This window comes from Acutalibacter sp. 1XD8-36 (assembly GCF_009917525.1).
Classification (GTDB): domain Bacteria; phylum Bacillota; class Clostridia; order Oscillospirales; family Acutalibacteraceae; genus Acutalibacter.
Map to the genome: position 1 here is coordinate 1 of NZ_QZDU01000011.1, position 56,594 is coordinate 56,594.

At 55.3% G+C, this 56,594-nt stretch carries 57 protein-coding genes and 3 pseudogenes; 35 read left to right on the forward strand and 25 right to left on the reverse strand.

The window, feature by feature from the left end:
- Positions 1–93 precede the first annotated feature (93 nt).
- Positions 94–1,821 (forward strand): annotated as a pseudogene (gene feoB / locus D5270_RS13935) (ferrous iron transporter B); the annotation flags it as partial.
- Positions 1,822–1,917: 96 nt separating this feature from the next.
- Here feoB and D5270_RS17165 read toward each other — a convergent pair.
- The 8 genes from D5270_RS17165 to D5270_RS13975 are packed head-to-tail and all read right to left on the reverse strand — an operon-like array spanning position 1,918 to position 7,450.
- Positions 1,918–2,337, reverse strand: coding sequence for a ComEA family DNA-binding protein (locus D5270_RS17165; protein ID WP_166544665.1), 420 nt, complete (start codon positions 2,335–2,337; stop codon positions 1,918–1,920).
- A complete protein-coding gene (locus tag D5270_RS13945; protein WP_166544666.1) occupies positions 2,334–3,071 on the reverse strand; it encodes a pseudouridine synthase in 738 nt (245 codons plus the stop codon). Before D5270_RS13945 ends, D5270_RS17165 begins: the two co-directional genes overlap by 4 nt.
- Positions 3,072–3,125: 54 nt before the next feature.
- Positions 3,126–4,259: a D-alanyl-D-alanine carboxypeptidase family protein gene (locus D5270_RS13950; RefSeq protein WP_166544667.1), complete on the reverse strand. Its 1,134-nt coding sequence runs from the start codon at positions 4,257–4,259 to the stop codon at positions 3,126–3,128.
- A 45-nt stretch (positions 4,260–4,304) separates the two neighbouring features.
- Positions 4,305–4,745, reverse strand: a complete 441-nt coding sequence (gene ytfJ, locus D5270_RS13955) for a GerW family sporulation protein (RefSeq protein ID WP_166544668.1) — start codon at positions 4,743–4,745, stop codon at positions 4,305–4,307.
- Positions 4,742–5,401, reverse strand: a complete 660-nt coding sequence (locus tag D5270_RS13960) for a hypothetical protein (RefSeq protein WP_166544669.1) — start codon at positions 5,399–5,401, stop codon at positions 4,742–4,744. Before D5270_RS13960 ends, ytfJ begins: the two co-directional genes overlap by 4 nt.
- Before the next feature lie 35 nt (positions 5,402–5,436).
- Complete coding sequence (scpB, locus tag D5270_RS13965; protein ID WP_166544670.1) at positions 5,437–6,024, reverse strand: SMC-Scp complex subunit ScpB; 588 nt, start codon at positions 6,022–6,024, stop codon at positions 5,437–5,439.
- Positions 6,021–6,731, reverse strand: a complete 711-nt coding sequence (locus D5270_RS13970; protein WP_166544671.1) for a segregation and condensation protein A — start codon at positions 6,729–6,731, stop codon at positions 6,021–6,023. Before D5270_RS13970 ends, scpB begins: the two co-directional genes overlap by 4 nt.
- An 11-nt stretch (positions 6,732–6,742) precedes the next feature.
- Positions 6,743–7,450: a site-2 protease family protein gene (locus D5270_RS13975; protein ID WP_166544672.1), complete on the reverse strand. Its 708-nt coding sequence runs from the start codon at positions 7,448–7,450 to the stop codon at positions 6,743–6,745.
- Between the two features lie 221 nt (positions 7,451–7,671).
- Here D5270_RS13975 and rpmB point away from each other — a divergent pair, with 221 nt between their 5' ends.
- Entirely contained in the window at positions 7,672–7,860 is a 189-nt protein-coding gene (gene rpmB, locus D5270_RS13980; protein ID WP_161474088.1) for a 50S ribosomal protein L28, read from the forward strand.
- Between the two features lie 77 nt (positions 7,861–7,937).
- On the opposite strand, the gene D5270_RS13985 is transcribed toward rpmB, so the two are convergent.
- From D5270_RS13985 to D5270_RS13995, 3 genes are read right to left on the reverse strand one after another with little or no spacing between them, the layout of a single operon-like run.
- Positions 7,938–8,744 carry a mechanosensitive ion channel family protein gene (locus D5270_RS13985; protein ID WP_166544673.1) on the reverse strand — a complete coding sequence of 269 codons (807 nt, stop codon included), beginning with the start codon at positions 8,742–8,744 and terminating at the stop codon, positions 7,938–7,940.
- Positions 8,745–8,750: 6 nt separating this feature from the next.
- A complete protein-coding gene (locus D5270_RS13990; protein ID WP_166544674.1) occupies positions 8,751–9,356 on the reverse strand; it encodes a hypothetical protein in 606 nt (201 codons plus the stop codon).
- A gap of 35 nt (positions 9,357–9,391) precedes the next feature.
- Positions 9,392–10,015: a hypothetical protein gene (locus D5270_RS13995; protein WP_166544675.1), complete on the reverse strand. Its 624-nt coding sequence runs from the start codon at positions 10,013–10,015 to the stop codon at positions 9,392–9,394.
- Between the two features lie 190 nt (positions 10,016–10,205).
- Here D5270_RS13995 and D5270_RS14000 point away from each other — a divergent pair, with 190 nt between their 5' ends.
- Positions 10,206–12,200, forward strand: coding sequence for a hypothetical protein (locus D5270_RS14000; RefSeq protein WP_166544676.1), 1,995 nt, complete (start codon positions 10,206–10,208; stop codon positions 12,198–12,200).
- Between the two features lie 53 nt (positions 12,201–12,253).
- On the opposite strand, the gene D5270_RS14005 is transcribed toward D5270_RS14000, so the two are convergent.
- Positions 12,254–12,511, reverse strand: coding sequence for a hypothetical protein (locus D5270_RS14005; protein WP_166544677.1), 258 nt, complete (start codon positions 12,509–12,511; stop codon positions 12,254–12,256).
- A gap of 46 nt (positions 12,512–12,557) precedes the next feature.
- Here D5270_RS14005 and D5270_RS14010 point away from each other — a divergent pair, with 46 nt between their 5' ends.
- The 13 genes from D5270_RS14010 (at position 12,558) to D5270_RS14075 (ending at position 26,575) form a co-directional block, all read left to right on the forward strand.
- Entirely contained in the window at positions 12,558–13,091 is a 534-nt protein-coding gene (locus D5270_RS14010) for a tRNA (cytidine(34)-2'-O)-methyltransferase (protein ID WP_166544678.1), read from the forward strand.
- Between the two features lie 85 nt (positions 13,092–13,176).
- The gene (locus tag D5270_RS14015; protein WP_166544679.1) at positions 13,177–13,761 is read left to right on the forward strand and encodes a pentapeptide repeat-containing protein; all 585 of its coding nucleotides are present in this window, start codon (positions 13,177–13,179) and stop codon (positions 13,759–13,761) included.
- 492 nt (positions 13,762–14,253) lie between these two features.
- Positions 14,254–14,955, forward strand: a complete 702-nt coding sequence (locus D5270_RS14020) for an ABC transporter ATP-binding protein (protein ID WP_166544680.1) — start codon at positions 14,254–14,256, stop codon at positions 14,953–14,955.
- Positions 14,949–18,419: an FtsX-like permease family protein gene (locus D5270_RS14025; RefSeq protein ID WP_166544681.1), complete on the forward strand. Its 3,471-nt coding sequence runs from the start codon at positions 14,949–14,951 to the stop codon at positions 18,417–18,419. The genes D5270_RS14020 and D5270_RS14025 overlap by 7 nt, the downstream gene beginning before the upstream one ends.
- Before the next feature lie 12 nt (positions 18,420–18,431).
- Positions 18,432–19,034, forward strand: coding sequence for a hypothetical protein (locus D5270_RS14030; protein WP_166544682.1), 603 nt, complete (start codon positions 18,432–18,434; stop codon positions 19,032–19,034).
- Positions 19,034–19,834 carry a 2-oxo acid dehydrogenase subunit E2 gene (locus D5270_RS14035; protein ID WP_166544683.1) on the forward strand — a complete coding sequence of 267 codons (801 nt, stop codon included), beginning with the start codon at positions 19,034–19,036 and terminating at the stop codon, positions 19,832–19,834. The genes D5270_RS14030 and D5270_RS14035 overlap by 1 nt, the downstream gene beginning before the upstream one ends.
- 145 nt (positions 19,835–19,979) lie before the next feature.
- Positions 19,980–21,077 carry a GNAT family N-acetyltransferase gene (locus D5270_RS16905; RefSeq protein ID WP_243150379.1) on the forward strand — a complete coding sequence of 366 codons (1,098 nt, stop codon included), beginning with the start codon at positions 19,980–19,982 and terminating at the stop codon, positions 21,075–21,077.
- A gap of 145 nt (positions 21,078–21,222) precedes the next feature.
- The gene (locus D5270_RS14050) at positions 21,223–22,521 is read left to right on the forward strand and encodes a phosphoglycerate kinase (RefSeq protein WP_166544684.1); all 1,299 of its coding nucleotides are present in this window, start codon (positions 21,223–21,225) and stop codon (positions 22,519–22,521) included.
- A 165-nt stretch (positions 22,522–22,686) separates the two neighbouring features.
- The gene (tpiA, locus tag D5270_RS14055) at positions 22,687–23,457 is read left to right on the forward strand and encodes a triose-phosphate isomerase (protein WP_166544685.1); all 771 of its coding nucleotides are present in this window, start codon (positions 22,687–22,689) and stop codon (positions 23,455–23,457) included.
- A 3-nt stretch (positions 23,458–23,460) separates the two neighbouring features.
- The gene (locus tag D5270_RS14060; RefSeq protein WP_166544686.1) at positions 23,461–23,712 is read left to right on the forward strand and encodes a hypothetical protein; all 252 of its coding nucleotides are present in this window, start codon (positions 23,461–23,463) and stop codon (positions 23,710–23,712) included.
- A 28-nt stretch (positions 23,713–23,740) separates the two neighbouring features.
- Entirely contained in the window at positions 23,741–25,252 is a 1,512-nt protein-coding gene (gpmI, locus tag D5270_RS14065; RefSeq protein ID WP_166544687.1) for a 2,3-bisphosphoglycerate-independent phosphoglycerate mutase, read from the forward strand.
- Positions 25,253–25,290: 38 nt separating this feature from the next.
- A complete protein-coding gene (locus D5270_RS14070; RefSeq protein ID WP_166544688.1) occupies positions 25,291–25,626 on the forward strand; it encodes a DUF3784 domain-containing protein in 336 nt (111 codons plus the stop codon).
- A gap of 307 nt (positions 25,627–25,933) precedes the next feature.
- Entirely contained in the window at positions 25,934–26,575 is a 642-nt protein-coding gene (locus tag D5270_RS14075; protein ID WP_166544689.1) for a DUF4230 domain-containing protein, read from the forward strand.
- Between the two features lie 45 nt (positions 26,576–26,620).
- Here D5270_RS14075 and D5270_RS14080 read toward each other — a convergent pair whose 3' ends face one another.
- Positions 26,621–27,871 carry a chloride channel protein gene (locus D5270_RS14080; RefSeq protein ID WP_166544690.1) on the reverse strand — a complete coding sequence of 417 codons (1,251 nt, stop codon included), beginning with the start codon at positions 27,869–27,871 and terminating at the stop codon, positions 26,621–26,623.
- A gap of 169 nt (positions 27,872–28,040) precedes the next feature.
- Between D5270_RS14080 and D5270_RS14085 the strand changes: the two genes are divergently transcribed.
- The 3 genes from D5270_RS14085 (at position 28,041) to D5270_RS14095 (ending at position 31,564) form a co-directional block, all read left to right on the forward strand.
- Positions 28,041–30,254, forward strand: coding sequence for a glycoside hydrolase family 3 protein (locus tag D5270_RS14085; RefSeq protein WP_166544691.1), 2,214 nt, complete (start codon positions 28,041–28,043; stop codon positions 30,252–30,254).
- Positions 30,251–30,805 carry an effector binding domain-containing protein gene (locus tag D5270_RS14090; RefSeq protein WP_166544692.1) on the forward strand — a complete coding sequence of 185 codons (555 nt, stop codon included), beginning with the start codon at positions 30,251–30,253 and terminating at the stop codon, positions 30,803–30,805. Before D5270_RS14085 ends, D5270_RS14090 begins: the two co-directional genes overlap by 4 nt.
- Positions 30,806–30,898: 93 nt before the next feature.
- Positions 30,899–31,564 carry a hypothetical protein gene (locus tag D5270_RS14095; protein WP_166544693.1) on the forward strand — a complete coding sequence of 222 codons (666 nt, stop codon included), beginning with the start codon at positions 30,899–30,901 and terminating at the stop codon, positions 31,562–31,564.
- Positions 31,565–31,614: 50 nt separating this feature from the next.
- Here the strand turns inward: D5270_RS14095 and D5270_RS14100 are convergent, their stop codons facing one another.
- On the reverse strand, positions 31,615–31,836 hold the full coding sequence (locus tag D5270_RS14100; RefSeq protein ID WP_166544694.1) for a helix-turn-helix domain-containing protein: 222 nt from the start codon (positions 31,834–31,836) through the stop codon (positions 31,615–31,617).
- Between the two features lie 218 nt (positions 31,837–32,054).
- On the opposite strand from D5270_RS14100, the gene D5270_RS14105 reads away from it, so the two are divergent.
- From D5270_RS14105 to D5270_RS14120, 4 genes are all read left to right on the forward strand, one after another.
- Entirely contained in the window at positions 32,055–32,351 is a 297-nt protein-coding gene (locus tag D5270_RS14105; RefSeq protein WP_166544695.1) for a hypothetical protein, read from the forward strand.
- 144 nt (positions 32,352–32,495) lie between these two features.
- On the forward strand, positions 32,496–33,332 hold the full coding sequence (locus D5270_RS14110; protein WP_166544696.1) for a DegV family protein: 837 nt from the start codon (positions 32,496–32,498) through the stop codon (positions 33,330–33,332).
- On the forward strand, positions 33,329–33,709 hold the full coding sequence (locus D5270_RS16910) for a DUF2752 domain-containing protein (RefSeq protein WP_166544697.1): 381 nt from the start codon (positions 33,329–33,331) through the stop codon (positions 33,707–33,709). Before D5270_RS14110 ends, D5270_RS16910 begins: the two co-directional genes overlap by 4 nt.
- A gap of 168 nt (positions 33,710–33,877) precedes the next feature.
- The gene (locus D5270_RS14120) at positions 33,878–34,741 is read left to right on the forward strand and encodes a MurR/RpiR family transcriptional regulator (protein WP_166544698.1); all 864 of its coding nucleotides are present in this window, start codon (positions 33,878–33,880) and stop codon (positions 34,739–34,741) included.
- A gap of 115 nt (positions 34,742–34,856) precedes the next feature.
- On the opposite strand, the gene D5270_RS14125 is transcribed toward D5270_RS14120, so the two are convergent.
- Positions 34,857–36,236: a Sapep family Mn(2+)-dependent dipeptidase gene (locus D5270_RS14125; protein ID WP_166544699.1), complete on the reverse strand. Its 1,380-nt coding sequence runs from the start codon at positions 36,234–36,236 to the stop codon at positions 34,857–34,859.
- Between the two features lie 152 nt (positions 36,237–36,388).
- Here D5270_RS14125 and D5270_RS14130 point away from each other — a divergent pair, with 152 nt between their 5' ends.
- Positions 36,389–36,985: a spore maturation protein A gene (locus D5270_RS14130; protein WP_166544700.1), complete on the forward strand. Its 597-nt coding sequence runs from the start codon at positions 36,389–36,391 to the stop codon at positions 36,983–36,985.
- Entirely contained in the window at positions 36,973–37,497 is a 525-nt protein-coding gene (locus D5270_RS14135) for a spore maturation protein (RefSeq protein WP_166544701.1), read from the forward strand. The genes D5270_RS14130 and D5270_RS14135 overlap by 13 nt, the downstream gene beginning before the upstream one ends.
- Positions 37,498–37,533: 36 nt before the next feature.
- Here D5270_RS14135 and D5270_RS14140 read toward each other — a convergent pair whose 3' ends face one another.
- The 5 genes from D5270_RS14140 to D5270_RS14160 form a co-directional block, all read right to left on the reverse strand.
- A complete protein-coding gene (locus D5270_RS14140; protein ID WP_166544702.1) occupies positions 37,534–38,547 on the reverse strand; it encodes a zinc-dependent alcohol dehydrogenase family protein in 1,014 nt (337 codons plus the stop codon).
- Between the two features lie 132 nt (positions 38,548–38,679).
- Positions 38,680–39,435 carry a phosphotransferase family protein gene (locus D5270_RS14145; RefSeq protein ID WP_166544703.1) on the reverse strand — a complete coding sequence of 252 codons (756 nt, stop codon included), beginning with the start codon at positions 39,433–39,435 and terminating at the stop codon, positions 38,680–38,682.
- Between the two features lie 20 nt (positions 39,436–39,455).
- Positions 39,456–42,056 carry a bifunctional acetaldehyde-CoA/alcohol dehydrogenase gene (adhE, locus tag D5270_RS14150; protein ID WP_166544704.1) on the reverse strand — a complete coding sequence of 867 codons (2,601 nt, stop codon included), beginning with the start codon at positions 42,054–42,056 and terminating at the stop codon, positions 39,456–39,458.
- 23 nt (positions 42,057–42,079) lie between these two features.
- Positions 42,080–42,721, reverse strand: coding sequence for a redox-sensing transcriptional repressor Rex (locus D5270_RS14155; RefSeq protein ID WP_166544705.1), 642 nt, complete (start codon positions 42,719–42,721; stop codon positions 42,080–42,082).
- Between the two features lie 151 nt (positions 42,722–42,872).
- On the reverse strand, positions 42,873–44,234 hold the full coding sequence (locus D5270_RS14160) for an MATE family efflux transporter (RefSeq protein ID WP_166544706.1): 1,362 nt from the start codon (positions 44,232–44,234) through the stop codon (positions 42,873–42,875).
- A 114-nt stretch (positions 44,235–44,348) separates the two neighbouring features.
- Here D5270_RS14160 and D5270_RS14165 point away from each other — a divergent pair, with 114 nt between their 5' ends.
- On the forward strand, positions 44,349–44,933 hold the full coding sequence (locus D5270_RS14165) for a TetR/AcrR family transcriptional regulator (RefSeq protein ID WP_166544707.1): 585 nt from the start codon (positions 44,349–44,351) through the stop codon (positions 44,931–44,933).
- A 166-nt stretch (positions 44,934–45,099) separates the two neighbouring features.
- Here D5270_RS14165 and D5270_RS14170 read toward each other — a convergent pair whose 3' ends face one another.
- From D5270_RS14170 to D5270_RS14190, 5 genes and pseudogenes are all read right to left on the reverse strand, one after another.
- Positions 45,100–47,070 carry an FtsX-like permease family protein gene (locus D5270_RS14170; RefSeq protein ID WP_166544708.1) on the reverse strand — a complete coding sequence of 657 codons (1,971 nt, stop codon included), beginning with the start codon at positions 47,068–47,070 and terminating at the stop codon, positions 45,100–45,102.
- 14 nt (positions 47,071–47,084) lie between these two features.
- Entirely contained in the window at positions 47,085–48,347 is a 1,263-nt protein-coding gene (locus tag D5270_RS14175; RefSeq protein ID WP_166544709.1) for a hypothetical protein, read from the reverse strand.
- A gap of 588 nt (positions 48,348–48,935) precedes the next feature.
- A pseudogene (locus D5270_RS14180) lies at positions 48,936–49,280 on the reverse strand (dTDP-4-dehydrorhamnose 3,5-epimerase family protein); the annotation flags it as partial.
- 99 nt (positions 49,281–49,379) lie between these two features.
- Complete coding sequence (locus D5270_RS14185) at positions 49,380–50,855, reverse strand: recombinase family protein (protein WP_166544710.1); 1,476 nt, start codon at positions 50,853–50,855, stop codon at positions 49,380–49,382.
- Positions 50,856–50,939: 84 nt separating this feature from the next.
- The gene (locus D5270_RS14190; RefSeq protein WP_166544711.1) at positions 50,940–51,116 is read right to left on the reverse strand and encodes a hypothetical protein; all 177 of its coding nucleotides are present in this window, start codon (positions 51,114–51,116) and stop codon (positions 50,940–50,942) included.
- A gap of 189 nt (positions 51,117–51,305) precedes the next feature.
- Here D5270_RS14190 and D5270_RS14195 point away from each other — a divergent pair, with 189 nt between their 5' ends.
- From D5270_RS14195 to D5270_RS14240, 9 genes and pseudogenes are all read left to right on the forward strand, one after another.
- Complete coding sequence (locus D5270_RS14195; RefSeq protein ID WP_166544712.1) at positions 51,306–51,821, forward strand: hypothetical protein; 516 nt, start codon at positions 51,306–51,308, stop codon at positions 51,819–51,821.
- A gap of 16 nt (positions 51,822–51,837) precedes the next feature.
- Positions 51,838–52,329 carry a transposase gene (locus tag D5270_RS14200; RefSeq protein WP_279286505.1) on the forward strand — a complete coding sequence of 164 codons (492 nt, stop codon included), beginning with the start codon at positions 51,838–51,840 and terminating at the stop codon, positions 52,327–52,329.
- Between the two features lie 501 nt (positions 52,330–52,830).
- Positions 52,831–53,094, forward strand: coding sequence for a transposase (locus tag D5270_RS17070; protein WP_279286506.1), 264 nt, complete (start codon positions 52,831–52,833; stop codon positions 53,092–53,094).
- A 438-nt stretch (positions 53,095–53,532) separates the two neighbouring features.
- On the forward strand, positions 53,533–53,847 hold the full coding sequence (locus tag D5270_RS14215) for a helix-turn-helix domain-containing protein (RefSeq protein WP_166544715.1): 315 nt from the start codon (positions 53,533–53,535) through the stop codon (positions 53,845–53,847).
- A 170-nt stretch (positions 53,848–54,017) separates the two neighbouring features.
- Positions 54,018–54,332: a helix-turn-helix domain-containing protein gene (locus D5270_RS14220; RefSeq protein WP_166544716.1), complete on the forward strand. Its 315-nt coding sequence runs from the start codon at positions 54,018–54,020 to the stop codon at positions 54,330–54,332.
- Positions 54,333–54,505: 173 nt separating this feature from the next.
- Positions 54,506–54,847, forward strand: coding sequence for a helix-turn-helix domain-containing protein (locus D5270_RS14225; RefSeq protein ID WP_166544717.1), 342 nt, complete (start codon positions 54,506–54,508; stop codon positions 54,845–54,847).
- A 120-nt stretch (positions 54,848–54,967) separates the two neighbouring features.
- A complete protein-coding gene (locus tag D5270_RS14230) occupies positions 54,968–55,267 on the forward strand; it encodes a helix-turn-helix domain-containing protein (RefSeq protein WP_166544718.1) in 300 nt (99 codons plus the stop codon).
- A gap of 153 nt (positions 55,268–55,420) precedes the next feature.
- The gene (locus D5270_RS14235; protein WP_166544719.1) at positions 55,421–55,624 is read left to right on the forward strand and encodes a helix-turn-helix domain-containing protein; all 204 of its coding nucleotides are present in this window, start codon (positions 55,421–55,423) and stop codon (positions 55,622–55,624) included.
- A gap of 283 nt (positions 55,625–55,907) precedes the next feature.
- A pseudogene (locus tag D5270_RS14240) lies at positions 55,908–56,559 on the forward strand (SDR family oxidoreductase).
- Positions 56,560–56,594 lie beyond the last annotated feature (35 nt).

A 56,594-nucleotide genomic window follows, 5' to 3' on the forward strand; every position in this document is an offset into this window, starting at 1 on the left:
TGGATATATTTCCATCACAAATGACGGTCATTTTTTTGTGTCTCCTGTTAGCCATATGTAAGGTAACACACAGGAAATTGGCCCGGCAAGACAGTCACCAACGCCCAGGGCTACTGCTCCCACAATTCTAAAGGCTACATCTTCGTGGACCTCCCCGGCTGCTACTCCCTCCAGGCCCATTCTGCGGAAGAAGAGGCCGCCCGGGATTTCCTCACCTCCGGCGGGCCTGACTGTACTATAGCCGTCTGCGACGCCACCTGCCTTGAGCGCAACCTGAATCTTGTATTGCAGGTGTTGGAGCTCACTCCAAACCTAGTCGTCTGCGTAAACCTTCTGGACGAGGCCGAGCGCCGGGGCGTTAAGGTGGACCTACAGAAGCTCAGCGAGCTTCTGGGCGTTCCGGTAGTAGGGGCCTCGGCCCGGGACGGCAAGGGGCTAGGCGAGCTCATGGACGAGGCGGAAAAGCTCTGCGCCAGCCCACGCCAAAACCTTGATTTCCCGGTTATGGACCCGACTATGCGCGTCCACGAGGCCCAGTGGATATCCGAGGCCTCTGTGCGCCATGAGCAGAATAACCCCTCAGCTTCCCGGGACCGTAAAATTGACCGGGTTCTCACAAGCCCCCTCACCGGCTTCCCCATTATGCTCCTAATGCTGCTGGGCATATTCTGGCTCACCATCACCGGGGCAAACTACCCCTCACAGCTTCTCAGCGAAGGGCTGTTCTGGCTGGGGGACCGTATCCGGGACAGATTCATCTACCTGGGGTCGCCGGACTGGCTCACTGGGCTCATATGTGACGGGATGTACAGGACACTCGCCTGGGTAGTGGCTGTTATGCTGCCGCCTATGGCCATATTCTTCCCCCTGTTTACCCTTTTAGAGGACCTGGGTTATCTGCCCAGGGTCGCCTTTAATCTGGACAGGTGCTTCCAGAGCTGCGGCGCCTGCGGGAAGCAGGCACTGACTACATGCATGGGCTTCGGCTGCAACGCCGCCGGTGTAGTGGGCTGCCGTATAATAGACTCCCCCCGGGAGCGCCTGATTGCCATGCTGACCAACAGCTTTGTCCCCTGCAACGGGCGCCTGCCAATGCTCATCTCTCTGATAACCATGTTCTTTGTGGGGGCCGCCGGGGGCTTTGGAGCTTCCGTTCTCTCCTCAGCCATGCTGGTGGGGCTGATTGCCCTTGGCATGTTCATGACCCTCGCTGTCTCAAAGCTGCTGTCCGCAACAGTGCTCAAGGGTGTACCCAGCTCCTTTACACTGGAGCTGCCGCCATACAGAAGGCCCCAGCTGGGCAAGGTGATAGTCCGCTCTATTTTAGACCGCACGCTGTTCGTGCTGGGCCGCGCTGTTTCGGTAGCAGCCCCGGCAGGGCTTGTGATTTGGCTGCTAGCAAATATCCATGTTGGAGACGCCACTCTCTTAGCTCATTGTGCGGGATTCCTGGACCCATTTGCCAGGGTCTTCGGCCTGGATGGGGTGATACTGCTGGCATTTATACTGGGCCTGCCCGCCAACGAAATCGTGATACCTCTTATTATCATGGCCTATCTGTCCCAGGGCAGCCTCGTGGAGCTCTCCGACCTCACGGCGCTTAGGGCCCTGCTTGTTGACAACGGCTGGACGTGGGTGACGGCCCTATGCGTGATGGTGTTCTCCCTAATGCACTGGCCCTGCTCTACCACCTGCCTCACCATTAAAAAGGAGAGCGGGAGCTGGAAGTGGACCGCCGCGGCAGTTATCATACCCACCGTCTGCGGACTTGGGCTGTGCTTTATTATAGCCAGCCTCTGCCGCCTGTTCGGGCTGGGGTAGCTATATGGTATAGTTAACGCAGTCCAAAAGAGGTGACACCTCTTTTGGACTTAGCGGCACGGGTGTACCCGCGCCGCTCTGCTTGAAAATCGGTATTTACCGATTTTCAAGTGCGTTTACTATAATGTATGGGGCGAGCTTCGCGTATAACTTCTCCCCCACGCCCTTCACCTCCATCAGCTCCTCAGGAGCAATGAAGCCGCCGTAGGCTTCCCGGTAATCAATAATACGCTGGGCCAGCGCCGGGCCTATCCCCGGAAGCTGGTCCAGCGCGTCTATATCCGCAGTGTTTATGTTTACGAGCAACTCCAAAGGCTCGTCTTCCTCCTGCTGCTCCTGCTCCTGTTCCTCGACAGGCACTTCTTGCGTTATGTCAACCTCATTGCCCTCAGCATCGTAGTATGTCCGGGTCAAGGTGTACACGGTCGCGTCTACATCCTGGCATAGCTGTATAAGGCATACGGCAATGGATATCACCAGTATAACCAGCAGCCCGTGCCTGCCCTGCCGGGTCACCGGCTCCGGCCCTTCCCGGACTCCGCCAGAAGACCGGCTATCTCCTCCCGGCTCAGCTCCCTATGCCTGCCCTGGGGCAGCATTGACAAACGCACTGGCCCTATGGCTGTGCGCTTGAGCCGCGCAACCTCCAGGCCCATGGACTCACACATCCTGCGTATCTCCCGGTTACGGCCCTCATACAGCACTATCTCCACAACTGCCCGCCCGGGCTGCTGCTCCAGCACCCTTGCCTTTGCAGGGGCGGTCATACGTCCGTCGAGCATTATTCCGGTGCTGAGCTTAATTAGCTGCTCCTCGGTTATTCCGGGGCGCAGGGTGACACGGTAGGTCTTCGCCACATGGGTCTTTGGATGGGAGACGGCATTAGCCAGATTCCCGTCGTTCGTCATAATAAGCAGGCCCTCGGAGTCCTTGTCCAGCCTGCCCACCGGGTACACCCTCCCGGGCACATCCTCCACAAGCTGGGCCACGCATTTTCTGCCCCGCTCGTCCTCCATGGTGGTGACGAAGCCCCGGGGCTTGTGCAGGGCAAGGTATATCTTGCCGGAGCTGTTTGCAATACGCTGACCGTCCACAGCTATCACGTCCTTATTTGGGCGCGCGCTGTCCCCGAGCTTTATGGGCCTACCGTTCACCGTAACCCGGCCCTGCTGAATAAGCTCCTCGGCCTTGCGGCGGGACGCGATTCCCGCCTGGGCTATGAGCTTCTGTACCCTCTCTGACTGTGCCAAAGCACTCCCCTCCTTTTCACTTCCTGTAAATTATGTAAATATAAATATTTTATGTCAACTAAATATATTATTAAAGAAATCCGCCAGCTTCTCCCACCAGGTGCGCTTCGGCAGCACTACCGGCTCCGCGCCCTCAGTGGCGATTATTGGCACACTGTAAATCTCAGTGCCCCCCGAAAGGTACTGCACCCGGCCTATCTTCTCCCCGGCTTTTACCGGCGCATAGAGGAATTTTGGCAGGAGCGCCCGGCTCTCCACCCCCTGGGCTTCCTCAATGGGCAGGGTCATGCTCACCTGCTGGCTGGCGCAGACTGTCACCCCCTGCTTGCCGGAGCCCGCCACAGGTATGCTCTCCGGCAGGGCCTCCCCGCCCATGTTCACGGTCTTCACCTTGGAAAAGCCATAGTCGAACATAGCCATATGGTCGTCCCAGTCGTCGGGGGCATTCAGGGTAACTGCTATGAGCGTGGTGCCGTCCCGCTGTGCCGCCGATACCAGGGTGCGCCCGGCCTTTTTGGTAAAGCCGGTCTTTATGCCGATACATCCGTCGTATATGCGCAGGAGCTTGTTATGGTTCTGGTAGCTTATCCTCTGCCCCGGCTCTACAAACTCCACCTGCAGGATGGAGCTTCCGGCTATCCTGGCAAACTCCCCATTCTCCATGGCCTCTCTGCCCAGCAGGGCCATGTCGTAGGCCGTGGAGTAATGCTCGTCGTCGTCTAACCCTGATGGCGTGACGAAGTTAGTCTCGGTCATGCCTATCTCCCCGGCCCTAGCGTTCATAAGCTCCGCAAAGCCCTCCTGGCTGCCGCCGAGATATATTGCCGCGGCGTTTGCCGCATCGTTGCCGGAGGCCAGGAGCATACCAGAGGTAAGGTTTATCAGCGTCAGCCGGTCCCCATCCTTCAGGCCCATGGATGAGCCCTCCACCGCCACCATCTCGGCAGTTATGTCAATAACCGGGTCCCCGGAGCGCTCAGCCTCCTCCAGGGTGAGCAGGGCCGTCATAATCTTGGTGGTGCTGGCCATGGCGAGCTTCTCGTGGGAGTTCTTCTCATAAATAACAGTGCCGTCGTCGCCGGAGATAAGTATAGCGCTCTGGGCAGAGACCCCCGGCTCTCCCGCCGCATGCACGGCAGGCGCCGGTAAAAGCAGCAGTACAGCCAGCAGGATAATTATTTTCTTCATACACACACCGCCTCTCCACAGTAAGATATGCGGACAGGCGCTATGTTATTCTGCTGTTTCCTTCTCTGTCGACGCTGGCACACCGTCCGGGGCAGGCACGATTTCCTCCGGCTCGCCCTTTTTCTTAAAGAGTGAGCTGAGCATATCCGCAATGTCCGGTATCTTCTCCAGCGCCCTGTCAACAGGGCTGAAGTAGGGCTCTATCTGTATTACCCGCACATTTCCGTTGTGTATGGACAGGAATGCCACCGGGCTCACCGTCACCCCCGCGCCGCTGCCGCCGGCAAAGAGCCCCCCGGTTGGCTGGGACTTGGATGGCAGGTCCGAGCCGCCGGCTGCAAAGCCGTAGTTTACCCGGGAAATTGGTATTACCGTAGTGCCGTCCGGCGTGGTGACAGGGTCTCCCACCACGGTGTTCACGTCCACCATTTGCTTAATCTTGTCCATGCTCACGCCCAAGAGGTCGTTTACCTTATTAGAGCTCATTGCTTATTCTTCCTTTCACTCTTTAATATCCTTCTAAGGGGCCTAATGCTCTTTATCACCAGCTTCAGCCCCTCCATAAGCACAAAAAACGGACGTATCGAGAGCTCAGCCGAGAAGTCCACCCGGCTCTCCCATAGGTCGTAGCTAAGGTCCACCGTCACGCCCTTCTTCCTGCATGGCAGCAATGTGAACAGCACCCCGCAGGCCGAATATACCCCCGCTGATATCTTGCCGAAAAGCTCTGCCCCAGCCGCCGCGTCCCCGGCCCCGGCTACACATAAGTATAGGTCGAAGTGCCTGAGGTTAAACCCCCTGAGTATCCCCGCCGTGGCCTGTCCCAGCAGGCTTATAAGCTCGCCTAGGGCCTGCAGGAACCCTCCCAGGCCCTCCCGTTTCAGTGAGGCCTTTATGCGCCCGCCTATATCCGTCCTGCCTGGTTTCTCCGGCTCCTCAGGCTTTTCCTCCTCTTTCGGAGGCTCCTCAGTCTCCTCCTGCGGCTCGCCAGGAAGCAGGGGGATGTTCAGAAAAAGATACTTTATCCTCAGGTGGAACTCACCGTCAAAGCGCAGCTCCGCCCCCACCGGCATAAGGGTCAGCAGCAGCAAAAGGAGCAGCAGGCCCAGTATGGCCCAGAGTATCACGTATAAAACTATCATCCGCCGCCCCCCTTACCATGTTCTGTATACGCTGCCTACACATCCAGGGTTATCTGCTCCGGTCCGTCGTCCTCCCCGTCGTCGGAGTCCTCCTCCTGTTCCTGCTGCTCACCCTCTCCCGGGGGCGGCGGCAGGCGGTCTATGGACTCCAGCTGGAAGCAGCGCAAAAAGTTCTCTGTGGTGCCGTAGAGCAGCGGGCGCCCGGGGAGCTCCAGCCTTCCCCGCTCCTCTAAAAGCCCCTTCTGCACCAGGCTCCCCACCACTCCCGAGCAGTCCACTCCACGGACCTGCTCAACAAAGGCCTTGGTTACCGGCTGGTTATAGGCCACCACCGCCAGCACCTCCATTGCAGCCTGAGACAGCGGGGTGTTCCGCTTTAAATCCAGCGCCGCCCTCACCGGCTCGATAAAGGCAGGGTTTGTGCAGAACTGGGCCGAGTCCCCCAGCATCAGCAGGTGTACGCCGCTCTCTGGGGTATTGTATTTGTCCTGCAGGGCCGAGACCATCTTTTCAGCCGCCGCGGTACGCACGCCCAGCACCTGGGCTATCCTGTCCAGGGCTACGGGCTCACCGCTGGCAAACAGGATGGCCTCGGCCTGGCCTGTAAGCTCCTCTATACTCACGCTTTCTCCCTCCCCATCAGCTTCACCTCACAGAGGTCTCCGTCTCCTTCAACCCTCACCCGGCGGTTCTTCACAAGCTCCAGTAATGCCAAAAACACCGCGACCCTTGCCGAGCGCTCGTCCTTCCCGGCAAACAGCGCCCGGTACGCAATGCTCCCCCGCTTCCAGAGGGTCCTCAAAACATACACTGTCTGGCTTGCCACCGACACTATCCTGGCAGAGACCAGGGCCGAGAAGCTCTCGGGCTTTGGAGGCATCAGGCTCTTGCCCTTGCCCCAGGCGGCCCTGAGCGCCTGGCGCAGCTCCCTGGGGTCGTGTATACGCTTATAGATAAAGTCGGCGGGCAGCTCCTCGGCGGGCCTTGTAACGGTGTTAAACGCCGCCAGAGTTTTCAGTTTCTCCGCCGCAGCCTTACACTGCTGGTACTCCAAGAGCAGCCCTGTGAGCTCCATGCGCGGGTCCTCCTCATCCTCCTGCCTTGGGAGCAGGGAGGCGGTCTTTATGTAGACCAGCCTGGCGGCCATCTCCAAAAATTCGCTGGCAACATCCAGGTCTGCCTCCCGCATAAGGTCTATCTGCTCCATATACTGCTCCAGCAGCTCCGCGATGGGTATATCGTATATATCTATCTTGTTCTTGGCAACGAGGGTCAGCAGCAGGTCTAATGGACCCTCGAAGTTCTCAAGCTTATATTGCAGCTTCTCCATTGGGCACCCGGTCAGAAGCTGAGCCCAAAGAGCTTGAACGGCAGCGCGGCAATCCAGAATATGCCCTTGGACATGGCGCTCTCTATGGCGTACAGGGGCCCGGAGAAGGCCCCGGAGAACATGAGCACAAAGAGCACCATCACGAATACATTCTGATACCTGTAGTAGGTCTCAAGGGCCCGGTCGCTGAGGAACGCTCCCAGTATCCTGGAGCCGTCCAGCGGCGGGATTGGCAATAGGTTGAACGCCGCCAGGGTCACGTTTACCATGACATAGTAGGACAGAAGTGTGTAGACGAAATACAGCACGGAGTTCACCCCGTTATGCCCAGCTATCACCACCATCACATTTAAGAGCAGCGCCCCCACAAGGGCCGCGAGAAGGTTTGACACCGGCCCCGCCAGGGCCACTATCGCCATGTCGCGCTTTGGCTTCCTAAAGTACCTGGGGTCCACCGGCACAGGCCTTGCCCAGCCGAAGCCGAACAGAAACAGCCAGACTGTGCCTATGGGGTCAACGCTGGCTAAGGGGTTCAGGGTAAGGCGGCGCTCAAGCTTTGCCGTAGGGTCCCCTAGCTTATAGGCTATCCAGCCATGGGCAAGCTCGTGCAGGGGCAGTATGCAGATTATGACAAAGATTATTGCCAGGACCTGTGCTGCCACGGTGGGTATATCCACCCGGCCGCCTGCCATAATGGTCCTTATTACGCTGAAAAACATAAATATCCTCCAATTCTTTTGCTTATTTCCAGTAGCCGTACCCATGGATTATAACCTATTTTTAGGAAAAAGACAATTCCTTTCAAAAAAAAACTTGCATTTTCCCCGGCTTTCTGCTATAATCCTATTTGAATTTACGGTCAGACCCGCCTTTGGGCGCACACAAGGTATTGCGTCCCCGGCTGAAACTGGTACATTATTTTCAGAAAGGAATGATAAATATGGCAAAATGTGATTTCTGTGGCAAGGGTGTTACCTTCGGCTGCAAGGTATCCCACTCCATGCGCCACTCCAACCGGGCCTGGAAGCCCAATATCAAGCGCATTAAGGCTATCGTTGACGGTTCCCCCAAGCGCGTCTACGCCTGCACCCGCTGCCTGCGCTCCGGGAAAGTTACCCGCGCTGTGTGAGCATAGCTTTATCTGTTGTATTAAGTTAAACTCAACCACCTTTTAGGGCTGTCTTCATAGACGGCCCTGCTTTTTTATTACCCCATATGCACGTCCAGCTGCGGGTATGGTATCTCTATACCCTCTCTGTCAAAGCTAAGCTTCACCGCCTCCTGCATGGCATAGTACAGGTTCCAGTATTCCTCCTGCCTGCACCACAGCTTCATCACCAGGGTCACGCCGCTGTCCCCAAGCTCTCCCACCGCTATCACCGGCGCCGGGTCCCTGAGCACCCGCTCGTCCCCATCAGCTAGAGTTTTCAGCACATCCTTGCCCCTTTGCAGGTCGGCCTTATATGAGACCGGATAGCTCAAATCCAGCCGCCTGGTGCCGTTTGTGGTAAAGTTCACCACCACGTCGCCGGTTATCTTTGAGTTGGGGACTATCACCTCTTTATTGTCAAAGGTCGCCAAGATAGTGTAGAGTATCTCAATACGCTTCACTGTGCCCTCATAGCCGCCGAAGGCCAGGTAATCCCCCATTTTAAACGGCTTGGTGAAGATTATCTGTACGCCGCTGACGAAGTTTGACAGGCTCCCCTGTAGAGCAAAGCTGGCCGTCAAGCCCGCGGCTCCCAGGGCGGCCACCAGTGAAGTTATGTTTATTTCCAGCTTGGCAATGGCGCTCACCGCCGAGACCATGATTATCAGCGCCTTCACCAGCGAGCCGATGAACCCCGCCACAAGGGGGTCTGTCCGGCTCTTTTTTATGGCCCGCTTTGTGAGCTTCGCCGCAAGCCCAGCCAGCCACCAGCCGCAGAGGAATATCAGCCCCGCCGAGAGCAGGTTCCAGCCAAGGCCGATGAGCCAGCCGGTAAATTTTGTCCAGAGCTCCGCGCCGTCCATATGGGGTCACACCATGGCCCAGCTCGCCCCGAAGGACCTGCGCGCCACCTGCTCCAGGACATCCTTTATCTCCTGGGCGGCGTCCTTATCCTTGGAGTTTTTCAGCTGCTCGTCCAGGAGCTTGAAAAGGTCCTCCAGTGAATCCGACTGCATAAAAGCGCCGCCGGTAAAGAAGCCGTCCCACTCGGGCATATATCTCACGGACTCCGTCGGCACCGCGCGGATTAAATTCTCCGTATCCACTGCCACCAGCTCTATGGGGCCCATGACAGCCTCAATCTTCTCCTTTTCGGTGAGTATACCCATCTCCACCATGGTGTCCAGGGCGTCTACCTTCTCAAACATGGAGAGCGAGCCTGAAAAATGCTCTCTAAGATACGCGATATTCTCATCTGTCATGCCCTTAGAGCCAGGGAGCGTCCGTGGCGGCTGTGTCCCCTTCCAGCTGTTGTAATCACTGAGCAGCTGTACTCCGGGGCCAGAATAGGTGGTGCCGCCCGTAACGGACTTCACTATCTCCAAAAAGGATGCCTCGTCCATGTTCCTGTCCGGGTCCCGCTTATAGGCGTTATAAAGTATCTCGCTTATGTATTTCTCCCCTGTTACCTGCATTGTAAAGCCTCCCTTTATACGTTTATACTGCCTGCCTACACCATGGCCCAGCTCGCCCCGAAGGACTTGCGTGCCACCTGCTCCAGAACGTCCTTTATCTCCTGGGCTGCGTCCTTATCCCTGGAGTTTTTCAGCTGCTCGTCCAGGAGCTTAAAGAGGTCTTCTAAGCTGTCGGACTGCATAATAGCCGCGCCGTTGAAGAAGCCGCTCCAGTCTGCAGCAACTTTAGCCATAAACTTGGCCCGAGCCTCCTCTGGGGTGCCGTTTGCCACTATCTTTTCACTGCCGGCGGACACCAGCTCCACCGGCCCGAAGCCGATAGCCTCGAACATCTCCTGCTTGGTGATGATACCCATTTTCGCCATGGTGTCATAAGCGTCCACCCGCTGGAAGATGTTCAGCTCCCCTGAAAAGTGCTCTTTCAGGTAAGCTATGTTCTCGTCAGTAAGCCCCTTGGTATCAGGGAGGCTGCGCTGGGGCTGTGCCTTTTTCCAGTCCTGATAGTCCGACCAGAGCTGCCCTTCCGGGCTGGTAAAGCTGCCGTTTGGTGTGAGGGACTGTACAAGCCGGTTAAAATCCGTATAGCTCATGCTGTCCATGCTGCCGCTCTGGTATCTGTTGTAGAGCGCGCCTGTAAGGCTGTTGTTCATTACCCGCATGTCAATTTCTCCTTTTTATGTAAAGACCGCCAAATATGGCTTACTGCATATTATAGCACATTATAGAGTGAAATAGGAAGAATTTCCGCGAAAAAATCCTGAAGTTTTCATTTTTTCTTGTGCCTTGCGGTATATTTGTGATATAATCAACGCTGGATAATAGTGTTCCCACGGAGGGAGTTGTTATAGCATGTATAATCAGGTTTGCTGGGTGTGCCTGCCCAAGAGGGACGGAATGGAGCCTGTGGGGGGGGAGCTTGCCCTTGCCAGGCGCAGGTTCCTTCTGGACCAGCGGCACACCGTGAGCATTGACCGGGAGCAGAATATCAAGGGGTTTAAGGGCCGTATAAAGGGCCGCATAGGGAAGCGCCGGTTTTACTGGCGGGCCAGGGTCACGGGGACCTCCGGGGGGGAGATAGCCCTGGAGGAGGCCTTCGGGCAGAAGAACGGCTGGACAATGGTTGTGCGGGACATGTACGGCGTCATAGTCAGCCGGAGCTTTTTTGACAAGCAGCACCTATGGCTGCGCACTGAATATTACGAACCCTGGGACACGGACCAGGCTAAAATAAGCTTCTCCCCCGGTGGCGAGGCGGGAACTATCCTGCGCCGGGACTGGGACCCTGAGGAGAAGAAATACCAGGACATGACCCTGTACACCGTTCCCTACCGCTCGGGCACAGCCGGCCAGAGCGTTGTGGACGCCCAGTTTGGGGAGCCCCAGCTGGTGCTTGTTATGACCGACGGAGAGCTCTGCTGCTGCCCCAAGGAGGAGGCGAAGGCCAGGCAGGAGGCCATGAAGAACGTAAACAGCGGCACTGTGGTGCTCATGCCCGCCTGGGAGATAAAGGGCGGCGAGCTTGTCCGGGAGGACAGCGGGGACGGCGAGACCGGGATAAGCTTCACGTCCCTGGAGGAGTATGCAAAAATAGAGCCCCCCGCCCCGGAAAAGCCGGAGGCCGCACCTGCCCAGCCCGCTCCGAAGCATTTGACACCGCCCGCCCCCGAGGAGCCCGCGCCCAGAAAGGCAGAGCCTGTGGCTGAGCTGCCGGTTATCGAGCCCCATGAGGCCAGGCATATGCAGGGGTCGGTAAACTTTGAGGAGCTGATAGACGCCCCGGCGGCGCCGCTGCCTCCCCAACCTGCCGCTCCCCCTGTACCGGCAGCGCCAGCTGTATACACTCCCCGCAGGATGGAGCCAGAGGCGCTGATACCTGAGCTGGAAATGCCCGGTGTACCGGCAGCGGCGCCTGTGGTTGCCGTGCCCCCTCCGGCGCCTGTACCTGCACCTATGCCTGCTCCAGTGCCAGAGCCGGAGGCTGCACCTCTCCGAACTCCTGCGCCTATGCCAGAGCCGGAGGCCATCCCTCCCCGGACTCCTGTGCCTATGCCGGGGCCGGAGGCCATCCCTCCCCGGACTCCTGTGCCTATGCCGGGGCCGGAGGCTGTGCCCTCCCAAGCGCCTGCTCCCATGGCGGAGCCTGAGCCATTAGTGGAGGAAAACCCTGACGGTGACGCGGACCTTGAGACTATACTTGCCGAGGCCGCGCTGTATGCCAACACCCCGCCGCTGCCCGAGGCCTCCCCTGAGACTGCCGGGGGCAAGCCCATCCCCAGCGGCTATACCGGGGACATTAAGGACGGCAAAATCTCCGGGCGCGGGCGCACCGAGCAGCGCAGCGGCCTCACCTCCTATGAGGGCGACTATGTGGACGGCAGGCGGCACGGCTTCGGAACCTACTATTATAAGGACGGCAACCTCTGCTACGCCGGGGCCTGGAAGGACGACCGGCGGGACGGGCTGGGGGTATCGTTCAGGGACAGCGACCACGCCATGCATGTGGCAAACTGGAAGGACGGACAGCCCCAGGGCCTTGTGACGCTGTTTGACTCAAAGGGCAATCTGCGCTTCAGCGGGCGCATGGAGAACGGCAAAAAAGAGGGCGCAGGGGTCACAATAAACTGTGAGGACGGCACTGTGTTCGTGGGCCAGTGGTCCGGGGGCGAGGCCACCGGGCTGGGGTCGGCCTTTGACCGGGACGGGCGGCTCCTGTACTATGGAAGCTGGCGGGACGGCAAGAGGCACGGGCACGGCACTGAGTTTGACATAAACGGCGGCGTTGTTTTTGACGGTGAGTTCCGGGACGGCAAGTATTATAACGGTGTGCTTTACCAGAAGCTATAAATAAATATAAGTAAATAAAGAAAGTGGGCTTTCAGCGAAAGCCCACCCCGCTCTTATCTGAGCATCTTCTCCATATCCCCCAGCATATCCCCCACTGTGTGGATAGCCCTGCTGGCGTTCTTCCTCATGTGCGCGGCCTTCTTATGGCTGCCGCCGCTCATGGCCCTTGTGCCTATGGCTGCCACCGCCGCTCCGGTGAGAAGCCCTAAGCCTATGCCCTTGGCTACGTTCATGCTCTGCTTGTACATGGCGTCTATCCTCCTTAGCACTATAATAAAACGAAGTACCCTCAGCACTGTCGTCACTCTCATTTTCCCCTCTCCCCTTCAATTTTATTCTCTTTCGCGGAGGCCAAGTATGCCCAGCTTAAACATTGTGCTCGTTGAGCCCGAGATTCCTCAGAACACCGGCAATATCGCCAGGACCTGCGCCGTCACCGGGGCATCGCTGCACCTGGTCGGCCCTATGGGATTCACCCCCACGGACAAACGCCTGCGCCATGCGGGGCTTGACTATTGGCAATATTTAACGCTTCATCAATACGATAGTCTTGGCGATTTCTTCGGAAAAAACACTGGGAATTTTTTCTATTTTTCAACCAAGGCCCAGCGCCGGCACTCGGACGCCAGGTACCCCGACGGCTGCTACCTGTTCTTTGGCAAGGAGTCTGCGGGCCTGCCTGAGAAACTGCTTTTTGAAAACCCGGAGCGCTGTGTGCGCATACCGATGATGTCCGGGGCAAGGAGCCTGAATCTCAGCAACTCCGTGGCAGTAGGCGTGTTCGAGGTGCTGCGCCAGTGGGATTACCCGGAGCTTTTGTGCAGCGGCGAGCTGAGGAATTACGACTGGGCGGCCGCGAAGGAGCTGTATCCGGGGTCTGAATTTCTATAGGGGCCAAATTCAGCGCCTTCCCTCCAGCCCGTCAGCCCTGATATATACAGTTTACGGAAGTTAAACTTTTAAGGGGGTTATTATCATGCCGTCAAAATATTATGAGGGCGAGAGCTTTCAGGGGCTGTCCCTCTCGGTGGAGCTTATAGAGGGTCTCACCCTTGTTGACTGCCTGTTCGAAGGGTGCGTCTTTGAGGGGTGCAAAATACTGCGCTGTGTTATCAACAGCTGCCGGTTTGTGAACTGCCGGATAACCGACCCCAAAACCGACTACTCCGAGGCCAAGTTCCTGGTGCTGGAGGGGTGCCAGCTAAGCGGGGTAAACTGGGGACTGCTGGTGCCGGGCAACGGCTTCGGGGAGCCCCTGGACAAGCTTTCGGGCTGCCGGATGAAGTATAATTTCTTCACGGAGATGGACCTGAGGAAGTTTTCCTTCTCGGGGTCTGAGCTGGACGGCTGCACCTTTGCAGACTGCAGGCTGACGGACAGCGTCTTCACGGACTGCAGGCTTGGCGGCACGGAGTTCTTCCGCTGCGATATGAACGGCGCGGACTTCCGCGGGGCCTCTGGGTACAGGATAGACGTGCTCACCTGCCCTGTGAAGCGGGCAAGGTTTAACCTACCGGAGGCGGCGGACCTGCTCCATGGGCTGGGGCTGCGGCTGGAGTGATGAAAATTAGCGGCTTGACAAACACGCACGATATGGTATAATAAAAATACAGAAAGGCACTGTCCACATGGCGGTTAGCCTACTTGTCTAACACAACATTCATGTTAGCCGTTCGGGGCCGACCGAGCGGCTAACACGCTTTTGGGCCAAAGTATATAATCACGGCAATTGCAATCACGAGAGCAATCACAAACCGTAAAACCTTGTTACCCATACGCGCACACCTCCCTTCGCTGATGAAACTTAGGGAGAATGACCACCTCCTTTCCCAGGAAGATGGCTAAGCCGCCTCTGACTTCGTAAACGAAATCTTATGTATAACAATACCTCTCTGCGTAACCCCTCCTATCCACAGGGGCTTTTTTATTATACCCTGCAAGTCGATTTATGTCAACTCAAATAAATCCGAAAAAACTTTACAAATCCCCCTTTCACTAATAAGCGCTTTGTGGTAGAATAATTGCGATTATATATAAATACGGAGGCAGCCGGATGAGCTTTATTGAGTTTGACAATGTCTGCAAATATTATACCATGGGCGAGACGCGGATTGCCGCCGCGGACCATATCAGCTTCTTTGCCGAGCGCGGGGAGTTCTGCGTTATCGTCGGGCCCTCGGGGGCCGGGAAGACCACGGTGCTCAATATGCTCGGTGGCATGGACACCTGCGACGAGGGCCGGATTATACTGGACGGCAGGGAGATAAGCGGGTATAACCCCCGGCAGCTCACGGCGTACAGGCGGCTGGAGGTAGGCTTTGTGTTCCAGTTCTATAACCTGGTGCAGAACCTGACGGCTTTGGAAAATGTTGAGCTTGCAAGCGAAATATGCCCGGACCCTCTGGACGCCAGGAAGACCCTGGAGGGCGTCGGCCTTGGGGACAGGCTCCAGAACTTCCCCGCGCAGCTCTCCGGCGGCGAGCAGCAGCGGGTGTCTATCGCCCGGGCCCTGGCTAAAAACCCGAAGATTTTATTATGCGACGAGCCCACCGGTGCCCTTGACTACAACACCGGCAAGGCCGTGCTCGGGCTTTTGCAGGACACCTGCCGCAGGACCGGGCGCACGGTTTTAGTCATCACCCATAACGGCGCCCTGACAGCCATGGCCGACCGGGTCATACGCATTAAAAGCGGCAGGGCCATTTCCAACGATGTAAACCAAAACCCCATCCCCGTGGAGGAGATAGAATGGTAAAACGGACCTACCGCAAGAATATCCTGCGCACCGTGCGCGGAAGCCTCTCAAGGTTCCTGGCTATATTCGCCATTGTAGCCCTTGGCTCGGGCTTTTTGGCAGGTGTGCTGGCCTCGCCTATAGATATGCGGATAAGCGTGGACAGCTATATGGACCAGTCAAATATGTTCGACCTGCGTATTGTATCCACCATGGGGCTCACTGGCGGCGATATGGAGGTACTGAAGGAGCTGGAAAGCATTGAGGGCGTCGTGCCTGCTTATGACACGGATACCGTGCTATTCTCCGAGCTCGGCGACACCCATACGGCCCGGATACACACCCTGCCCCCCGATGGCGCGCCGGAGATGTATACCCCCGCTTTGCTTGAGGGGCGGCTGCCGGAGAAAAGCGGCGAGTGCGCGGTGATACTTACCAAAAGCTTTACCGGGGACAGCGACTGGGTGGGAAAGGTCCTTACCCTGGACCCGGAGGAGGAGAATGATGACATTATAGGGGAGTTCACCGTGGTGGGCACGGTGCGCAGCCCCCTTTATATCTCCCTTGAGAACGAGCGTACCTCTGCCGGCACAGGCTCCGTTGACCTGAAGCTTTACACTGTGCCGGAGAGCTTCCAGCAGGACTACTACACCGCCGCCTATCTGACAGTTGAGGGCGCAAGGGAGCTGGACTCCTTCGGTGGAGGGTATGAGAAGCTTATAGACGGCATTTCCGCCGAGCTTGAGTCCCTTGGCGAGGAGCGGGCGCTGGTGCGGTATAACGAGATAATCGACGAAGCCAACGGGGAGCTTGCCGACGCCCAGCAGGAGTATGATGACGCCAAGAGCGAGGCTGACAAGGAGCTCTCCGACGCCCTCAGGGAGCTGGAGGACGGAGAGCGTGAGCTTGAAGAGGGCAGGCAGGAGCTCGCTGACGGAAAGAAGAAGCTTGAGGACGGACAGAAGGAGCTGGACGACGGCTGGGCCAAGTACCGCACGGAGACTGCAAACGCCCAGAAGCAGATAGACGACGGCTGGGCCCAGGTGAGCGGGCATCAGGCCCAGATAGACAGCGGCCTTGCCCAGTTAAATTCTGCCCAGGGGCAGATAACCGCAGGGTACAGGGAGCTTGAGGCCTCGGAGTCAAAGCTTGCGGAGGCTAAAGCCAAGCTGGACAGCACCCGCGCCCAGCTCGACGGCATAGACCAGGGTAAAGCAGCTCTGGCCAGCGCGGCCGCCCAGCTTGGGCTGCCCGAGGGCGACGGCTCGGATAGCTGGGCCATTGAGACAATCACCCTGCTGGAGCAGGCCGCCCCTGAAGCGGGGGCCCAGTTTGCGGAGCTCAAGCTTGTCCTTGAGGCCCTTAGGGCCCAGGGGACGGACTCTGCCTCTGCCCGGGCTGCTCTGGAGACTGGACTGGCTGAGTATGAGCAGGGCATAAAGCAGGCTCAGCAGGCACGGGCCCAGCTGGACCAGAACCAGTACAGGCTGAACTCACAGCTCTCAGAGCTTAAAAAGCAGCAGGCGGCCCTGGACTCCCAGAAGGGGCAGCTCTACAGCGCCGAAAACACACTTGAGTCTGCAAAGCAGGACACTGAGAAGAAGCTCCGCGACGCTCAGAAGGAGCTTGAGGAGGGCCGCAGGGAATATGAGGATGGCCTTGCAGAGCTTGAGGACGGCGAAAAGGAGCTTGCGGAAGGCTGGGAGGAGTACAATAAGGGCAAGGCCGAGGCCGAAGCCGAGCTTGCGGACGCTCAAAATGAGCTAGATAAAGCCCGGGAGGATATTGATGCCATTGAGCAGGGCGAATGGTATGTGTTCACGAGGGATGACAATGTGGGCTTTTCCAGCTATGCGTCCAATGCCGACAAGATAGCCGCTATAGCTACAGTCTTCCCGGTGTTCTTCTTCCTGGTGGCAGCTTTGGTGGCGCTGACCACCATGACCCGCATGGTTGAGGAGGAGCGCCAGCAGATTGGCACCATGAAGGCCCTGGGGTACTCGCCGGTACAGATTGCCGGGAAGTACCTGCTCTACGCGGCGGCGGCAAGCCTTCTGGGCTGTGTGTTCGGGGTGACGGCGGGTATGTGGCTGTTCCCCACGGTTATAATCAACGCCTACAGCATAATGTATGACCTGCCCAAGGTGCTCACGCCCTTTAGCTGGCAGCTGGCTGCTTTTTCGGCGGTGACAGCTACCCTGTGCACCCTTGCAGCTACATTGAACGCCTGCTGGAACGCCCTTAGGGAGGTGCCCGCGCGGTTAATGCTGCCAAAAGCTCCTAAGGCCGGAAAGCGCATTTTGCTGGAAAGGGTAACGCCTGTATGGAGCAGGATGAAGTTTACCCAAAAGGTAACGGCCCGGAACCTGATACGCTATAAGAAGCGCTTCTTCATGACGGTTATAGGCATATCCGGCTGTACGGCGCTGCTGGTGACAGGGTTTGGCATAAGGGACTCTGTTTCTGATATCGTCGCCATACAGTACGGCGAGCTGTGCAGCTATAATCTGATTGTGTGGCTAAAGGACGAGAGCGCGCTGAAGGACCCGGAGCTTATTGAGCTACTCGAGGACGAAAGCCTGGTGCTGGACTCCCTGGCAGTCCTCCAGGACTCTGGGGCGGTGGCGCCTGAGAAGGGCCTGCCCGCGGACGATATCACCATATTTGTGCCCTCTGAGACCGAAAGGCTCCCGGAGTTCTTTCGGTTCAGGCACCGCAGGGACAGCGAGCCGGTGGAGTACGGCGAGGAGTCTGTTATTATTACCGAGAAGCTCTCAGAGCGCCAGCACCTGAAGGTTGGCGACAGCATCACGGTGAAAAACCAGGACGAAGCCGAGGCGAGCTTTACCATTACGGATATCTGTGAAAACTATGTGCAGCACCTGCTCTATATCTCCCCCGCCGCCTATGAGGAGGGCTTTGGCGTAAAGCCGGAGATGAACTCCCTCTTATGCCGGCTGCCTGAGGACGGCCCCGAGGGAGGGACTGACGCGCTGAATACCGCTCTCTTAGGGTGTGAAGACGTGGCTATGACTACCTCCACCGAGGAGCTCTCCAGCAGCTTTAACAACAGCATACAGAGCATTAACTATATTGTGGTGGTGCTGATAATCTCCGCGGGGGCGCTGGCCTTTGTGGTGGTGTACAACCTTACAAATATAAACATCACCGAGCGGGTGAAGGAGCTGGCGACCATTAAGGTGCTGGGCTTCTACGAGTCAGAGGTCGCGGCGTATGTGTACCGGGAGACGGCGGCGCTGACGGCAATCGGCACGGCTGCCGGGCTGCTGCTTGGGGTAATACTGCACCAGTTCGTCATACGCACTGCGGAGATAGACATGGTGATGTTCGGCAGGGCCATCTATGCCCCCAGCTATCTCTGGGCGGCAGTGCTCACTGTACTTTTCAGCGTGCTTGTAAACCTGGTGATGTACAGGAAGCTCACAAGAATCAGCATGGTGGAGAGCATGAAGGCTCCCGAGTAAGGAGGGGTATCTATGAAGCACTTGATAATCGCCGGCGTCCCTAGGGCCGGCAAGAGCACGCTGTCGAGAAGGGCCGCAAGAGAGCTTGGCTGGCAGCATGTGAGCATGGACGCGATAATCGCGGGGTTTGAGCGGTGCTTTCCCGAGACCGGCATTGACACTGGCCTTAGCGTGAACAAAGACAAGGGCTCCATGGAGATACTGCATATTATCAGCGGCAAAATCGGCCCCTTTCTGCGGGCCATGACCGACCCCGATGAGTACGACTGTCAGAACGGCCCCATGGTAATAGACATGTACCAGCTTCTGCCGGAGGACTATGTCAGGCATATAGACCCAGAGGTATGCGGTGTGCTGTACCTGCTCACCGGGGACGTGACACCAGAGGAGCGCTGCCGTATACAGAAGGAGTTTGACACGCCGGAGGACTACACCTACGGCCTCTCTGACAGCGAGCGCCTTGAAGGGTGCGGATACCTGGTGGAGCAGAGCAGGCTCATTAGGGAACAGTGCGAGCGGCTGGGCCTACCCTACTTTGAGACGGCCCGGGATAGGGAGAGGGTTCTGGATGAAGCGCTCAGTAAAATTATAAGTAACAGCAAGGAGGAATCATAGTGGAGAACAGTCAAGCTAAGGAGCTCGGCCTGCAAAGGCGTCTGGTGGCCTATAAAACCTACGCGGCGTGGCAGGAAGTACCCCACGCTATCTATCAGTACGAGCCCGACGCAACGGAGTTTTTCAGTGAGTTCAGGAAGCTGAAGGAAGGCTTCGCAGGCGGGAGCGTTAAGCTGAGCTTTAATACCCTTATGCTAAAGGCCGTGGCCCTGGCACTTAAAGAAGCCCCCATACTTAACGTCAGCTTTAAGTATGACCCCGAGGCCCATAACGGCACAATAACGGAGAATCCCCTTATAAACCCCGGCGTGCCCTGGATTCTGCCCGGCGGGGGCATGATGACCCTGACAGTGCGTGACGCGGGCGGGGGCAGCCTTCTTGATATAGCCGGTCAGGTGGAATCTATAAGGCGGAAGGTAGAGAAAACCGACTTTCCGCAGCTGTTCCTGGCCACTGCCAAGCCCAGAAACCCCTTTGACCCGGGAGAGGGCCTCTCCCCTGCCGACATCGAGGATAGCACAGTGACGGTCTCCAACATCGGCTCCATCTGCAAAAGCCCGGGACAGTTCAGCCTTTTGGAGATACTGCCGCCGCAGGTGTTTGCCGTGGGCATATCCGCGCTCCAGGAAAGGCCGGGAGTATATACGGACGGCTCCGGCGAAAGGGCTATAGGCATACGGAAGATACTGCCAATGTGCTTAGCCTTCGACCACCGGATGCTGGACTTTGGAGATTTGGTGCCATTTATATCAAGATTAGATAAGCTGTTTGCAGAGCCTGGGGAGATATTCGGGTGGTAATTAACACTAAACCCAGCGATAAGAAGTAAACATAGACTATGAAAGCTTGAGAGGCCGCTTATGCGGCCTCTCTTTTTTAGCCTTGACAAAGCGACGCACATGTCGTATAATAAAAGCGACATGTATGTCGCAAGGAGGTAATATTATGCTGAGTAAAGGCGAGAGCACACGTCAGGCAATATGCGGCAGGGCCCGGGAGCTGTTCTGCAGGCAGGGCTTTAAGGGGGTAACCATGCAGGATATCTGCAAGGCCACAGGGCTGAGCCGGGGCGGGCTCTACAGGCATTTCGAGAGCACCGGGCAGATTTTCACCGCCATACTTGAGGGCTTCGGCGGGAACCAGAACCGGGAGATACATGAGCAAATACTTGGCGGCGTTCCCGCAGCCATAATTTTAGAAGGGCTCCTCTGCCGGTACGAGGCCGAGATGCTTGACGGCGGCAGCTCCCTGAGCCTTGCCATATGCGAGTTTTACAGCAGCCCGGACTGCTCCGGCGCGCCGCCGGTAAGCCGGTGGTACGAGGCCTCCCGGGTCGGGTGGACGGAGCTTATGAAGTACGGCCTTGATACCGGTGAGTTTTCCTGCGTGGACTTTCAGGGGGTATTTGACCTGATTGTATTCGCCTATCAGGGGGCGCGGCTGTATGGACGGCTTATGGATTTACCTAAAGACACAGCTCGCGGTATGCTGGGGCATGTGCGAAAGCTGCTGCTTGGGCCGGATATGCTGCGCCTTGAGCGCCCGGCTCCAAAGCACAAGGACAAAGCCCTGGCCTTCCGGGAGGAGTTCTTCTCGAATGGCGAGCCTGTCATTTTCGGCAGCGAGCTTTTTGACAAAACCGAAAGCTATGATGAGTGGCTGGAGTCTGTCACAAGGAACACCGACCCTAAAACCGTAAACCCCGGTTGGGTTCTCACAGATACCTACTTTGCCGTAGACGGCAAAAATAATATCGCAGGCATAATCGACCTGCGGCACGAGCTCAACGGCTTCCTCGCTGACCTTGGCAACTGCGGCTACAGCGTGCGGCCCTCCTGCCGCGGGAGAGGGTACGGCAGTCAAATGCTTGGGCTACTGGCTGCACGGGCAAGGGCAGCGGGGCTCCCTGAGCTGCACATCTCCGTGGAGCGGGAGAATACCCCCTCTGTGCGGGTGATAAATGGCCTTGGCGGGGTATATGAGCGGAGCTTTTCCCATGAGGGCCAGGCCGCGGACGTGTATGTTATCGCCCTTACAAAATGAGATAATGGAAAAAATATAAAGAGCGCGGCTGTTTTTGCAAAGTTCTACTTGCAAACAGGCGCGTTTTGTTATACAATATTTGGTAGTAAGCTCTGGGCTTTCTCTGTAGGGTCCATTATTTCTGTTAAGAAGGAGTGCACTGAAAATGAACTATTTGAACAAGAAGACCGTTGAAGACATCGACGTTGCCGGCAAGAGCGTACTGGTACGCTGCGATTTCAACGTCCCCATGAAGGACGGCGCTATCACCGACACCAAGCGCATCGTCGGGGCTCTGCCCACCGTAAAGTATCTTTCCGACCACGGCGCGAAGGTGATTCTCTGCTCCCATATGGGCAGGCCTCACAACATCTTCAACGATACCGTGAAGCTGGACAAGAAGGAGAAGAAGAAGATAGACGCAATGCCCGAGGCTGAGCAGGCCGAGGCCACCGCCAAGTGCCTTGAGGCCGCAAAGGGCGACGTTCAGAAGTTCTCCCTGGCCCCTGTCGCCGCAGAGCTCGGGAAGCTCCTGGGCAAGGAAGTCGTCATGGCAAAGGACGTTATCGGCCCCGACGCCAAGGCCAAGGCCGCCGCTCTCAAGGACAGCGACGTAATGATAATCGAGAACATCCGCTTCCACTCCGAGGAGACCAAGAACGACCCCGACTTCGCCAAAGAGCTGGCCTCCATGGCTGAGATTTACGTGAACGACGCCTTCGGCACCGCCCACCGCGCCCACGCCTCAACTGAGGGCGTCAGCCACTACCTGCCCGCCGTATGCGGCTACCTTATCCAGAAGGAGATAACCGTCATGGGCGGCGCCCTTACCGAGCCCAAGCGCCCCTTCGTCGCTATCCTGGGCGGCGCCAAGGTATCCGACAAGATTGGCGTTATCGACAACCTGCTCACAAAGGTTGACACCCTTATCATCGGCGGCGGCATGGCCTACACCTTTTTCAAGGCCCAGGGCTATTCCATCGGTACCTCCCTCTGTGAGGAGGACAAGCTGGACCTGGCAAAGGCCACCCTTGAGAAGGCTGAGAAGGCCGGCGTGAAGTTCCTGCTGCCTGTTGATACCAAGGTCGGCAAGGAGTTTGACCCCAATACAGAGAGCCAGGTCGTGGACTCCACCGCCATCCCCGACGGCTGGATGGGCCTTGACATCGGCCCGAAGACCATCGAGCTGTTCAGCGACGCTATTAAGGGCGCCGGCACTGTTGTGTGGAACGGCCCCATGGGTGTATCCGAGTGGGAGAACTTTGCAGCCGGTACCATCGGAGTGGCCTCTGCCGTGGCTGACAGCGGCTCCATCTCCATTATCGGCGGCGGTGACTCCGCTGCCGCTGTGGAGAAGCTTGGCTTTGCCGAGAAGATGACCCATATCTCCACCGGCGGCGGCGCTTCCCTGGAGTTCCTTGAGGGCAAGGAGCTGCCCGGCATTGCCTGCCTGAACGAAAAGTAATTAGCCTTGAAGGGGGGGCGGGGTTTTGCCCCGCCCTCTTTTGTGATAGTATAAAATCAAAAGTTTCGTCCACCTTTTCAAAGGTGGCAGGGGTGGAGGGGGCAGCGCCCCTTCCCCGCCGGAGGCCATAAATATAAATAATAAATAATTTGGAGGACTGATTTTATGAACAAGCAGCTGCGCAAAGCCGTCATCGCCGGCAACTGGAAAATGAACAAGACCCCCCAGGAGGCCAAGGAGCTCATCAACGCCATCGCTCCCTTAGTAAAGGACGCCACCGTTGACGTTGTGGCCTGCACTCCCTTCGTAGACCTTAGCGCCGCCCAGGAAGCCGCCAATGGCACCAACATCCAGATAGGCGCAGAGAACTGCCACTGGGCCAAGTCCGGCGCCTTCACCGGCGAGGTGTCCGCTGAAATGCTCAGCGCCATGGGCGTGAAAATTGTCATCATCGGCCACAGCGAGCGCCGCCAGTATTTCGGCGAGACCGACGTGACCGTCCACGACCGCACCCGCGCCGCCCTGGACGCCGGGCTCACCGTCATCCTCTGCGTGGGCGAGACCCTGGAGCAGCGGGAGCAGGGTATCACCAACGAGCTCTGTGCCATGCAGACCAAGATAGCCCTCGGCGGCGTGTCCGAGGAGGAGCTGGGGCGCATTATCATAGCCTATGAGCCCGTATGGGCCATCGGCACCGGCAAGACAGCCACCGCCCAGCAGGCCAACGAGGTCTGCGCCGCCATACGTCAGACCATCAAGTCCGTTTACGGCGAGGCCGCAGGCGACGGCATTACTATCCAGTACGGCGGCTCCATGAACGCTGCAAACGCCGCCGAGCTTCTGGCACAGCCCGACGTTGACGGCGGGCTTATCGGCGGCGCGTCCCTGAAGCCTCAGGACTTTGCCACTATCGTTGAAGCCGCCACGAAAGGCTAACCTATGAAGAGAGATCACAGCTTCCATATCGTGCTCTGGGTCGCCGCTATAACTTTCACCTGCACCAGGTACCTGTGCGCGGCCATCATGTGCGCGGGCTCTTTGGGGGATAGGGGCACGTACAATATGGCCCTGGAGACCCTGGGGCCCTTCCTGCCGGTGATGGCCCTGATGTGCCTGTTCGGGGCGCTGATGCTCAGCGTCGCCGACCTGGTGATAGTGCTGCGCGACCGCAAGAGCAATAAAAACAAATAAGATACTAACGAAAGGAACATGGTCGTAAATGAAGAAACCTCTTGTTCTGATGATATTGGACGGCTTCGGCATAGCTCCCGACGAGGGCAACGCTATTGTCGCCGCCAACACCCCTAATCTTGACCGCATTTTAAAGGAGAACCCCGTCACCAAGATAGGCGCCTCCGGCATGGACGTTGGCCTGCCTGACGGCCAGATGGGAAACTCCGAAGTGGGCCACACCAATATCGGCGCGGGCCGCATTGTGTACCAGGAGCTCACCCGAATCACCAAGTCCGCTGAGGAAGGGGACATGGAGAAGAACCCCGCCCTGCTTAAAGCCATGCAGTCGGCTAAGGACAACGGCAAGGCCCTGCACTTTATGGGCCTGCTGTCCGACGGCGGCGTGCACAGCCATAACACCCACCTCTATGCCCTTCTTGGGCTTGCAAAGAAGCTTGGCCTTGAGAAGGTATTTGTACACTGCTTCCTGGACGGCCGGGACGTGCCCCCCTCCAGCGGCAAGGACTATGTTAAGGAGCTTATGGCTAAGCTGGAGGAGATTGGCGTTGGCAAGGTGGCCACTGTTATGGGCCGGTACTATGCCATGGACCGGGACAACCGCTGGGAGCGCGTTGAAAAGGCCTATGCCGCCATGGTTTACGGCGAGGGAGTAAAAGCCGAGTGCCCGGTGTGCGCCGTGCAGAATTCCTACGATGAGAACGTCACCGATGAGTTTGTGGTGCCCACTGTATGCGAGGGCGCTGAGCCTGTTGCCAGCGGCGACTCCGTCATATTCTACAACTTCCGCCCCGACAGGGCCCGGGAGATTACCCGCACCCTGGTAGACCCGGACTTCTCCGGCTTTGAGAGGAAGAAGGGCTTCTTCCCCCTTAGCTACGTGTGCATGACCCAGTACGACGCCACCATGCCAAATGTTGACGTGGCCTATAAGCCTGAGAGCCTTACGAATACCTTCGGAGAGTACCTCTCCAAAAACGACCTGACCCAGCTGCGCATTGCGGAGACCGAGAAATACGCACATGTGACCTTCTTCTTCAACGGCGGCGTGGAGAAACAATATCCCGGCGAGGAGCGCATACTTGTTAAGTCCCCCTCTGTGGCGACCTATGACCTCCAGCCGGAGATGAGCGCCTACGAGGTCACGGACAAGATGGTGGAGGCTGTCAAGTCCGGGAAATATGACGCCCTGATACTGAACTACGCCAACTGCGACATGGTGGGCCATACCGGTGTGTTTGAGGCGGCTGTGAAGGCTGTTGAAGCTGTGGACGCCTGTATCGGCAGGGTCGAGGCCGCTGTGAAGGATATGGACGGCTGCATACTCCTCACCGCCGACCACGGCAACGCCGACAGGATGGTGGACGACGACGGCACCCCCTTCACCGCCCACACCACAAACCCTGTGCCCTTCTGCGTGATAAACCATCCCTGTGAGCTCCGTGAGGGCGGGCGCCTGGCAGATATCGCCCCCACCATGCTCAAAATCCTTGGCCTGCCCCAGCCCGCTGAAATGACCGGGGAGAGCATTATAAAGTAAGATACCATCACTGACCCTTTTCTGAAAGGAGGCTGCATATGGACACGTCCGATATAATTGGCCTGGTAATAGTAATCATCGTAGGCCTCAGCCTTGTGGGGCTGTCTGTGCCGCTACTTATGGGCCGGGGCGCCTGGCTTATCGCCGGGTACAACACCATGTCCAAGGAGGAGCAGGAGCACTGGGACGGCCCGGCCCTTGCCAGGTTCACAGGAAAGATACTGCTTGTAATCGGCCTACTGACGGTTACTCTCATGCCGGTTATGTGCATTTTCAAATTCCTTTGGCTGACGGTATTGTACACCGTACTCGTTGTAGGGCTGGGCGTGTTTGCGGCAGTCTGGTGTAATACAGGAAAGCGGTTTAGGAAATAAGGTTTAAAGCATTTGAGCCCCTGGCAGTTGCCGGGGGCTTTTTGTGTGGTTTTATGTGAAATTTGTCGAAAGGGCTTCCATTCTGTAGAAAAATGTGGTATGATAAGTTTGCCACACAATTTCATAAAATGTACTAATTGCGGACACGATACTAGGGCAACAAGTGTTTTCCCCTCTTACTCGTGTTTTCCGTAATTAGTACTATGGTTAAAATGAGATTGTGTGGCAACAATGGAGGGATTCACTTTTGCAGGTGCGTCTCCCATTGGAGGCGCACTTTTTATTTTTTAGAAAAGAGGTAATAGGAATGGGTATGTTTTCCGACAGCAGCACAAAGCGCAGCCTGATAGTCGTCCTAGTGACCCTGCTCATTGGGGCCTGCATAGGCCTGCTTATGATGAAGTTCTGGCACGACGCAAATCCCCCAAAACCGGAGATTATCACACAGACAGTTGAAAAAGAGGTTGAAAAAAAGGTCGTGGTGGACTCAGAGTTTGTTGAGGAGCACCTAAGCAACATAGGCCAGCTCTCTACCCTCGAGGTCCAGTACATGGGCGTTATGGAGATTGAGGATAAGGAGGGGATTTCCTTCATAAACAAGGCCGGATACTCCATGCTCTACACCATTGAAGCCCAGATAGGCATTGAGTTTGACGATATCAACATTGACGTCTCCGATACAGAGGTCACTGTTACTGTACCCGAGGCGAAGGTGCTTAACCGGCATGCCGACGGAACATCCCTGCAGTTCTTCGATGAAAAATGGTCGCTGTTTAAGAACAACTCCATGAATGATGTCCCCACCGCCGTCAAAATGGCAGAAGACAACTTTGACGAGCAGACCGACAAGATTGATACATATACTGGCATAGCAAAGCGGCAGGCCGAGCTGATGGTACAGAGCCTTCTGACCGGCGTAATAGGCGACAAAAAACTGGTGATAAAGTGAGATGTCTACCATAAGAGGGGCGCAGAGTTAAACTGCGCCCCTTCCCTATTCTATTGATTTTTCATACGCCCGCCGCTTCACCTTAGAAAACTGAAACCTCTGGCTGTTATAAAGCCCAAAATACCCCGACATCACAAACGCCACCGCAATCGCCAGGGCAAAGAGCATCAGGTCCGTGGTGCCAAACATCTCGGCGGCAAGGAATATTGTAGCAATAGGGCAGTTCACCACGGAGCAGAAAAGGGCTGTCATGGCGATGGCCGCGGCAAACCCTGGGCCAAGGCCCAGCAAGGGGCCGACAGTGCAGCCGAAGGTGGCTCCGATAAAGAGGGTGGGGACTATCTCTCCCCCTTTGAAGCCCGCGCCAACACAGAGGGCCGTCAGGACCAGTTTCAGGGCGAAGGCCCAGGGCTCCGTCTCGCCGCCTATGGCCCGCTCTATCATATGTGCCCCTGCTCCGGCGTAGTCGGTGAGTTTGAATATCGAGACAAGCGCCGCCATTATGAGTCCACCCAGTGCAATGCGCAGGTATGGGCTGCCCACCAGCTTTGCCCAGAGCTCAGCGGCCTTGTGCAGGGCTATGCAGAGCACGATACCCAGCGCCGCCACAAGTACTGCCAGGACGGTCGTGCGCAGCACTGTGCCCATGTCCATGGCGGGCATCTCCGGGAGGGCATACCCCATTGCCTTCGCGCCCAGGGCCCGGGATATCCAGCCCGCTGTGCAGGAGGATACTACGCAGGGCAAAAGCGCCGCGTACTGGAATGTGCCCACGCATATCACCTCCAGCACGAACACCGCCGCGCTGACCGGCGTGCCGAACATTGCCGAGAAGCACGCCGCCATGCCGCACATGGACATCACTCTAACGTCGTCCTCATCAAATCCCAACAGCTCGCCCATATTATGCCCCACGGAGCCCCCAAGCTGCAGCGCCGCCCCCTCCCTGCCCACGGACGCGCCGAAAAGATGGGACAAAAGGGTTCCTGCTGTTATCAGTGGGGCGAGCAGAACCGGGATATGCTCGTTTGTTGTGACGGATGTGATTATCAGGTTGGTGCCCGCGTCGAAACTGACCCGGCAGAGCCTGTAGAGCAGCAGGGTCACCGCCCCGGCCATTGGGAGCAGCCAGATTATCAGCATATGAGCGGAGCGGTATTCCGTCACCCAGTCTATCGCCCAGTGGAAGGCCGTGCCCAGCAGCCCGCATACGGTCCCTGTCAGTAAAGATACCGCCGCCCATCTCAGGGCCGCAAGGACGTACCTGCCTGCCCCGGCCAGTTTTTCCCGGTCCATTTTACCCGCCTCCTTCAGATTATTCTTATCATTATACATCATACAACCGCCCGGCGCAACCCCGGCAAAGCGCCTTAAAGTTCAGCTATGTACATCTATTTTGTGTTGACATTGCCGGGAAGTGACTATATAATATATTTGTGAGAAAATACCCAAGGAGGTCAAGCTTATGGACTTCAAGCTCTACAAAAACCCGGACGGCCCGGATATCGGCACCACCGGGGCAAGAATAATAGAGGCCGACGGCCTGTATTTCAAGGACCTTTCAGGCACCGGCGAGCTGCTGCCCTATGAGGACTGGCGGCTCAGCGACGAGGAGCGGGCAAAGGATTTAGCCTCCCGACTGTCCATCCCGGAGATAGCCGGGCTCATGCTCTACTCCCCCCACCAGATGGTCCCCGCAATGCCGGGCGGCCCCTTCCCCGGCACCTATGAGGGCAAGACCTTCCCTGAGAGCGGCGCCCTGCCCTGGGACCTGACCGACCAGCAGAAGAGCTTTGTTGACAGGGACCATGTGCGGCATATCCTGGCCATGGCTCTGGAAAATGCCGAGACTGCCGCGCGGTGGAGCAACGAGCTGCAGGCCTATGCAGAGAGCCTGCCCTGGGGTATCCCTGTGAACATCTCCAGCGACCCCCGCCACGGCTCCAGCCAGGCCGGGGCAGAGTACAAGTCCGGGGCCGGGGACGTGTCAAAATGGCCCGAGGGCTTAGGCATGGCGGCAACCTTCTCCCCTGAGACCTGCCGTGCCTTTGGGGACGCAGTATCAAAGGAGTGCAGGGCCATGGGCATAACCACCGCCCTGTTCCCCCAGGTAGACCTGGCTACCGAGCCCCGCTGGATGCGTCTCGAGGATACCTTCGGCTCCCACCCCCAGCTTGTAACAGATTTTAGCCGCGTCTACTGCGACAGCCTGCAGACCACCGGGGGCTCCCCCGACGGCTGGGGCAAGGACAGCGTCTGCGCCATGGCGAAGCACTGGCCTGGCGGGGCGCCCTGCGAGGGCGGACGTGACGCCCACTACCCCTTCGGGCGCTATGCCGTGTACCCGGGGAACAACCTAAAAGACCACCTGAAGCCCTTCCTTGAGGGGGCCTTCGACCTGCCCGGGCCCACAAAATCCGCGGCGGCAATTATGCCCTACTACACGGTAAGCTGGGGGCTGGACGAGAAGGACGGCAAGAATGTGGGCAATTCCTACAGCCACTACCTGATAAACGACCTTTTGCGGGAGAAGTACGGCTATGAGGGCATTGTATGCACCGACTGGGGCATTACCGCCGACCCGGAGCCGGAGATAGACTCCTTCTCCAGCCGCTGCTACGGTGTGGAGGATTTGACCGAAGCCCAGCGGCACCTTCTGGCTATAGAGAACGGCGTGGACCAGTTCGGCGGCAACTCGGCTATAGCGCCCATACTTGAGGCCTACGAGATAGGCTGCGAGCGCCACGGCGAGGAGGTCATGCGCCAGAGGATGGAGCGCTCGGCGGTACGGCTGCTGAAAAATATATTCCGCTGCGGGCTCTTTGAGAACCCATACCTTGACCCTGAGGAGAGCGTAAAGGTCGCCGGGTGCGAGGAATTCTGCCGGGCAGGGTACGAGGCCCAGCTCAAGTCAGTTGTAATGATAAAAAATACCGGCGTGCTGCCCCAGAGGGAGCGCCGGAAGGTGTATATACCCATGCGGCATATCGGGCCCATGAAAGCCTTCTTCCGCTGGGACATGCCTGCCCAGGATATCGACCCTGTAAGCACTGAGCTTGTTGAAAAGTATTATGACAGGGTGGGCTCTCCCCAGGAGGCCGACTTTGCCATAGTGTTTATTGAGAGCCCTCTCAGCGACGGCGGCTACTCCAAGGCCGACCGCGAGGCCGGGGGCAACGGCTATCTGCCCATTACCCTACAGTACAGGCCCTATAAGGCTGAAACTGCCAGAGAGGTAAGCATTGGCGGCGGCGACCCCAGGGAGGACTTTACCAACCGCAGCTATAAGGGCAAGGTTGGCTGTGCCGCCAACGAGAGCGACCTGGACCTGGTGCTGGACACTAAAAAAGCTATGGGCGGCAAGCCTGTTATCGTGGTGCTCAGAATGCACAAGCCCACAGTGCCCGGTGAGTTCGAGGGCAGCGCGGACGGGATACTGGTGGATTTCGGCGTGCAGGGCCAGGCCATTATGGAGCTTATAAGCGGCGCGGCGGAGCCGGGAGGCCTGCTGCCGGTACAGATGCCCAGGAACATGGAGACCGTGGAGGCCCACTGTGAGGACGTGCCCCTGGACATGGAGGCGTATACAGACTCTGAAGGCAACACCTATGACTTTGGCTTCGGCATGAACTGGGGCGGGGTCATAAAGGACGAGCGCACCGGGAGGTACCACAGATGACCCACTCACAGGAGAAGGTGCTGAAGACCTACGACCTGGGGCAGGGGGCCTCTGCCGAGCTTGTGCAGTGGGAGGAAACCCTCTGGTGCGGCAAGCTGCGCATTGCCGAAAACAATACAGACGAGCCCGACATTGAAAAGCTCATGGAGGAGTTTGTGGCCCTTGGTGATGCGGAGCTCTCCCCTGTTGACCCCGAGCCGGGATGGGACGTGTGTATGAGCTTCAACTATCTCACATCAGAGCGGCCCAGCGGGGTTTTCTTCGGGTTCTTGGTCCAGAGCCACAGGCAGCCCGAGGGCTTTGACATGCGCTGGCTGCCCGAGGGGCAGTACCTGAAGCTGGAGATAAACGGGGCCACCGCCAAAGCCCTTGAGAGCGAGCCCTGGGCCGGCGGGGTGCCCCCCTACCAGTGGGTCAGCGAGAACGTGGGTCCGAGGCTGGGCTTTAGCTGTGGGGACAGCGAGCTGCCTATAGCCGAATACTACCACCACAGGGAGGACGGCTCCATCGACGGCTGCTGGCTGTATGTGCCCGTGAGGGAAAAGAACTAAAGAGGCGTAAATATGGGGCGTTTGGGGTAATTTTTTCCTGATTCCTGCCGATATAGTTAGTAGAGACATTTGTATTTTAAGGAGGAATATCTCATGGCATTAGAATTTGACCCCAGTGTAGGCCGCTACCAGGGCGTAGCCAGCTACACTAAGGCCGCTGAGTCCGGCAAGAGCACAAAAGCTGCCGATGTCGCCGAAGGCGAAAAGAAGGCCGCCGAGTCCGGTGCGGCTGAGGGCAGCACCGAGCAGAAGACCGACAGCGTTGAGCTGAGCCAGGACGCAAAGAGCGTGAACAAGATGAGCGACGAGGAGCGCGCCGCCCTGGTCAAGAGCCTGAAGGCCGACCAGGAGTATCAGATGACCCGCTTCGTCAACATGATGACCCAGACCTTCCAGAAGCAGGGCATGACCGCCAAGTCCGCCGAGGACGACAGCTTCTGGCGCATGTTTGCCTCCGGCAACCTGCAGGTTGATGCGGAGACCAAGGCCGCCGCTCAGGAGGCCATCTCCGAGAACGGCTATTGGGGCGTAAAGCAGACCTCCGAGCGTATTTTCAAGATGGCCCAGGCCCTTGCCGGGGACGACGTTGAGAAGATGCACAAGATGCAGGAGGCCGTAAAGAAGGGCTATGAGGCCGCAGGCAAGGCCTGGGGCGGCGATTTGCCCGGAATTGCAGGGGACACCATCAGCGCCGTTGACAAGATGTTTGAGGACTATTTTGCCCAGGCCGGCAAGGTCGAGGGCGAGACTGAGGAATAAGCTCTACTTAATCTCAATATAAAATGGCAGCGCTTCTGGGCGCTGCCATTTTACTTTTTGCGCGGGTAGGGCCTTGTTTCGTCAGTCAGCTCCAATAGGTAGTCCACGCTGGTGTTGTAAAACTCACTGAGTTTTATGAGCACCTCGGGCGGTATGCCCCGCTTGCCTATCTCGTAGTTTGAATAGCATACCTGCGAGCAGTTCAGATACTCCGCAATGTCCACTTGCTTTAGGTCATGGTCCTCCCTTAGGTCCCGGATTCGTCTGTACACTCATGCGCCCCCTCAAAATTAGGTACACAAAAAGTATAGACAAAACAAATTGTTATATTGACATGTAAAGCAAATCGTTGTATAATGGGATTATAGAAAATAGCTTACAAGATATGAAGCCGGGGCAAACTTTCTCCTCCCCCTCCCCGGCTTCATTTTTTATTTCCTGGCGGCAAGGGGCACTATTGACTTTTATCATTGGTTGCGCTAGAATAATTTTGGTAAAATCTGCTAAGATAAAAGAAGAATTAGGATACGCCTACACAAACAACCTGGTCTACGGCATTCCCAACAATAAGTACGGCGGCCCAAAGCCCACCCCGGCCCCCACGCCAAAGCCCACTCCAAAACCTACCCCTGCTCCGTCCACAGACAAGGTCTACTGGACCGAGACTGGCTCACGCTACCATAAGACCGAAAAATGTGTGACCCTAAAAAATGCGAAGCGGATATTCTCAGGGTCTCTTGAGAACGGAAAGCTCAACGGGCGCACCCCCTGCAAGGTCTGCTGGTAAGCCAATCCATGAAGAAGCCGGGCTGCCCCCGGTTTCTTCTTTATTTATAAGAAAAAATCTCCCCAACCGGTTGACCCGCACCTGAATCTCGTGTATAATTATAGTGTTTGCAAAGAAATAACCCAGTGAAAGGAATGCTTAGATATGGTGAAAATACTTACCGACAGCTCCTGCGACCTGTCCCCTGCCCGCTGTGAGGAGCTGGGCGTAGAAATGTTGCCCATCACGGTGAATTTTGGCGGCGAGAGCTTTAGGGCTCATGAGGACATCAGCAACGAGGAGTTCTATGAGAAGCTTGCGGCGGCCTCCGAGCTGCCCAAAACTGCCCAGATAACGCCCGCTTTCTTTGAGGAGAAGTTCACAGGTTATAAGGAGAGCGGCGAAGAGGTGGTCTGCCTGTTCATATCCTCCATGATGAGCGGCACCCTCCAGTCCGCCCGCATTGCCAAGAACATGGTCAACGCGGATAAGGTGTATCTTCCCGACACACTCAATGTAACCTTTGCCCTGGGGCTGCTGGTCGAGGAGGCCGTGAAAATGCGGGACCGTGGCCTCTCCGCTGCAGAGATAGCCTCAGAGGTGGAGAAGCTGGTGCCCAGGGTACGGCTCTGGGCCCTGATAGACGACCTGAAGTACCTGAAGATGGGCGGGCGGCTCTCCGCCACCAGCGCCCTTGTGGCAAGCATACTGGGTATCTGCCCCATCATAACCCTGGAAAACGGCCTGGTCGAGGTCGTGGGCAAGGCCAGGGGCAAGAAGGCCGCCTTTAAGTTTATTCAGAACATGGTGGCAAAGGAGCCAATCTCCGGCGATTTTGCGGTCACCATAGGCCATGCCGCCGTGCCAAACACCCGGGACGACTTCATGGACTTCATGAGCGCCGAGCTCAAGAAGCGGGAGATACTGAAGCTGGACATCGGCAGCATAGTTGGCACACACACCGGCCCCGGAGCCTGCGGCCTGGCATACATCCGCAAGTGAGACGGCGCGCCCTCATAGCCCTGGGGATATTCCTGGCCCTGGGGGCGGGGGCCGCAGGGCTCCTGCTCCTGCGGCCCTCCTGCCTGATACTGGAATATACCGGGTTCTACTGCGCCGGCTGCGGCACCCAGCGCATGGTGCTTGCCCTTCTTAGGGGCGACCTAAAAAGCGCTGCGGGGCTGAACATCTTTATGCTGGCGGCGCTGCCTGCGGCCGGCATATACGCAGCTATAGAGGCTGTGAGGTATGTGCGCGGTGAAAGGCTTCTGTGCAGAGCCAAGGGGTTTGTGCCGGTTTTGCTGGGCGTACTGGCGGCAGCGGCGGTGTTTACCCTGCTGCGCAACCAGCCCGGGCTTCGTTGGCTGGCCCCAGCCTGAAAAAAATGTTGCCTTTTTTTGAAAATATTGAAATTTGTGCAATTTGGCACTTGACTAGCAGAGTCCATAATTCTATAATAGAAATTGCCCATACGGGGCCTGTCGTTATATTAGACGCGGAAAATTCTTTCAATCCGTAAAAATCTTTTATAAAGAGGGTGCTGACTTGTGGCAGGTATCATATTGAAGCTGAACGAAATCATGGACGCCCTTCCGTCATCAGAGCAGAAGGTCGCCGTATACATGGTGAGCAATCTGGATGATATCGTGGGCGTATCCGTGGAGGAGCTGGCCTCCCGGAGCGATTCCAGTCAGGCCGCAGTGGTGCGGTTCTGCAAAAAGATGGGCTTTAAGGGTTACAGGGAGTTTTCCATAAAGCTTGCCAGCGAGCTGGCTGTGGCCATGCACGGCCAAGCAAACAGCCGTGAGTGTCCCGACCTGCGGGCCGGTGATAGGGCGGTAAACGTAATAGACAGCGTTTGCAGGCATAATATGCGGGCCATTGAGGACACCGGAGCCCTTATAGACCCGGACCAGGTGGAGCTGGCGGCGGGTAAAATTTTCGAGGCCCGGCGGGTGGATGTGTACGCCGTGGCTGCCTCCCACCTGGCGGCTTTAGATGCCCAGCAGAAGCTTCTGCGCATAGGGAAGCTGGCCTCCGCCTACTCGGACCCCCACCTGCAGCTGTCCTCCGCGGCCTCCCTCGGCCCCGGGGATGTGGTGCTGGCCCTGTCATGGTCCGGTGAAGCCAGAGAGGTCCTCCACGCCTGTGAAGCCGCCCGGCGCAGCGGAGCCTTCATTATCTCCATCTCGAAGCTGGGGCAGGTGAGCCTTAACTCCTATTCGGACGTACACTTTGGCTTGAGCGCTCCCGAGCCCTCTCTGGGCAGCGGGGCAATGAGCTCAAGAATAGCCCAGATGACTATGGTGGACATCCTGTTCTCCTGCCTTGTGAGCCGTCACTACGAGGAGACCGCCCCTTATCTGGAGCGCACCAGGCAGGCGTCCCTTGCCGTTAGAGTCCCGCAGTAACATAATGTCAAAAGCCTGACAGCTTGAAGCTGTCAGGCTTTTTTACAGGCTTTTCGCCGCATAACACAGTGGTGAAGCCGCATATGGTTAGGACAGGACAGAGACAAAGCCCTGTTTAGTCCGCAGTATACATACGGTACATGGCCTCCAGGCATATCTGAGCGTGGAGCTTGAATTTTTCAAGGTTTATCTGCTCGTTCACGTCGTGCTCATGGGCGGGGATATCGTCGGCAAATCCCGGCCCGAAGGCTACGCCCTTGCCGAACATCTGCCGGGCGTAGGTGCCGCCGCCCATGGAGAAAATAGTGCAGTCCTCGCCGGTCACCTCTTTATACGCGCCGGAAAGCAGGGTCACCAGTGGGCTCTCCTTAGGCAGGTACAGGGGCACCGCGTCGCTCAGGAGGACATACTCAAGGCCTGCCTCCCTTACAGCCTTCTCTATAGTCTCGGATATCCACTTGCCGTCTTTAGTGGCGGGATAGCGGATGTCAACGGTGAGGCTGCAGGACTCGGGGGTAACATTCACAATGCCCAAATTAAAGGTGAGCGGACCGCTGGGCTCGTCGCTGATGTCCACACCAAGCAGGCTGCCGTCGCTGGTGAGGGCTATCCGCTCATGGATGAAGCCAAAGAATGCCCCCATGCGCTCAGAGCCGAAAACCTCTGTCAGCAGCTCAACCAGGTATGAGGCGGCGTTTTTGCCCAGCTGCGGTGAGGCGGCGTGGGCGGCCTTGCCCTTTGCCAGCAGCGTGGCACCGTCCTCGGTGCGGGTCAGCTCTATCTCTATCTCACAGGACTTGGCGGCTTCGCTGAGCTTGTCAAACTCAGCGGCTGTGCAGACTATCCGGCACTCGGCCTTGGAGGGCACGGCATTTGCAACCGTACCGGCAGTAAAGGACTTAACCACCGGGGAGTCGTTGGGGGCCTTGACATTGAAATTCAGGCCGCCCTTCTCACAGTGGCATATACCGTAGCCCGCGTCGGGGGTGAAGCCCATGTCGGGGTGCTGCTCCTTGCTGAAATAGTGGGCCATATCCTTCATGCCTATCTCCTCTGCGGAGCCGAAAATAACCCGGAGCTTGCGCTTACCGGAAACACCTGCGTCCTTAATTGCCCGCAGGCAGTGGAGGGCCACTATTGCCGCGCCCTTATTGTCGGCGACGCCCCGGCCTATGGCCCTGCCGTCTTCAGTCAGCTCCATCTTAAACGGGTCCGTGGCCCAGCCCTCACCGGCGGGAACGACATCCAGGTGGGCCATGACAACGGCGTTGCCCTCCCCCTCCCCTATCTCGGCATGGGCGGCGTAGTAGTCCACATTCTTGGCCTTCAGCCCGTAGCTCTCAGCCATCTCCACGGCGGTGTCCAGGGCCCGGGCGCACTGGTTGCCGAAGGGGTGCTCCCCCTCAGAGGGCACGGCAACCGATGGCACGGCCACCATCCTGCCAAGGTCCCGGACGATATCGTCCCAATAGTTCAGTATCTTCTCTCCAAACATTTTTCTTTTCCTCTCTTTCAGTCCAGAATCTGTCAGCTATAGTAAACGCACTTGGCGCGGGTACACCCGTGCCGCTAAGTGCGTTAGCTATGATAAGCTTAAACTCTTTTGCGCCCAAAGTCAATAAAAATTTCTGAAACAGGAGGCTCCCGGTGATAAACTATATATGGTTTGGGATGATAGCCCTAAGTGTGGTTTGCGCGGCGGTAAACGGACGGCTGCCGGAGCTGTCGTCCGCATTGATGGAAGGGGCCGGGAGCGCTGTCCAGCTGTCTATAACGCTGCTGGGAAGCATGTGCGCCTGGCTTGGGTTTTTGAAGATAGCCGAGCGCGGCGGGCTCACCCGACTGCTGGCGGCAGGCTTCTCCCCTATAATCGACTGGCTCTTTCCTGACTACCGCGGGGATGAGGGGCTCAAGGGGAAAATCTGCATGAACCTCTCGGCAAACCTACTGGGCCTTGGAAACGCCGCAACGCCCCTGGGTCTCTCTGCGATGGAGGCCATGGCTGAAAAGGCCGGGGACGGTGTGCCCAGCAGGGGCATGATACTGTTTGTGGTGATAAATACCGCCTCATTACAGCTTCTGCCGGTGAATATGGCGGCTATGCGTGCCTCCTGCGGGAGTGCCGCACCCTTCGGGGTGCTCCCGGAAATATGGGCCACATCCCTGGGGGCGCTTGTCACGGCGGTGGCAGTTTGCAAGCTGCTGGAGCAAAGGTCAGGGAGGCTCTGCACATGGAACAGATAGGCGCGGCGGCGCTGCCGGTAATAGTCGGAGTGATACTCCTCTTTGGATTCTTTAAGGATGTAGACGTGTTCGACGCGTTTGTGTCCGGGGCGAAGGATGGTATAAAGACCACCATAGGGCTGCTGCCCACCCTTATAGGGCTGATAGTGGCGGTGAACATGGTAAAGGCCTCCGGGCTGCTTGAGGCCCTCTGTGCCCTATGCGGGCCGCTTGTACAGGGGCTTGGCGTGTCCCCCGAGGTGCTGCCCCTGGCGCTGCTGAGGCCCGTATCAGGGTCGGGGTCGTCGGCCTACACCCTGTCCCTGCTGGAGCAGTTCGGGCCGGACAGCGAGACCGGCAAGATAGCCTCGGTGCTGGCCTCCTCAACCGAGACCACCTTCTATGCGGTGACCGTGTACTTTGGGGCGGTGGGGTGCAAAAAGCTCAGGTATACGCTGCCCGCGGCCCTTGCCGGGGATTGTATGGCGGTGGTACTGTCGGTGGTTACGGTTAAGTTTTTTGCTCAGATATAGAAAAGTTCCACCGCCTGGACGGTGGAACTTTTTCTATTACTCCTGAGCCATCACGACCACTTTTATTGACTCGCTGCCGCTCTGGGCCTCGATAGCCTCCGAGAGCTCAGCCAGAGGGTAGCGGTGGGTTATAATTGGGCCGAAATCCACCTTGCCGGAGTTGATAAGGGCAACCGCCCGGTCATGGGTGTCGGGATTCACAAAGGAGCCCTTTATTGTCAGCTCCTTCTTATATACGTCAAAAAGGGGCACCGGGAACTGGGCCTCGGGCTTGGGGACGCTGAAGAGCACCAGCGTGGCCCCCTTTGCTGCAAAGTCGAAGGCGGACTTCACCGCCGGGTTATTGCCCACGCACTCTATCACCACGTCTGCCGTACCCTTCACGGTCTCATAGGAGCAGGGGTCCGTAGGGTCCACAGTCAGGTCCGCCCCCAGAATACTTGCGGCCTCACGGCGCTTCCCGTTGGGCTCGCTGAGTATGAGCCTTGCGGCGCCCGAGAGCTTTGCCAGCTGGAGCATGATTAGTCCAATGGCCCCGCCGCCTATAATGCAGACCGTCTGCCCGGGCCTTATCCCGGCTAAGTCAATACCGTGGAGACAGCAGGCCAGGGGCTCAGCCATGGCCCCTGCCTCAAAGCTGACACTGGGGTCCAGGCGGAAGGCCTGGGCCTCGGGCACCAGGCTGTACTGGGCGAAGCCGCCGTCCCTGGTGACTCCAACGGCCTGCATGCTCTCACAGAGCTGCTTTTTACCGTTGCGGCAGTACACACACTGGCCGCAGTAGATATTTGGGTCAACGGTCACATGGTCCCCGGGCTGAAGGGAGGTTACCCCCTCCCCTGCCTCTATGACCTCGCCGGAATACTCATGGCCCAATACCACCGGAGGGTTTACATCCGCCGAGCCGGGCTCGCCATTTTTAATATGCACATCCGTGCCGCAGACGCCGCATACCATGTTCTTTATGACTACCTCCCCGGGCCCCGCCTTGGGTATTGCGGTATCCCGAAGCTGGAAGCTTCCGTTGCCTACAAAGTAATTTGCTTTCATAGTATCACTCCTAAAATCAAGAAAAGGGGGAAGCTCTTGCCTCCCCCTTCCTGTATAATACTTATTCCGCGACGGTAAAACTATCGTTTACCTCGCAACAGCGCGCCGCTTTGCGCGCCCCGCGAAGTTGGCTTATTCGTACTCTACGACGTTCACCCAGCCCATGAGGAACTCGCGCTCCTCAGGCTTGCCCTTGACGGACTGGGAGGCAGCCACGATGGGCAGCCACTTCTGCACATACTGCTTTGCAGTATCGGACTTCTTGCAGAACAGGTCCAGGTACTGGTCTGCACCCTCCATGTCGCCGTTGAGCCAGAACAGCAGGTAGGTGCGGGCCACGTCGGCGCTGGCGTTGCCCTGGGTGGCATGGGCCCAGTCCAGGACAGCGTAGCCGCCGTCGGGCTTTATAACCACGTTGGAGGGGTTAAAATCCCCGTGGCAGAGCTTACGGTGCTTGGGCAGGCTGTCCAGGCGCGCGTCCAGCTCATAGCGGGTGGTGGCGTCAAGGCCAGTCTGGGAAATCTTCCTGCGCATTTTCTCATGGAGGAAGCTGAGCATGGGGGCGCTCTTTGTGTGCAGCTCCATCTGAATGTCGACTAAGCGCTCCAGGTACTGCTGCTTCTTCTCGGGCTCCTCCTCCATCAGGCGGGCCATGGTCTTGCCCTCGATGAAGTCGGTGACGATGGCCCACTTGCCGTCGACCATCTCAACGCCCTGCACATGGGGCATGGGTATGCCGGTCTCCTCAACGCGGGCAATGTTCAGAGCCTCGTTAAGGATGTCGGCCTTGGAAAAGTCCTCGTCAAATACCTTTATGACCTTATCGCCTTCACGGTAAATGGTCTTGGAGGTGCGTGCCGCGATAACTCTTGCATTTTCCAGATTCATAATCTATACTCCTCCCTAAATTACTTTCCGTAATAGCACTTCTCGTAAATCGACTTTATCTCGCTCATCAGCGGGTAGCGGGGGTTGGCCCCGGTGCACTGGTCGTTAAAGGCGTTCTCCACCATCTCGTCCAGAGTGGCCTTGAAGCCGTCCTCGGTAACGCCGTAGTCCTTGATGGTCTTCTTAATGCCGATTATCTCCTTAAGCTTCTCCAGCTCGTTGATGAGGCTCTCCAGCAGCTCGTCGTCGTTGCTGCCCGCAAACCCGCAGGCCTTTGCAATCTCAGCATAGCGGGCCTTGGCGTGGGGGTACTGGTACTGGGAGAAGGTGCCCATCTTGGTGGGGACCTCGGCGGCGTTGTAGCGGATAACGTCGGTGAGAATTACCGCGTTGGCTACGCCGTGGGGCAGGTGGTGATATGCGCCCAGCTTATGGGCCATGGAGTGGTTGAGGCCCAGGAAGGCGTTTGCGAAGGCCATACCGGCAATGCAGCTGGCCTCGGCCATCTTCTCGCGGGCATAGGGGTCGTTGGCGCCGTTCTCATAGGCGGAGGGCAGGTACTTGAAGACCAGCTTTATGGCTTCAAGGGCCAGGCCGTCGGTGAAGGGAGAGGCCATGATGGACACGTAAGCCTCAATAGCATGGGTCATAGCGTCGATACCGGAGGCGCTGGTAAGGCCCTTGGGCTGGTTCATCATGTTGTCAACGTCAACTATTGCCATGGTGGGCAGCAGCTCGTAGTCCGCAAGGGGCCACTTGGTGCCGGTCTTCTCGTCGGTAATAATGGCGAAGGGGGTAACTTCAGAGCCGGTGCCGGAGGAGGTGGGGATAGCCACCATCATGGCCTTCTCGCCCATCTTGGGGAAGCGGTAGATACGCTTGCGGATATCCATGAAGTCCATGGACATGGACTGGAAGTCGGCGTCCGGATGCTCGTAAAGGACCCACATGATTTTGGCAGCGTCCATGGGAGAGCCGCCGCCCAGAGCTATGATAACATCAGGCTGGAAGCTGTTTATCTGCTTCACACCCTCCAGGGCGCAGGCCAGGGTCGGGTCCGGGGCAACGTCGGCAAAGACGGCATACTGGATGCCCAGCTCGTCCAGCTTGTCGGTAAGGGGCTTGGTGTAGCCGTTCTGATACAGGAAGGTATCGGTGACGATAAAGGCCTTCTTGCGGTGATAGTCGGTGCGTAGCTCCTCCAGGGCCACGGGCATACAGCCCTTCTTGAAGAACACCTTCTCAGGGGTGCGGAACCAGAGCATATTCTCTCTCCTCTCGGCAACGGTCTTGATATTGATAAGATGCTTAACGCCCACGTTCTCAGAGACGGAGTTGCCGCCCCAGGAGCCGCAGCCCAAGGTAAGGGAGGGCGCAAGCCTGAAGTTGTAGATATCGCCTATGCCGCCGAAGGAGGAGGGGGTGTTCACTACAATGCGGCAGGTCTTCATAGCCGCCTGGTGCTGTGCAAGGCGCTCAGTCTCAGAGGGATGGATATAGAGGGACGCGGTATGACCGTAGCCGCCGTCCTCAATAAGGCGCTCGGCCTTAGCTATGGCGTCCTCGAATGTCTTGGCCTTGTACATTGCAAGCACCGGGGACAGCTTCTCGTGGGCAAACTCCTCGGAGATGTCCACGCTCTCCACTTCGCCGATAAGAATCTTGGTGCTCTCGGGCACGGTCACCCCGGCAAGCTGGGCAATCTTGAAGGCGGACTGGCCCACTATCTTGGCGTTGAGAGCGCCGTTGATAATGATGGTCTTGCGCACCTTGTTGAGCTCGGCCTTTGTGAGGATATGGCAGCCGCGCTTTACAAACTCGGCCTTAACCGTATCGTAAAGGGGCTCCATGGTGATAACGGACTGCTCGGAAGCGCAAATCATGCCGTTATCAAAGGTCTTACTGTGAATAATGGAGTTGACAGCCATAACCGGGTCTGCGCTCTCATCTATAATTGCGGGCACGTTGCCGGCGCCAACGCCCAGGGCGGGTGTGCCGGAGGAGTACGCGGACTTCACCATGCCGGGGCCACCGGTGGCCAGGATAATATCCGCCTCAGCCATAACAAGGTTTGTCAGCTCCAGAGAGGGCGCGTCTATCCAGCCGAAGAGCCCCTCGGGGGCGCCGGCCTTAACAGCGGCCTCCAGCACCACCTTCGCGGCGGCTATTGTGCACTTCTTGGCCCTGGGGTGGGGGCTGATGATGATGCCGTTGCGGGTCTTCAGTGCCAGGAGGGTCTTGAAGATTGCGGTGGAGGTGGGGTTGGTGGTGGGGATGACGGCGGCGATAACGCCGATGGGCTCGGCTATCTTGCGGATGCCGAAGGCCTTGTCCTCCTCGATGACCCCGCAGGTCTTGGTCTCCTTATAGGTATTGTAGATATACTCGGCAGCGTAGTGGTTCTTAATGACCTTGTCCTCCACAACGCCCATGCCGGTCTCCTCAACGGCCATCTTCGCCAGCGGGATACGCTGGAGGTTGGCTGCCATGGCCGCGGCGCGGAAAATCTCGTCCACCTGCTGCTGGGTAAAGGTGGCGTATTTCTTCTGGGCTTCGCGCACCCTGCCGAGCATTTTCTCAAAGGTTTCCACGTTTTCCACGATTTCAAAATTTGTTTCCATGAAACTCTCCCATCCTTTGCTGTTTATTTTGTGCTGAAAACTTCTTTCAGGTGGTTGGAGAGCAGTGCCAGCGACACCGCCATGTTCTCGTTCTGCACGAGAATCCCCTCGGGTACCAAGAGGTGGGCGTTGGCAAAGTTCCAAACCGCCAGAATGCCGCTGTCTATAAGCTGGTCGCACACCGCTTGCGCGTGCTCCCCTGGCACCGTGATTATACCGATGTGCACTCCCACCCTGCGGCAGAGCCCCGGGAGCTTATCCATAGACAGTATCTTCTTCCCCGCAACCTCCACGCCGTCAAGGCGCGGGTCCGAGTCGAAGGCCGCCAGGATATTCAGCCCATACTGGGGAAAGCCGCCATAGGCCATCAGCGCCTGCCCAAGCTTTCCCGCGCCTACCAAAACCGCGTCCTGGCTGTTGTCATAGCCTAGAAACCTCTCAAGCTCCTTTATAAGCTCCGAGCGCACATATCCAACTCTCGGGCGCCCGGAGGAGCTCACAGAGGCCAGGTCCTTTCGCACCACTACGTCGTTCAGGCCCAGGGCCTCGGCTATCATTGTAGCCGAAACGTGCTTTTTCGAGCCCTTCCCCGGGCCGCGCAGGTAGTTAAGGTAGGCGGGAAGCCGCTGCAGGGTCTGCTTTGAGACACATCGGTCCGACATCATCATCACCTCTTTTCCATGCAGTCTTTATGCGGGAACTTTTACTGCCTATATAATAGCATACTTTTATCGAAAATGGAAGCAAAAAAATCCGTTATCGATAAAAAATTATCGATAACGGATTTTTGCTTTATTGTGCACAATAGTTAATGTGTCATGCTATCTCTAAAACCGTATTTGGGACTTTATTAGCTGCCGCCGACTTTTTCGCCCAGTTCATGCAGAGCCACGCGCCTATGGCTGTTGAGATAAGGTCGGAGACCGCCCCGGCAAAGACCAGGCCCGTGAAGCCGCCCAGCGCCTCGCTTATGAACAACACCGGCACAAACACCAGGCCCTTACTCAATAGTGAGGTAATAGTTGCGTAGCTCACCTTGCCGGTGCCCTGGAGGTAGGAGGAGCAGAGCTGGTATATGCCGCCCACAGGCGCGGCTATGAGGGAGAGCATTATGAAGCGCCCAGCCTCAAGGACCTGTGGGTCCCTAATAAAGGCGTTCATGAAGGCGTCCCGCCCAAGGAGGAAGCCCGCCCCCAAGACAGCGCTTACAATAGCCGAGGCCCCGCCGGTCACAAGGGTTATCCTGCCAAGGCGCCTGCGGTCCCCCATCCCGAAGGCGTAGGAGATAACCGGCTGCATACCCATGCACACGCCCATGGCTATCATTCCCACCAGCATACCGGCCTTGCCCGCAACGCCGTTTGCCGCAACCGCTATATTGCCGTATTTCACAAGGAGCTGGTTTGAGAACATACTTGAAAAACACATAAGCACAGTTCCAAGGGCCATGGGCACGCCAAGGCTTATTACTCTCAGGGAGATTTCCCTTTTAAGGCTCAGGTATTTTGGAGAGATGGTGAAACAGTCCGACTTTTTCACATGCCTATAGACAAGAATACTGGTGGCTACGTTGCCGATAACCGTGGCCCAGGCCGCGCCCGCTATGCCCATGCCCAGGACTGATATAAACAGTGGATCCAGCAGGATGTTTATGAATGTACCGGCGAGAGCTATAAGCATAGTCTTTGCGGAAGAGCCGTCGGCCCTGATAGCATTGCCAAGACCTCCGCCCAGCATGGTAAATGGCACGCCGAGTATTATAATGGACAGGTAGGTACGGGCGAAGCCCGCGGTTTCACTGTTGGCTCCCATCATTGCAAGCAGCGGGTCCATAAACACAAGCATTGCCGCCGCAAGCACAAGGCCGGTTATCACTGAGCCCCAGGCGCAGAAGGCGCTGTAATATTTCGCCTTCTCCCTGTCGCCCTGCCCTAGGGCCATAGCTATAGCCGTACAGCTGCCAGCGCCGAAAAGGGTGCCGACGCCCTGGAATATGTTGAACGCCGGGCCAGAAAGGGACAATGCGGCAACCTGCATGGCGTCGCCGCCCTGGCCTATAAAGAACACGTCGGCCATATTGTAGAGCACCTGGACTATCATCACCACTATGGTGGGCAGGCCCATTGTGAACAGCAGCTTTATCGGGGAGGCTTCCCGCATCATTTTCTCGTTTTTCATGTGATTTTCTCCTTTCGCCAGCTTGAATTTCTGTTATGACTATAGTATAATACCGACAAGTGTTGTTTTCAACCGTCAATTTTTATACAAGTGTTGCATTAAAGGAGTTTCTCTATGAATACGAAAAATAATAAGCGCTCCCAGAACACCGACGAGGCCATTATAAGGGCGGCCTTCGAGTCAATGCTTCTGGGAGGCAAGCAGATAAGCAAGATAACCGTGAGGGAGATATGCGAAAAAGCCGGCATAAACCGCTCCACCTTTTATGCCCACTACACGGACGTATACGATTTATTCGAGCGGGTCGAGCTGAAGATGGCTGAAATGTGCGGCGAGCGGATGCTGGGCAGTGGATATGACGGCTTTCATGGAATGCTGGAGCGGGTGTTTGAATTTATACTGGAGTATAAGGAGTTTTACCAGATATATTACAGCGAGGTCAACAAGGTCACACACCTCATACAGGTAATGACGTCACCTTTCAAGGACAGAATCGCTAATATCTCCTCTCTGGACATGGGCTCTGGCATTGACGGCGAAGCCATGTACCACTTCAACTTCTTAAACGCGGGAATCAGCTCAATGATAGCCTATTGGCTGGAGCGCAACTGCAGGGAGACCCCGGCGGAGATGGTGGATATGGTGGTGCGCCAGTATAACGGAAGCTCGTTGGTTTGCAGGTGGATGGGGCTGGAGTAGCTTGTGCTGCGGCGTCCAGCGATTGCGGTGGAGATGCTGCGGGCGCATGTTGGGTATAACATTTTAAGCTGCTCGGTCATACACAGCATAATGGCCGCAAAGATAAGCAGATACTAAGGGTACAGGCTTATGCTGATATGCCGGGCTAACAGTCCACGCAGACAACTTACCTGCCGCCCAACAGCTCTATCGGCTCGGCTTTCAAGTTATTCCTTACCATCACCATGGCCAGCAGGAAAATAACCAGAACCAGTCCCCCGGGGACTGCACATATGATTGGCATAAGCGGCGGCTGGGCCACATCGCTCTCCATGAACTCCACCGTCTGGCTCCACTTGCTTGTCCAATCGCTGTACTGGGTGCTATAGACCGAGTATATGCCTTCCTCGTTTTCATTGCTCTTTAAATCTGACCGGCCTATCATGGCCAGCCCCAGGCCGGTCCCAAGTACGGCGCCTGCCAGAGCAAGCACAAGTATGCCCGACACCAGCGATATATAGCACTGCCGTCTGCTCATTCCCAGGCCGCGCTCAATGGCGGTACGGCGGGTCTCCTTGGCAATAAAGAAGTACAGCAGGAAAATGATTACCGCCAGCAGGGCCGCGCCGCCTATACCACAGAGAAGAACAGCTGCGACCCGTGTACGCTTCAGCGAGGGCATGATGACCTCATAGCCGTTGTCGTCGTAGGTAATGTCCAGCATCTCCGCCTGGGGAACAGCCTCCCGCAGCTTTTTATCAAACTCGGCTATGCTGCCATTAGGTATTTTAAAGGATACATTGGTGCTTCTAAGTGGGCCGCTGTAGGCCAGGTTGACATCCGGCGCGGTCACTGAATTTGCGGGGATAATGATGGTGCTTGTGGTCAGCTCCACCTCACTGGTGCCGAAGAAGCTCTTGTCTTTGATATAGTAGGTACCCACCACCTCATAATCACCGGTGAAGAAATGGGAGTATTGTTCGCCATTTTTGTCAAAAAAACTGTAGGGCTGGAAGAAGCTGCTTGAGTCGGCTGAGTTAAACTTGCTGAGCGGATAATCACGCAAGGTAACAGACAGAGGGAGCGTCAGAATAGAATCACCGGCTGCAAACTTGTTGCCATAAGTCCATCCATCCGGAATGAGACATACCTTTGCCCCGCTGCTAAATTCCTCCTGGGTAATGGAACGCCCCGTCATAATCTGAATATTCCCGGAATGGAACGAGGGAAGGAGGTCCAAGTCGTTTACAGCAATGATAGGGTAATAAAGACATTCATCCAGCAAAAGCCCGGCCCATTCCTCCCACCGGTCCATTGAAAAGTCCTTATCCTCCTCATTTTGGAACTGGACTTGCATACCTGAAAGGTCTGCGGGAGAGCCCCCTTCTTCATGGTTTATCACCCAGGCGCCCTCCGGAGTCTGCCAAAAATGATGGAAATTCGGAATAACGCCGTCTTTGATAGGGGTACCATCCACGCCATACTCCGATGAATACGGTATACCCATTGGCACATATTCTATGGTGTCATGCTTTGCACAGAGCTCAGCCTTCATACAGGCCATATACTTCTTGCCCTTCTCAAGGCCGGCGGTCCCGGCAGAATGGTGCGGGCAGAAATTGATTTCCTGACCGCTGTGAAGGGAGCCAAACAGAACCCTGCCTGTCCGGGCCTGCACAGGCTGCCCGTCCAGGCTGTCGTATAATGGTATGATTTCAGCCACTATGGTGGAATTTTGGCGGAGGCCTCCCCATTGGGAGGCGCCTGTACTGAGGTGCCTTATTCCCTTATTTGCGGTACTTTTGTTATAGAAAGACGGGGACGCAATATAGCATACGCGGTTTTCGGGCGGAACGATGTAGTTTGCACCCTCAAAATCCAGCATGTCCAAAGTCACCAGCTCGTCGTAAAAATCATAGCTGGCGGTGTCAATACTATCACAGCCGTTCTCAGAAACTACGGTCTCTGTGGAAGACGGCAGCTGGCTAACCATACCAATGGTGGTAAATGTATCCTCAACCTGATTTATGCGCATATTGGTTTTTATAAACAATACGGAGCCGAAAACCAGCAGCGTTGTGGACGCAGCCAGAAGAAGAATGAAGAGAAGGGCTTTTAAGGGCGTGCGAAACAACTGCTTGATACTCAATAAAAACATTTTCTTACCGCCTTTTAGTCAGTCTTAGTAAGAAGTGCAAGCGTGTCGAAACGGAACAGGAACAGAAGGGCAAGGGCAGTACCTGTCGCGGCGCAGAGCATAAATGTACACATAATGGTACCAGCAAGAGTGGGCGCCATACCTACGATAAGCCCTATTACTGAAAGCGCTAAAAAACATCCCAGTGCCTGAACAATTAACGTACTAAAGAAAGGCGCAGCAGCATTCAAAAGCTTTTGCCGGCCCAAAGAGCTTGCGATGGCAATATCCCGCCTATAGCTGCGCAGGGACAGAAAGGTGATAAGCGCTATAATAGTCACCACCACCCCAAAAAACGGAAGCTGGAAGGAACTATATGTGGCTAAATTCTCAATTAGTTCACTGGAATTTTTAATATACATTTCGTCATCGACGGAAAGCGTATCTCCAATCAAAAGACTGCTGTCCCTCCTGCGTATGGGGCTCATTTCATATATGCCCCTTTCGTTCATCCCGGCTTTGAATTTGTTCAATTCCCTGGGGCTTTTTATGTACGCGCTGGCGGAATCATAATAGAATTTGACCGGTTTGCCCTCGCTGTCTGTGGCGGCCTCGGTAACGCTTCGAAGCCACCCAATTGGGGCACAGGCGTTCCAGCCGCCCTGCATTTTTGTATACTGGGCTTCATAGAGCGCCACGACCGTTATATGCGGGCTTGCAACCTCTATGAGCTTCCCTGCTTCGCCTACGTCACTTTCCTCACGACTGATGACGCAGACGTCCGCTATTATGTCGCTGCCCAGCTCTATTCCGTGCTCTTTGGCAAAGGAGCTCTCTACAGCGCAGACAGGGCTGTCCGCCAGCAGGAACCCTTCGTCCCAGCCGTCCAGATAAGTAAAGCCTTCCGGCTCAAGGCTGTCCATGGCGGATATGGCATTGGCGGCGTGCACGTGCATGGCCCCGCCATCCGGCTTACCGTCCACCGACTGCAATGAGAAGGAGAAGGCAGAGGTGCACAGCACGTCCCGGACATCCTGGGCAGCCAGAGCATCAAAGGTTTCAGTTGAAATACGCAGGTTGCGGTGTGCCGAGCCGTCTGGAGTAATAATGCGCGCCTGAACCGGCATTTGCACAGAGAGCTCGTCCAGGGCCTGCTGCGTAACCTGGATGTTTCGCAGGTAGAAAGCTATGCTGCACACCAGCAGCGCGGCCAGACATGCGGTTATGAGCGTGCGGGCAGGGGTACGTAGCAGGTTGCGTTTGATTTCCAGGAGAAGCAGCATTTTAGTCACTTCCATTTTGGCGATTTCTTTATAATATATTAAGTATATGCTATGATTCAATGGAAGTCAAGTGAATTGCGGTTAGTGTGGGAACCTCTGCTTACAAGAAGCAAATCCGTCTGGAACAGGTGAAACGAGAAGGCTATACCATATCCTATGTTTGGCTGCTGCAAGGACAGAAACGAAGAAAAATACTCTCCCCTTACCGACCCGGCTTTAGAGTTGAGCGAAGTACTCTGCGGCAATCGCAATTCTTCCTGGAGAGCAGCGCACAGTGAAGGTGATACGGAAGCATGGTACACTTCGACTCAAGTCAGTGAAATTCGTATATGCTGACGAGGAATAGATGGAAACCTAATGTTCTTTCAACGCAAGTCTTCAATAACAGAGGGTTCAGATAGAAAATCATAACCACCCATAAAACAGGTGGTTATGATTTTAGCCATTTTTGAGAGGGATTAACCAATCAACTTAATACTATGCCGGAACTAGCTAAATTAAGAACCGCATATATCTAACTTGCTTATTATTACACATGGGCACAACTCCGCAGTCGCGTGTGGGTCAAGCGACAGAGCATCACATAAAAAATTTTCATATTTATCAAAACCCGCCATAAATATCAACAAATCTTTCAAAGGATTGAAGCTGTCTGTCCTTATTCGATAAAGTCAAGCTTTCCCGGCCTCTGGCAAGCTTCAGCGGCCACTCCACTCCAATATCAGGATCGTCCCATACAATTCCCTCATCCCCCTCAGGATAGAACACCTCCCCACACTTATATACCACGACCGCGTCTTCCAAGGTCAAAAAGCCATGAGCGCACCCGACAGGTACATAAACTTGGTTACAATTCTCTCCTGTCAAATCAAATGCCTGCCATTTCCGAAACATTGGGCTGTCCTTACGCAAATCTACTACTACATCCCAAATATTTCCCGAAATGCAACTAACCTGCTTGTAGAGTAAAACGTCTCTTTCAAATCGTCATGTATTCCATGTTCAGCAAACCGTCTTTGACAATGGCATAATACAAAGCAAAAATTTTTAGATTTTCCAGTGTATCACGCGCTCGGTGCTGGTAGCCTCGATTTTGGAAATCAGCGTATCCACAACACGCCGCTTGTCGTCAAAACTAACCTCGTCCCAGTTTTTGAGATAGCCGGATATGCTATCAAGCTGAGAGGTTGAAACAGAATTAGCGGTGAGGTCGGCCACCAGCTTTAACTGTTTTTGCCGTTCTGCGTCCAATTCTTCAATGCGGTTATTTGCGTACTGTAACAAGAGAGGGTTTGCACCGGTCAGCGTGTCAATCAGCTTTTCAATCTCGCTTTCAATTTTGGCAAGTTTGGCGCGGGCGGCGGTGAGCTTTGGATTATAGCCCTCCGCCTTGCCGCCCCTCAACGTCTGAAATTCCCGCATCTTCTTAACCATTTCATTATAGACCGATTTTTCCAGCTCGTGCCGTGTCAGCGTTCCGGGCCCCGGACAGCTTTTGTTTTCTACGCGCTGTCTGCATCTCATGTACGTCACCCCATTTGCGGCGTTCAGACCTACTAACGCATATCCGCAGCACCCGCACTTGATTTTCCCGGCCAGCCATGTATTATGGCATTTCCGGCCATTCTGGAACGTGGTATTTTGGGATAGCTTGTGCTGGACGTTCAGCCAGAGCACCGAGGGAATACGGCCCTTGTGGGGAGCGATAACAAGAATATTTTCCTCCCCCTCCCGGCCCTGGTATAAGTAACAACTATAATCACCCGTGAACAGTTCCGGGGGGCTTTCGATTTTCGCGCCCTGGGCTTTGAAGTGTTCGTAAATATCCATATCAGCCTGGACGTAAACCGGGTTACGCAGGAGCTGCGCCAAAAATCCCCGTTTCAGCGTTTTCCCGTACACTTGAATTTCATTTTCGGTGAAATACCGGGTAATATCGCCGTAGGAGGTTTCGGGCTCCGCATACATTTCATACATCAATTCGGCGTATTCCATCTCGGCGGTTTCAATCAGCCGTTTTGTTTTGATACCGTCCATCACGATGGGCTCCGTGTCAAAACCGTATGGAGCGCGGCCCCGCATATAGTAGCCCTTGGCACACCGGGAATAAAAGGCGTCCGTCACACGCATCTGGATGCTTTCCCGTTCCAGTTGGGCAAACACGATGCAGATATTGAGCATCGCCCGGCCCATCGGGGTTGATGTATCAAATTTTTCGGTGCAGGAAACAAATTCCACATTGTACTGTTTGAACAGCTCCATCAGCTTTGCAAAATCCACGATGGAGCGGCTGATCCTGCGGTAGACAATCACCCGCCGGATAAGCCCGGTTCTGATGTCTTTCAAGAGCTGCTGGAAATCGGGCCGTTCAATGTTCTTGCCGGAGTACCCTTTGTCCTTGTATTCTTTCGCCTCACCGCCTTTTAGCTCGTAACGGCAAAATTCAAATTGACTTTCAATGCTGATGCTGTCCTTTTTGTCAATCGACTGCCGCCCATAAATCGCATCTATTCTATTATCCATAATTAGCTCCCTTCCGTTAAACGGGAGCCAACCTACAATTATATTATACCTCGGGCGGCCCCATGTCACAAGGATGTCGATAGGTTACACGCGCTGTCCGGCGTACTTGCTGAACACGTCAAACAGCTTTTGTTCTACTTCACGTTTGCGCTGTTCCCGTTCCTTCGGAAGGAGAATGGGGGTAAGGTTTTTGATAGTGATTGTCCGCTCTCCCATAACAACGGTTTTGACTTCGCTTTGATACTTTGGCTGTGTTTGCATGAACTCCCTCCCATTTCTTAAAATTTTTGACAGCAAAAAAGGGCGGCACTTTTTACAGTGTCGCCCTGTGGCCTGCCCCGGCTTTGACACAAAGAGGGCCTGTTGGCAAAGTTGGTATTGACAAGAAGGAGAAGTTATTGTACAATACAATTAGCACGTGCTACAAAATAAAAATAAGGAGGATAAAAAATGAATGTAGTGCTGGAACTTCAAAAGTTAAAAGAGGAATTGGTTCTAGAAATTGACGGAAAGATTGAGGAAACAATTGAAAAACTACGCACAGATGGACAGACAGTTTCTGAAAGAGAGAATGTACCGGTAAGAGAATATGAGAGCATTTATCCTTTGAATGCTGGAACTGGTATATATAAAGGAAAACGTCCAACAGGAGTGGTCTTTGCAGGAGGTGAGAGAATAGAAAGTCCAACGTGGAAAAAAGTTATGGAAGAAATTCTGAAAGATTGCTGTAAAAGTTCAACGAGACGGCAGGCGCTTATGGATCTTCGGGGAAAAATTTTAGGGCGGAATCGTGTATTGGTGGGCAGCGAAACCGGGAAAATGCGCAGTCCTATAAAAATAGATGAAGCCCTATATGTGGAAACACATTATGATACAGAGACGTTGTTGCGCATATTGACAACGCGGATACTGGATGAAGTAGGTTACGATTACAGCAAGATACGGATTGCAGTGAAGACAGAATGAGCAGGAGGAGACGTCTATGCAGCTGAAAATACACGTCATTACAATAGAGGATCTGGCGCCCGCCGGTTACCTTCTTCGAAAGTTGGATGCTGTACATGGCTTCTCCTTTGTTTATGAAGAAACTGCATGTCCGTATCACCAGCGAAGTGGCCGTCCTCCTATCGATCCTGTTATGTTGGCAAAATACTTATTGATGGGTTTTCTATACGGCATCCCCGCTAAGCGGCAGATCGAACAGTGCATCCGGACAGACGTAACTCTTCGCTGGTACCTGGGACTGGATCTGTTTGACAGTGTGGCGGATCATAGTACGATTTCTCAGCTGCGGCGGAAACCCTGGTTTCGGAAGATATTCCGGCGGTTGTTTGAGGAAGTGGTGAGGCAGTGCGTACAGAGTGGCCTGGTGAGCGGGTGGCTGGCGGTGACGAATTCCACCCATGTAAAGGCCAACGTGTCCCGAGCGTCGGAGCATGAGATTGACGTACAGGAAGAGGCCGGGAACTATTAGGAACGGCTGGACGCTTACTAGGAGGAGGGGCTGGAAGAACTGAAACGGCAGACGGGAAAGCGCCGGGCGGGACGGACAAAGCAGGTCAAAAGGACAGGCGGCGTTCCCGCAAGAAGGTGAGCCGCACGGACCCGGAGGCTGGCTACATGAAGCGGCCTGACAAGCCAATGGGTTTTATTATCTGTCCCATCAGACCACCGACCCGGATCATGGCATTATCACCGCCGTGACCGTAACGCCGGGGGATGTGCATGACTCCCGGCCTTGCCTGGAGCAGTTAGAGTAAAATATCGTACCCTTGCAAGCTGCGGCGACAGATTCCGCCTATGACTTCCCGCTGGCCCATGGGGTGTTGGCGGAACTTGGCATTGACTTTTTTGTCGTGCCCCAGCCAGCCCATGACCGCACGAAAGCTGAATTGAAGCGGGAGTGGGCTGTTCTGGGAACACTGGGCGGACAATAAAGACAACGGCAGCTGCCCTTTGCGGCAAAAGTGTTTAAATGAGACGGACAAGGCCGGCGCCAGAAAACTCCAGGATAGCTATTTCAAGCCTGTTGTTCAGCGGCATTTCTCCAGGCAGTGGAAACCGGAATACGGGAGGCGCTCAAGCTCCGCAGATCTGGTGCGAAGGTACTTTTGCCGCGCAGAAGTGGGGGCACAACATGGCACGCGTCTTACGACGAGGTTTAGAGGCAGTGGAGAACCACTGCCTCCTTTCTCCCACGGCCTTGAATCTCAAAAGGACGATAAGAAGCATGGACTGACGCCGGAAGGCGTCTTTTTTCTTGTCTAAAACCAGATTTGTTCCCAAAATGTGGATACTTTGTCAATAGGCACATCTTGGGACGCATTATAGTGGAAGAACCTGTACAGTACCGGCCGTCTTTATCTTCTGGCTCACCATTCCTTATCACAATGTACAACTCCACGGCTGTAAAGCTCCGTAATGGTAGCTTTCAGCCTTTTTCTATCCATTCCAATACCATAATGCCGTTGCTTTATCTGAACACGGTCGTATATGACAATTTCCCCTCCTTGGTACAACTTCTTTTGCTTACTGTAATTTCAGACTCGCTGGGCGTGCAATCTATGCCATATATCACTTAATTAAAGTGATATATGGCAAAAAATACACACCAGTTATGCACCTATCCGGTTCTTGCACTGTGTATAATAGAAATATACTGGAGAGGTTTTAACTGATGGATATTGAATATGTGCGGCAAAGAATTACAGAGTTGCGAGTAAAAAGGAATATATCAGAGTACCAATTAAGCTATGTTCTTGGACACAGTAAGAATTATGTCCATAACATTGTGAATGGCTACTCGCAACCTTCTGTAAAGGAATTGCTGTATCTTATAGAAGTGCTTGGTGTCACTCCACGAGATTTCTTTGACGAGACAGATGAATTTAGTAATCCTTATCTCTCTAAAAAGATTATAGATGGTATCAAAAAGATGTCAGATGAAAATTTAGAAGCAGTTCTATTGATGATAGAACGATTAAATTCATAATTATTGTAAACGCACTCTGATTTTGGGGTGCCTTTTTTGTAGATTATATTTATATTCTATCATAGATCGCCGAAATGTGTCAACGCATTTCGACTAAAAACACGATTGTTAGTGTCGTATTGGGTCTATGTCTGTGCGATATAATAATTGCGGTTTAGCGAGGTGGTTTTATGAATGATGAGCAGGTCTATGATTTTGGCATTCGACTTCGACAACTCCGTGAGGAGCGCGGACTATCAAGAAATGCTTTCGCGCAAAAATTGGGAGTAAGTAAAGAGACTATATATCGCTATGAGAACAATGTACAAATTCCATCACTGGATAGAACAAAGCAAATAGCAATCATTTTGCGAACCTCTATCGACTACCTTGTAGGGCTGGATAATCAATACACTCTTAAATTTCCCAACTTGTCAAAAGGAGAGCGTGAGGCACTTAATCAATTCCTACGAGTTTTTGTGGATAAACAGATTCAAGAAAAGTGAGAGGTCTCCCATGCCGGACAGCATGGAAGGCTTTTTCAATCACATTCCCGCCTTCTATCAATAACGATGCTTTCCGTTTAATTCGTTTTACTAGCACGATATATTATAAATCCACTAAGGCGTTTAAGTCAAGACAAACATTACATAAACTAATGGTGTAAGGTGGTGTTGACTTGAATGACAAGAAAAGACTGGATGTAAAAATTGGCTCTAATATAAAGTGTGAGCGTGAACGGGCCGGATTTACGCAAGAAGAATTTTCTGAAATGATTGGCATAGGCTCTAAAAGCCTTTCCGCCGCAGAACGGGGTGTAGTGGGAATATCTTTACTCACGCTACAACGGGTCTGTACCGTTCTTTCTATCCCCAGTGACCGCATTCTCTTTGGAAACATTGCTGGCGCTGAAACAGACGAGATCACTGAACGCCTGCAACGGCTTTCACCCCAAAAATATGAAATTGCAAAGTCAATGCTTAGGGATTTATTAGCTGCTTTTGCTCTATCAGAAAGCTGATATAAAAACCTAGCGGTGGATTTGTTTTATCTTAACACGATTCGTCAAATATTGCAATACAAGTATTTTAGAAAAACCCTTCAGATAGGTCATAATCTCTTTTAGAAAGAGGTGTGGCCTATGTTTGCAAATCAATTAGGGTTTCTGCGGCGCAGCCAGCAGCTTACACAAGAGCAGTTGGCAGATAAACTAGGGGTAACAAAACAAAGTGTCAGTAATTGGGAAAATGGGAATATCATGCCTTCCGTTGAGATGCTTGAGAAAATTGCCGATTATTTTAATGTGAGTGTAGATTATCTGTTGGGGCGCAATGTGTTTGAGCAGGACAGCCTTTCCGTCATTGATGTTACGGGGCTGACTGCGGACGAAATTTCACACATTAAGCTCCTTGTTGACGATTTACGGGAACACAAGATTTGATTACCCCTTGCCCTCTTTTGTAGTTTTAGAAATTCCTCTACAAAATAGTCCGTTCTTTTTACCATCTTAGGCAGTGCTGCTTTTGGCACTGCCTTTGTTATGCTTTCTGACTTACCCGAAAGGCCATGTTGACTCTATATGGGGGTTATAGAGATGATTGTATTTGACCGGCTATGGAGCACTATGGAAAAGAGAGGCATGTCCACTTACACACTTCGGGAAAAGTGTGGCATTGACAGTAAAACGATCCGGCGGCTCCGGGCGAATGAAAATATAGAAACAAAGACGCTGGACAAGCTCTGTGACGCGCTGGACTGTTCCCTTGAGGATATCGCGGAATATATCAGGAAAAAGTAACCTTGCTTATTAAGAATGTGTCCCAAGTTCGAATCGTTGAAAAACTCAGGTAAGCTGATATGTCACTAGAGAATGGAAAAGCTGTCCGTATGCTCTTATGAAAGTATATCGGGAAGAATTGGGGGAGAAGTATCCCGCAGCGGCATAACTTGCCGGAAGGCTGACAGTACTCCTCACAGAGCTAACCTTGTGCGATGTGTTCGCCGTCACTTTTGCCATCATCTTATGCTCGTTGAGAGTACGCAAAGTCACCTAAATCATAAATTATAGGAGATCAAAAGATATGTTCAAAGACAAGGTAACCGTTATAACCGGCGGCGTGCAAGGTATTGGAAAGGCTATAGCAGAGGAATTCAGAGCCCAGGGTACGTCGGTATGTATTATCGATAAGCAGCCAAATGATTATTTTACTGGCGATATCGGCGATGAACAAACTTTAACTGCCTTTGTGGGCAAAGTTATCCAGGATTTCGACCATGTGGACTACTTCATCCATAACGCCCTGCAAGTGGGCATCACCGCGCCATTCTATCTCACCAAGCTGCTTTTGCCCCACTTTGCTCCCGGCATAGCGGTGATAAATATCTTCTCTTCACGGGACCGCATGAGCCAGCCTCAGGCCGAGAGCTATACGGCGGCAAAAGGGGGTGTCTTAGCACTGACTCACGCTATGGTGGTTTCTCCTGGCGGGGAGGGTGATGGTAAACTCTATTTCCCCAGGTTGGATTGACAACGGCAATACCCAGTATACCGGCCCCGATGCCCTTCAGCATCCGGCAGGACGGGTGGAAAACCCCATGGATATCGCCCATATGGCGCTGTTTCTCTGCTCGGATAAGGCCGGGTTCATTACCGGCGAAAACATCTGTATTGACGGCGGCATGACCCGGCAGATGGTCTACCACGGCGACTGCGGATGGACGCTGACCCTTTAACTTTGGTGTGATAGGCGACCTGAGAGCACTGTATA

Bases quoted from the DNA above. Each gene is read 5' to 3' on its own strand.
- D5270_RS13950 (WP_166544667.1), bottom strand. From the start codon at position 4,259: ATGAAGAAAATAATTATCCTGCTGGCTGTACTGCTGCTTTTACCGGCG.
- ytfJ (WP_166544668.1), bottom strand. From the start codon at position 4,745: ATGAGCTCTAATAAGGTAAACGACCTCTTGGGCGTGAGCATGGACAAG.
- D5270_RS13960 (WP_166544669.1), bottom strand. From the start codon at position 5,401: ATGATAGTTTTATACGTGATACTCTGGGCCATACTGGGCCTGCTGCTC.
- D5270_RS13970 (WP_166544671.1), bottom strand. From the start codon at position 6,731: ATGGAGAAGCTGCAATATAAGCTTGAGAACTTCGAGGGTCCATTAGAC.
- D5270_RS13975 (WP_166544672.1), bottom strand. From the start codon at position 7,450: ATGTTTTTCAGCGTAATAAGGACCATTATGGCAGGCGGCCGGGTGGAT.
- rpmB (WP_161474088.1), top strand. From the start codon at position 7,672: ATGGCAAAATGTGATTTCTGTGGCAAGGGTGTTACCTTCGGCTGCAAG.
- D5270_RS13985 (WP_166544673.1), bottom strand. From the start codon at position 8,744: ATGGACGGCGCGGAGCTCTGGACAAAATTTACCGGCTGGCTCATCGGC.
- D5270_RS13990 (WP_166544674.1), bottom strand. From the start codon at position 9,356: ATGCAGGTAACAGGGGAGAAATACATAAGCGAGATACTTTATAACGCC.
- D5270_RS13995 (WP_166544675.1), bottom strand. From the start codon at position 10,015: ATGCGGGTAATGAACAACAGCCTTACAGGCGCGCTCTACAACAGATAC.
- D5270_RS14000 (WP_166544676.1), top strand. From the start codon at position 10,206: ATGTATAATCAGGTTTGCTGGGTGTGCCTGCCCAAGAGGGACGGAATG.
- D5270_RS14005 (WP_166544677.1), bottom strand. From the start codon at position 12,511: ATGAGAGTGACGACAGTGCTGAGGGTACTTCGTTTTATTATAGTGCTA.
- D5270_RS14010 (WP_166544678.1), top strand. From the start codon at position 12,558: ATGCCCAGCTTAAACATTGTGCTCGTTGAGCCCGAGATTCCTCAGAAC.
- D5270_RS14015 (WP_166544679.1), top strand. From the start codon at position 13,177: ATGCCGTCAAAATATTATGAGGGCGAGAGCTTTCAGGGGCTGTCCCTC.
- D5270_RS14020 (WP_166544680.1), top strand. From the start codon at position 14,254: ATGAGCTTTATTGAGTTTGACAATGTCTGCAAATATTATACCATGGGC.
- D5270_RS14025 (WP_166544681.1), top strand. From the start codon at position 14,949: ATGGTAAAACGGACCTACCGCAAGAATATCCTGCGCACCGTGCGCGGA.
- D5270_RS14030 (WP_166544682.1), top strand. From the start codon at position 18,432: ATGAAGCACTTGATAATCGCCGGCGTCCCTAGGGCCGGCAAGAGCACG.
- D5270_RS16905 (WP_243150379.1), top strand. From the start codon at position 19,980: ATGCTGAGTAAAGGCGAGAGCACACGTCAGGCAATATGCGGCAGGGCC.
- D5270_RS14050 (WP_166544684.1), top strand. From the start codon at position 21,223: ATGAACTATTTGAACAAGAAGACCGTTGAAGACATCGACGTTGCCGGC.
- tpiA (WP_166544685.1), top strand. From the start codon at position 22,687: ATGAACAAGCAGCTGCGCAAAGCCGTCATCGCCGGCAACTGGAAAATG.
- D5270_RS14060 (WP_166544686.1), top strand. From the start codon at position 23,461: ATGAAGAGAGATCACAGCTTCCATATCGTGCTCTGGGTCGCCGCTATA.
- gpmI (WP_166544687.1), top strand. From the start codon at position 23,741: ATGAAGAAACCTCTTGTTCTGATGATATTGGACGGCTTCGGCATAGCT.
- D5270_RS14070 (WP_166544688.1), top strand. From the start codon at position 25,291: ATGGACACGTCCGATATAATTGGCCTGGTAATAGTAATCATCGTAGGC.
- D5270_RS14075 (WP_166544689.1), top strand. From the start codon at position 25,934: ATGGGTATGTTTTCCGACAGCAGCACAAAGCGCAGCCTGATAGTCGTC.
- D5270_RS14080 (WP_166544690.1), bottom strand. From the start codon at position 27,871: ATGGACCGGGAAAAACTGGCCGGGGCAGGCAGGTACGTCCTTGCGGCC.
- D5270_RS14085 (WP_166544691.1), top strand. From the start codon at position 28,041: ATGGACTTCAAGCTCTACAAAAACCCGGACGGCCCGGATATCGGCACC.
- D5270_RS14090 (WP_166544692.1), top strand. From the start codon at position 30,251: ATGACCCACTCACAGGAGAAGGTGCTGAAGACCTACGACCTGGGGCAG.
- D5270_RS14095 (WP_166544693.1), top strand. From the start codon at position 30,899: ATGGCATTAGAATTTGACCCCAGTGTAGGCCGCTACCAGGGCGTAGCC.
- D5270_RS14110 (WP_166544696.1), top strand. From the start codon at position 32,496: ATGGTGAAAATACTTACCGACAGCTCCTGCGACCTGTCCCCTGCCCGC.
- D5270_RS14125 (WP_166544699.1), bottom strand. From the start codon at position 36,236: ATGTTTGGAGAGAAGATACTGAACTATTGGGACGATATCGTCCGGGAC.
- D5270_RS14135 (WP_166544701.1), top strand. From the start codon at position 36,973: ATGGAACAGATAGGCGCGGCGGCGCTGCCGGTAATAGTCGGAGTGATA.
- D5270_RS14140 (WP_166544702.1), bottom strand. From the start codon at position 38,547: ATGAAAGCAAATTACTTTGTAGGCAACGGAAGCTTCCAGCTTCGGGAT.
- D5270_RS14145 (WP_166544703.1), bottom strand. From the start codon at position 39,435: ATGAATCTGGAAAATGCAAGAGTTATCGCGGCACGCACCTCCAAGACC.
- adhE (WP_166544704.1), bottom strand. From the start codon at position 42,056: ATGGAAACAAATTTTGAAATCGTGGAAAACGTGGAAACCTTTGAGAAA.
- D5270_RS14155 (WP_166544705.1), bottom strand. From the start codon at position 42,721: ATGATGTCGGACCGATGTGTCTCAAAGCAGACCCTGCAGCGGCTTCCC.
- D5270_RS14160 (WP_166544706.1), bottom strand. From the start codon at position 44,234: ATGAAAAACGAGAAAATGATGCGGGAAGCCTCCCCGATAAAGCTGCTG.
- D5270_RS14165 (WP_166544707.1), top strand. From the start codon at position 44,349: ATGAATACGAAAAATAATAAGCGCTCCCAGAACACCGACGAGGCCATT.
- D5270_RS14170 (WP_166544708.1), bottom strand. From the start codon at position 47,070: ATGTTTTTATTGAGTATCAAGCAGTTGTTTCGCACGCCCTTAAAAGCC.
- D5270_RS14175 (WP_166544709.1), bottom strand. From the start codon at position 48,347: ATGGAAGTGACTAAAATGCTGCTTCTCCTGGAAATCAAACGCAACCTG.
- D5270_RS14185 (WP_166544710.1), bottom strand. From the start codon at position 50,855: ATGGATAATAGAATAGATGCGATTTATGGGCGGCAGTCGATTGACAAA.
- D5270_RS14190 (WP_166544711.1), bottom strand. From the start codon at position 51,116: ATGCAAACACAGCCAAAGTATCAAAGCGAAGTCAAAACCGTTGTTATG.
- D5270_RS14195 (WP_166544712.1), top strand. From the start codon at position 51,306: ATGAATGTAGTGCTGGAACTTCAAAAGTTAAAAGAGGAATTGGTTCTA.
- D5270_RS14200 (WP_279286505.1), top strand. From the start codon at position 51,838: ATGCAGCTGAAAATACACGTCATTACAATAGAGGATCTGGCGCCCGCC.
- D5270_RS17070 (WP_279286506.1), top strand. From the start codon at position 52,831: ATGAGACGGACAAGGCCGGCGCCAGAAAACTCCAGGATAGCTATTTCA.
- D5270_RS14215 (WP_166544715.1), top strand. From the start codon at position 53,533: ATGGATATTGAATATGTGCGGCAAAGAATTACAGAGTTGCGAGTAAAA.
- D5270_RS14220 (WP_166544716.1), top strand. From the start codon at position 54,018: ATGAATGATGAGCAGGTCTATGATTTTGGCATTCGACTTCGACAACTC.
- D5270_RS14230 (WP_166544718.1), top strand. From the start codon at position 54,968: ATGTTTGCAAATCAATTAGGGTTTCTGCGGCGCAGCCAGCAGCTTACA.
- D5270_RS14235 (WP_166544719.1), top strand. From the start codon at position 55,421: ATGATTGTATTTGACCGGCTATGGAGCACTATGGAAAAGAGAGGCATG.